Annotated in this window: 52 protein-coding genes, 2 rRNA genes, 2 pseudogenes and 1 other annotated feature (1 of these 57 only partly in view); of the genes and pseudogenes, 15 read left to right on the plus strand and 41 right to left on the minus strand. The window is 38.0% G+C overall.

The genetic code is table 11. The features are described from left to right. From CJZ72_RS03270 to CJZ72_RS03290, 5 genes are all read right to left on the minus strand, one after another. Positions 1 to 1,084 (minus strand): 23S ribosomal RNA (locus CJZ72_RS03270) (it extends 1,830 nt beyond the left edge of the window). 307 nt (positions 1,085 to 1,391) lie between these two features. Further along, positions 1,392 to 2,951 (minus strand): 16S ribosomal RNA (locus CJZ72_RS03275). The 16S and 23S rRNA genes sit together here, the layout of an rRNA operon. Before the next feature lie 573 nt (positions 2,952 to 3,524). Next, positions 3,525 to 3,881, minus strand: a complete 357-nt coding sequence (locus CJZ72_RS03280) for an ArsC/Spx/MgsR family protein (protein WP_095443615.1) — start codon at positions 3,879 to 3,881, stop codon at positions 3,525 to 3,527. A gap of 20 nt (positions 3,882 to 3,901) precedes the next feature. Further along, positions 3,902 to 4,249, minus strand: coding sequence for a Spx/MgsR family RNA polymerase-binding regulatory protein (locus CJZ72_RS03285; RefSeq protein ID WP_232509779.1), 348 nt, complete (start codon positions 4,247 to 4,249; stop codon positions 3,902 to 3,904). A gap of 277 nt (positions 4,250 to 4,526) precedes the next feature. Further along, a complete protein-coding gene (locus CJZ72_RS03290; protein WP_081134224.1) occupies positions 4,527 to 6,740 on the minus strand; it encodes an ATP-dependent helicase in 2,214 nt (737 codons plus the stop codon). Positions 6,741 to 6,918: 178 nt separating this feature from the next. Between CJZ72_RS03290 and CJZ72_RS03295 the strand changes: the two genes are divergently transcribed. Further along, the gene (locus CJZ72_RS03295; RefSeq protein ID WP_081134223.1) at positions 6,919 to 7,608 is read left to right on the plus strand and encodes a YoaK family protein; all 690 of its coding nucleotides are present in this window, start codon (positions 6,919 to 6,921) and stop codon (positions 7,606 to 7,608) included. Positions 7,609 to 7,674: 66 nt separating this feature from the next. Here the strand turns inward: CJZ72_RS03295 and CJZ72_RS03300 are convergent, their stop codons facing one another. Both CJZ72_RS03300 and CJZ72_RS03305 read right to left on the minus strand, forming a co-directional pair. Next, a complete protein-coding gene (locus CJZ72_RS03300) occupies positions 7,675 to 8,376 on the minus strand; it encodes a deoxynucleoside kinase (RefSeq protein WP_095443616.1) in 702 nt (233 codons plus the stop codon). A 235-nt stretch (positions 8,377 to 8,611) separates the two neighbouring features. After that, positions 8,612 to 8,818: a hypothetical protein gene (locus tag CJZ72_RS03305; protein ID WP_095443617.1), complete on the minus strand. Its 207-nt coding sequence runs from the start codon at positions 8,816 to 8,818 to the stop codon at positions 8,612 to 8,614. A 258-nt stretch (positions 8,819 to 9,076) separates the two neighbouring features. On the opposite strand from CJZ72_RS03305, the gene CJZ72_RS03310 reads away from it, so the two are divergent. The 8 genes from CJZ72_RS03310 to CJZ72_RS03345 all read left to right on the plus strand — a co-directional run bounded on the left by CJZ72_RS03310 (position 9,077) and on the right by CJZ72_RS03345 (position 14,009). Next, entirely contained in the window at positions 9,077 to 9,679 is a 603-nt protein-coding gene (locus CJZ72_RS03310; RefSeq protein ID WP_005877500.1) for an accessory gene regulator B family protein, read from the plus strand. Positions 9,680 to 9,819: 140 nt separating this feature from the next. Next, the gene (locus CJZ72_RS03315; protein ID WP_095443618.1) at positions 9,820 to 11,097 is read left to right on the plus strand and encodes a sensor histidine kinase; all 1,278 of its coding nucleotides are present in this window, start codon (positions 9,820 to 9,822) and stop codon (positions 11,095 to 11,097) included. 12 nt (positions 11,098 to 11,109) lie between these two features. Next, complete coding sequence (locus CJZ72_RS03320; protein ID WP_095443619.1) at positions 11,110 to 11,838, plus strand: LytR/AlgR family response regulator transcription factor; 729 nt, start codon at positions 11,110 to 11,112, stop codon at positions 11,836 to 11,838. Between the two features lie 151 nt (positions 11,839 to 11,989). Further along, positions 11,990 to 12,211 carry a hypothetical protein gene (locus CJZ72_RS03325; RefSeq protein ID WP_081134220.1) on the plus strand — a complete coding sequence of 74 codons (222 nt, stop codon included), beginning with the start codon at positions 11,990 to 11,992 and terminating at the stop codon, positions 12,209 to 12,211. A 71-nt stretch (positions 12,212 to 12,282) separates the two neighbouring features. Further along, on the plus strand, positions 12,283 to 12,561 hold the full coding sequence (locus CJZ72_RS03330; RefSeq protein WP_081134219.1) for a hypothetical protein: 279 nt from the start codon (positions 12,283 to 12,285) through the stop codon (positions 12,559 to 12,561). 9 nt (positions 12,562 to 12,570) lie between these two features. Beyond that, entirely contained in the window at positions 12,571 to 12,924 is a 354-nt protein-coding gene (locus CJZ72_RS03335; RefSeq protein ID WP_081134218.1) for a hypothetical protein, read from the plus strand. A gap of 475 nt (positions 12,925 to 13,399) precedes the next feature. Then, positions 13,400 to 13,729: an AbrB/MazE/SpoVT family DNA-binding domain-containing protein gene (locus tag CJZ72_RS03340; RefSeq protein ID WP_081134217.1), complete on the plus strand. Its 330-nt coding sequence runs from the start codon at positions 13,400 to 13,402 to the stop codon at positions 13,727 to 13,729. Beyond that, complete coding sequence (locus tag CJZ72_RS03345; protein ID WP_081134216.1) at positions 13,719 to 14,009, plus strand: type II toxin-antitoxin system RelE/ParE family toxin; 291 nt, start codon at positions 13,719 to 13,721, stop codon at positions 14,007 to 14,009. The genes CJZ72_RS03340 and CJZ72_RS03345 overlap by 11 nt, the downstream gene beginning before the upstream one ends. 367 nt (positions 14,010 to 14,376) lie before the next feature. Here the strand turns inward: CJZ72_RS03345 and CJZ72_RS03350 are convergent, their stop codons facing one another. Next, a complete protein-coding gene (locus CJZ72_RS03350; RefSeq protein WP_095443620.1) occupies positions 14,377 to 15,888 on the minus strand; it encodes a zinc ABC transporter substrate-binding protein AdcA in 1,512 nt (503 codons plus the stop codon). A gap of 283 nt (positions 15,889 to 16,171) precedes the next feature. Here CJZ72_RS03350 and CJZ72_RS03355 point away from each other — a divergent pair, with 283 nt between their 5' ends. Beyond that, positions 16,172 to 17,359: an AI-2E family transporter gene (locus CJZ72_RS03355; protein WP_005877479.1), complete on the plus strand. Its 1,188-nt coding sequence runs from the start codon at positions 16,172 to 16,174 to the stop codon at positions 17,357 to 17,359. A gap of 250 nt (positions 17,360 to 17,609) precedes the next feature. Here the strand turns inward: CJZ72_RS03355 and treC are convergent, their stop codons facing one another. From treC to CJZ72_RS03370, 3 genes are all read right to left on the minus strand, one after another. Beyond that, a complete protein-coding gene (gene treC / locus CJZ72_RS03360; RefSeq protein ID WP_081134214.1) occupies positions 17,610 to 19,238 on the minus strand; it encodes an alpha,alpha-phosphotrehalase in 1,629 nt (542 codons plus the stop codon). A 279-nt stretch (positions 19,239 to 19,517) separates the two neighbouring features. After that, a complete protein-coding gene (locus CJZ72_RS03365; protein ID WP_081134213.1) occupies positions 19,518 to 22,229 on the minus strand; it encodes an ABC transporter permease in 2,712 nt (903 codons plus the stop codon). A 10-nt stretch (positions 22,230 to 22,239) separates the two neighbouring features. Continuing rightward, positions 22,240 to 22,941, minus strand: coding sequence for an ABC transporter ATP-binding protein (locus CJZ72_RS03370; RefSeq protein WP_081134212.1), 702 nt, complete (start codon positions 22,939 to 22,941; stop codon positions 22,240 to 22,242). 166 nt (positions 22,942 to 23,107) lie between these two features. On the opposite strand from CJZ72_RS03370, the gene CJZ72_RS03375 reads away from it, so the two are divergent. The 3 genes from CJZ72_RS03375 to CJZ72_RS03385 all read left to right on the plus strand — a co-directional run bounded on the left by CJZ72_RS03375 (position 23,108) and on the right by CJZ72_RS03385 (position 27,295). After that, positions 23,108 to 23,713, plus strand: a complete 606-nt coding sequence (locus tag CJZ72_RS03375; protein ID WP_081134211.1) for an isochorismatase family protein — start codon at positions 23,108 to 23,110, stop codon at positions 23,711 to 23,713. Positions 23,714 to 23,796: 83 nt separating this feature from the next. Further along, positions 23,797 to 24,816, plus strand: a complete 1,020-nt coding sequence (rbsR, locus tag CJZ72_RS03380) for a ribose utilization transcriptional repressor RbsR (RefSeq protein ID WP_081134210.1) — start codon at positions 23,797 to 23,799, stop codon at positions 24,814 to 24,816. A gap of 325 nt (positions 24,817 to 25,141) precedes the next feature. After that, positions 25,142 to 27,295 carry a glucosaminidase domain-containing protein gene (locus CJZ72_RS03385; RefSeq protein WP_095443621.1) on the plus strand — a complete coding sequence of 718 codons (2,154 nt, stop codon included), beginning with the start codon at positions 25,142 to 25,144 and terminating at the stop codon, positions 27,293 to 27,295. A gap of 69 nt (positions 27,296 to 27,364) precedes the next feature. Here CJZ72_RS03385 and CJZ72_RS03390 read toward each other — a convergent pair whose 3' ends face one another. From CJZ72_RS03390 to CJZ72_RS03430, 9 genes and pseudogenes are all read right to left on the minus strand, one after another. After that, positions 27,365 to 29,173, minus strand: coding sequence for an ABC transporter permease (locus CJZ72_RS03390; protein ID WP_081134208.1), 1,809 nt, complete (start codon positions 29,171 to 29,173; stop codon positions 27,365 to 27,367). A gap of 13 nt (positions 29,174 to 29,186) precedes the next feature. Next, a complete protein-coding gene (locus CJZ72_RS03395; protein ID WP_081134207.1) occupies positions 29,187 to 29,939 on the minus strand; it encodes an ABC transporter ATP-binding protein in 753 nt (250 codons plus the stop codon). A gap of 7 nt (positions 29,940 to 29,946) precedes the next feature. After that, a complete protein-coding gene (locus tag CJZ72_RS03400) occupies positions 29,947 to 30,309 on the minus strand; it encodes a YxeA family protein (RefSeq protein WP_081134206.1) in 363 nt (120 codons plus the stop codon). Positions 30,310 to 30,525: 216 nt separating this feature from the next. Continuing rightward, positions 30,526 to 31,385, minus strand: a pseudogene (locus CJZ72_RS03405) (SPFH domain-containing protein). Positions 31,386 to 31,411: 26 nt separating this feature from the next. Continuing rightward, complete coding sequence (locus tag CJZ72_RS03410) at positions 31,412 to 31,906, minus strand: DUF5348 domain-containing protein (protein ID WP_081134204.1); 495 nt, start codon at positions 31,904 to 31,906, stop codon at positions 31,412 to 31,414. A 176-nt stretch (positions 31,907 to 32,082) separates the two neighbouring features. After that, complete coding sequence (locus CJZ72_RS03415) at positions 32,083 to 32,937, minus strand: DUF4097 family beta strand repeat-containing protein (protein ID WP_081134203.1); 855 nt, start codon at positions 32,935 to 32,937, stop codon at positions 32,083 to 32,085. A gap of 21 nt (positions 32,938 to 32,958) precedes the next feature. Then, positions 32,959 to 33,573: a DUF1700 domain-containing protein gene (locus tag CJZ72_RS03420; protein WP_081134202.1), complete on the minus strand. Its 615-nt coding sequence runs from the start codon at positions 33,571 to 33,573 to the stop codon at positions 32,959 to 32,961. Then, the gene (locus CJZ72_RS03425) at positions 33,566 to 33,883 is read right to left on the minus strand and encodes a PadR family transcriptional regulator (protein WP_005877447.1); all 318 of its coding nucleotides are present in this window, start codon (positions 33,881 to 33,883) and stop codon (positions 33,566 to 33,568) included. Before CJZ72_RS03425 ends, CJZ72_RS03420 begins: the two co-directional genes overlap by 8 nt. A 168-nt stretch (positions 33,884 to 34,051) precedes the next feature. After that, on the minus strand, positions 34,052 to 34,780 hold the full coding sequence (locus tag CJZ72_RS03430; RefSeq protein WP_005880457.1) for a DUF554 domain-containing protein: 729 nt from the start codon (positions 34,778 to 34,780) through the stop codon (positions 34,052 to 34,054). Between the two features lie 161 nt (positions 34,781 to 34,941). Between CJZ72_RS03430 and CJZ72_RS03435 the strand changes: the two genes are divergently transcribed. Next, complete coding sequence (locus CJZ72_RS03435) at positions 34,942 to 35,844, plus strand: LysR family transcriptional regulator (protein ID WP_095443623.1); 903 nt, start codon at positions 34,942 to 34,944, stop codon at positions 35,842 to 35,844. A 356-nt stretch (positions 35,845 to 36,200) separates the two neighbouring features. On the opposite strand, the gene CJZ72_RS03440 is transcribed toward CJZ72_RS03435, so the two are convergent. Then, positions 36,201 to 37,229, minus strand: a complete 1,029-nt coding sequence (locus CJZ72_RS03440) for a HAMP domain-containing sensor histidine kinase (RefSeq protein WP_081134200.1) — start codon at positions 37,227 to 37,229, stop codon at positions 36,201 to 36,203. Beyond that, positions 37,226 to 37,900 (minus strand): response regulator transcription factor, encoded by a 675-nt coding sequence (locus tag CJZ72_RS03445; RefSeq protein WP_081134199.1) that lies wholly within the window; start codon positions 37,898 to 37,900, stop codon positions 37,226 to 37,228. The genes CJZ72_RS03440 and CJZ72_RS03445 overlap by 4 nt, the downstream gene beginning before the upstream one ends. A gap of 139 nt (positions 37,901 to 38,039) precedes the next feature. Between CJZ72_RS03445 and CJZ72_RS03450 the strand changes: the two genes are divergently transcribed. Next, the gene (locus tag CJZ72_RS03450; RefSeq protein ID WP_095443624.1) at positions 38,040 to 40,376 is read left to right on the plus strand and encodes an ABC transporter ATP-binding protein/permease; all 2,337 of its coding nucleotides are present in this window, start codon (positions 38,040 to 38,042) and stop codon (positions 40,374 to 40,376) included. A 113-nt stretch (positions 40,377 to 40,489) separates the two neighbouring features. On the opposite strand, the gene CJZ72_RS03455 is transcribed toward CJZ72_RS03450, so the two are convergent. The 19 genes and pseudogenes from CJZ72_RS03455 to trpE all read right to left on the minus strand — a co-directional run bounded on the left by CJZ72_RS03455 (position 40,490) and on the right by trpE (position 57,349). Then, the gene (locus CJZ72_RS03455) at positions 40,490 to 41,344 is read right to left on the minus strand and encodes an aldo/keto reductase (protein WP_081134197.1); all 855 of its coding nucleotides are present in this window, start codon (positions 41,342 to 41,344) and stop codon (positions 40,490 to 40,492) included. A 12-nt stretch (positions 41,345 to 41,356) separates the two neighbouring features. Further along, positions 41,357 to 42,037: a type 1 glutamine amidotransferase domain-containing protein gene (locus CJZ72_RS03460; protein WP_081134196.1), complete on the minus strand. Its 681-nt coding sequence runs from the start codon at positions 42,035 to 42,037 to the stop codon at positions 41,357 to 41,359. A gap of 19 nt (positions 42,038 to 42,056) precedes the next feature. After that, positions 42,057 to 43,157, minus strand: coding sequence for an NADH-dependent flavin oxidoreductase (locus CJZ72_RS03465; RefSeq protein ID WP_095443625.1), 1,101 nt, complete (start codon positions 43,155 to 43,157; stop codon positions 42,057 to 42,059). An 81-nt stretch (positions 43,158 to 43,238) separates the two neighbouring features. After that, positions 43,239 to 43,673: a MarR family winged helix-turn-helix transcriptional regulator gene (locus CJZ72_RS03470; protein ID WP_005880476.1), complete on the minus strand. Its 435-nt coding sequence runs from the start codon at positions 43,671 to 43,673 to the stop codon at positions 43,239 to 43,241. An 841-nt stretch (positions 43,674 to 44,514) separates the two neighbouring features. Then, the gene (locus CJZ72_RS03475) at positions 44,515 to 46,143 is read right to left on the minus strand and encodes a glycoside hydrolase family 13 protein (RefSeq protein WP_081134194.1); all 1,629 of its coding nucleotides are present in this window, start codon (positions 46,141 to 46,143) and stop codon (positions 44,515 to 44,517) included. 465 nt (positions 46,144 to 46,608) lie between these two features. Continuing rightward, positions 46,609 to 47,919 (minus strand): NCS2 family permease, encoded by a 1,311-nt coding sequence (locus tag CJZ72_RS03480; protein WP_005880480.1) that lies wholly within the window; start codon positions 47,917 to 47,919, stop codon positions 46,609 to 46,611. Positions 47,920 to 48,139: 220 nt separating this feature from the next. Then, entirely contained in the window at positions 48,140 to 48,397 is a 258-nt protein-coding gene (locus CJZ72_RS03485; protein ID WP_005880482.1) for a hypothetical protein, read from the minus strand. Further along, positions 48,384 to 48,770 carry a VOC family protein gene (locus CJZ72_RS03490; RefSeq protein WP_095443626.1) on the minus strand — a complete coding sequence of 129 codons (387 nt, stop codon included), beginning with the start codon at positions 48,768 to 48,770 and terminating at the stop codon, positions 48,384 to 48,386. Before CJZ72_RS03490 ends, CJZ72_RS03485 begins: the two co-directional genes overlap by 14 nt. A gap of 148 nt (positions 48,771 to 48,918) precedes the next feature. Then, positions 48,919 to 49,632, minus strand: coding sequence for a B3/B4 domain-containing protein (locus CJZ72_RS03495; RefSeq protein ID WP_095443627.1), 714 nt, complete (start codon positions 49,630 to 49,632; stop codon positions 48,919 to 48,921). Next, positions 49,625 to 50,164 carry a GNAT family N-acetyltransferase gene (locus tag CJZ72_RS03500; protein WP_095443628.1) on the minus strand — a complete coding sequence of 180 codons (540 nt, stop codon included), beginning with the start codon at positions 50,162 to 50,164 and terminating at the stop codon, positions 49,625 to 49,627. The genes CJZ72_RS03495 and CJZ72_RS03500 overlap by 8 nt, the downstream gene beginning before the upstream one ends. Positions 50,165 to 50,177: 13 nt before the next feature. After that, on the minus strand, positions 50,178 to 50,630 hold the full coding sequence (locus CJZ72_RS03505; RefSeq protein WP_081134191.1) for a MarR family winged helix-turn-helix transcriptional regulator: 453 nt from the start codon (positions 50,628 to 50,630) through the stop codon (positions 50,178 to 50,180). A 146-nt stretch (positions 50,631 to 50,776) separates the two neighbouring features. Next, positions 50,777 to 50,896 (minus strand): annotated as a pseudogene (locus CJZ72_RS15030) (DUF3788 family protein); the annotation flags it as partial. Between the two features lie 186 nt (positions 50,897 to 51,082). Then, entirely contained in the window at positions 51,083 to 51,835 is a 753-nt protein-coding gene (gene trpA, locus CJZ72_RS03510) for a tryptophan synthase subunit alpha (RefSeq protein WP_081134190.1), read from the minus strand. Further along, positions 51,832 to 53,019 (minus strand): tryptophan synthase subunit beta, encoded by a 1,188-nt coding sequence (gene trpB, locus CJZ72_RS03515; protein ID WP_081134189.1) that lies wholly within the window; start codon positions 53,017 to 53,019, stop codon positions 51,832 to 51,834. Before trpB ends, trpA begins: the two co-directional genes overlap by 4 nt. A 75-nt stretch (positions 53,020 to 53,094) precedes the next feature. Then, a complete protein-coding gene (locus CJZ72_RS03520; protein ID WP_095443629.1) occupies positions 53,095 to 53,697 on the minus strand; it encodes a phosphoribosylanthranilate isomerase in 603 nt (200 codons plus the stop codon). Further along, positions 53,694 to 54,452 (minus strand): indole-3-glycerol phosphate synthase TrpC, encoded by a 759-nt coding sequence (trpC, locus tag CJZ72_RS03525; RefSeq protein WP_081134187.1) that lies wholly within the window; start codon positions 54,450 to 54,452, stop codon positions 53,694 to 53,696. The genes CJZ72_RS03520 and trpC overlap by 4 nt, the downstream gene beginning before the upstream one ends. An 8-nt stretch (positions 54,453 to 54,460) precedes the next feature. Further along, positions 54,461 to 55,462: an anthranilate phosphoribosyltransferase gene (trpD, locus tag CJZ72_RS03530; RefSeq protein ID WP_095443630.1), complete on the minus strand. Its 1,002-nt coding sequence runs from the start codon at positions 55,460 to 55,462 to the stop codon at positions 54,461 to 54,463. Continuing rightward, a complete protein-coding gene (locus CJZ72_RS03535) occupies positions 55,446 to 55,988 on the minus strand; it encodes an anthranilate synthase component II (protein ID WP_095443631.1) in 543 nt (180 codons plus the stop codon). Before CJZ72_RS03535 ends, trpD begins: the two co-directional genes overlap by 17 nt. Then, on the minus strand, positions 55,985 to 57,349 hold the full coding sequence (gene trpE / locus CJZ72_RS03540; RefSeq protein ID WP_081134184.1) for an anthranilate synthase component I: 1,365 nt from the start codon (positions 57,347 to 57,349) through the stop codon (positions 55,985 to 55,987). The genes CJZ72_RS03535 and trpE overlap by 4 nt, the downstream gene beginning before the upstream one ends. 59 nt (positions 57,350 to 57,408) lie before the next feature. Continuing rightward, positions 57,409 to 57,639, minus strand: a binding site (T-box leader). Positions 57,640 to 57,671 lie beyond the last annotated feature (32 nt).

Genomic DNA, 57,671 nt, shown 5'->3' on the forward strand with positions numbered 1-57,671 from the left:
GTGCAACCCCACATCCTTTTCCACTTAACATATATTTTGGGACCTTAGCTGGTGGTCTGGGCTGTTTCCCTTTCGACTATGGATCTTATCACTCACAGTCTGACTCCCGGATATGAATGAATGGCATTCGGAGTTTATCTGAATTCGGTAACCCGAGATGGGCCCCTAGTCCAAACAGTGCTCTACCTCCATCATTCTCAAATCCGAGGCTAGCCCTAAAGCTATTTCGGAGAGAACCAGCTATCTCCAAGTTCGTTTGGAATTTCTCCGCTACCCACACCTCATCCCCGCACTTTTCAACGTACGTGGGTTCGGTCCTCCAGTGCGTTTTACCGCACCTTCAACCTGGACATGGGTAGATCACATGGTTTCGGGTCTACGACTACATACTCAAACGCCCTATTCAGACTCGCTTTCGCTGCGGCTCCGTCTCTTCGACTTAACCTCGCATGCAATCGTAACTCGCCGGTTCATTCTACAAAAGGCACGCCATCACCCATTAACGGGCTTTGACTTGTTGTAGGCACACGGTTTCAGGTTCTATTTCACTCCCCTTCCGGGGTGCTTTTCACCTTTCCCTCACGGTACTGGTTCACTATCGGTCACTAGGGAGTATTTAGCCTTGGGAGATGGTCCTCCCGGATTCCGACGGAATTCCTCGTGTTCCGCCGTACTCAGGATCCTCCTAGGTGCCTTCCAAATTTCATCTACGGGGTTTTTACCCTCTTTGACTGACTTTTCCAAGTCATTCGATTATCTGAAAGAACTACCATATTGGAGTCCTACAACCCCAATGAGCAAGCTCATTGGTTTGGGCTTTTCCCGTTTCGCTCGCCGCTACTCAGGGAATCGAATTTTCTTTCTCTTCCTGCAGGTACTTAGATGTTTCAGTTCTCTGCGTCTACCTCGAATGCGCTATGTATTCACGCAAACGTAACATCCTATAAAAGATGTTGGGTTTCCCCATTCGGAAATCTCTGGATCATAGCTTACGTACAGCTCCCCAAAGCATATCGGTGTTAGTCCCGTCCTTCATCGGCTCCTAGTGCCAAGGCATCCACCGTGCGCCCTTATTCACTTAACCTTATCAACCTTGCGGTTGGGTTTTGATCTTTCTTCTAGCGATAGAAGTCCGATCAAGAAAATAAGCAATTGAACTTATTAAAAAACTCTATCCAGCTAAACAAGTGTTTAGCCTTCAAATTCAACGCGGTGTTCTCGGTTTGTATTACTTAATTTACTTCAAATATCCAGTTTTCAATGAACAAAGTATTCTCTTGAGAGTATCTTCTAATGTCAAAGTCATAAGCTGACTCTTCAATTATTGAGTAGACCTCTCAAAACTGAACAAAGTATAAAACAACCAGTGTAGTCTCCGTAATATTCCTTAGAAAGGAGGTGATCCAGCCGCACCTTCCGATACGGCTACCTTGTTACGACTTCACCCCAATCATCTATCCCACCTTAGGCGGCTGGCTCCAAAAGGTTACCTCACCGACTTCGGGTGTTACAAACTCTCGTGGTGTGACGGGCGGTGTGTACAAGGCCCGGGAACGTATTCACCGCGGCGTGCTGATCCGCGATTACTAGCGATTCCGGCTTCATGTAGGCGAGTTGCAGCCTACAATCCGAACTGAGAGAAGCTTTAAGAGATTAGCTTAGCCTCGCGACTTCGCGACTCGTTGTACTTCCCATTGTAGCACGTGTGTAGCCCAGGTCATAAGGGGCATGATGATTTGACGTCATCCCCACCTTCCTCCGGTTTGTCACCGGCAGTCTTGCTAGAGTGCCCAACTAAATGATGGCAACTAACAATAAGGGTTGCGCTCGTTGCGGGACTTAACCCAACATCTCACGACACGAGCTGACGACAACCATGCACCACCTGTCACTTTGCCCCCGAAGGGGAAGCTCTATCTCTAGAGTGGTCAAAGGATGTCAAGACCTGGTAAGGTTCTTCGCGTTGCTTCGAATTAAACCACATGCTCCACCGCTTGTGCGGGCCCCCGTCAATTCCTTTGAGTTTCAACCTTGCGGTCGTACTCCCCAGGCGGAGTGCTTAATGCGTTAGCTGCAGCACTGAAGGGCGGAAACCCTCCAACACTTAGCACTCATCGTTTACGGCGTGGACTACCAGGGTATCTAATCCTGTTTGCTCCCCACGCTTTCGAGCCTCAGCGTCAGTTACAGACCAGAGAGCCGCCTTCGCCACTGGTGTTCCTCCATATATCTACGCATTTCACCGCTACACATGGAATTCCACTCTCCTCTTCTGCACTCAAGTCTCCCAGTTTCCAATGACCCTCCCCGGTTGAGCCGGGGGCTTTCACATCAGACTTAAGAAACCGCCTGCGCTCGCTTTACGCCCAATAAATCCGGACAACGCTTGCCACCTACGTATTACCGCGGCTGCTGGCACGTAGTTAGCCGTGGCTTTCTGGTTAGATACCGTCAAGGGATGAACAGTTACTCTCATCCTTATTCTTCTCTAACAACAGAGTTTTACGATCCGAAAACCTTCTTCACTCACGCGGCGTTGCTCGGTCAGACTTTCGTCCATTGCCGAAGATTCCCTACTGCTGCCTCCCGTAGGAGTTTGGGCCGTGTCTCAGTCCCAATGTGGCCGATCACCCTCTCAGGTCGGCTATGCATCGTGGCCTTGGTGAGCCGTTACCTCACCAACTAGCTAATGCACCGCGGGTCCATCTATCAGCGACACCCGAAAGCGCCTTTCAAATCAAAACCATGCGGTTTCGATTGTTATACGGTATTAGCACCTGTTTCCAAGTGTTATCCCCTTCTGATGGGCAGGTTACCCACGTGTTACTCACCCGTTCGCCACTCTTCTTTTTCCGGTGGAGCAAGCTCCGGTGGAAAAAGAAGCGTACGACTTGCATGTATTAGGCACGCCGCCAGCGTTCGTCCTGAGCCAGGATCAAACTCTCATAATAAAAGTTAGAACAATCTTGCGATTGTTAAGCTCAATTTGTTTGCTAGCATATTGCTTGCTTGTTAAAAATGTTTGTTGTCTTGAATCAATCAAGACGCCCTACACATTTGGTTTGTCTTACTTTGTTCAGTTTTCAAAGGTCTACTTGAATTGCCGTAGCAACTTTTATATCATATCAGAGTGACAAGTGAATGTCAACTGTTTTTTAAAAGTTATTTTCGATTTCGCATTTAGAAATCTTTCAGCAACTCATATATCATAACTTATCTTTTGTTATTTGTCAAGAACTTTTTTTAAGTTTTTCTTGATTAGATCAAGCTTTTCAATAGGTTCTTTTTAAACGACTTAGTTATCTTATCATGTGGTCACCCACACGTCAAGAACTTTTTTCATTGTTTTTTTGAACGTTTCAAAAAAGAAAAAGTCTAATAAAAACAACAGAAATGAATATATCATGTAAATTTGCACATGTCAATACAAATTTATACTCAATTTAGGTACTCTCCTCCCAACAAAAAAAGGAAATGAGCAGTTGCCACTTCCTCTAAATAGTATCTATTCCTCTTCGTTTTTACTATTCACTTAAAATCAATTGTTCCATTAGTTGTTCGTTGTATCCAACAAATAGAACTTCATCAATAATAATCAAAGGTCGTCTCAACAGCTCCTTATATTGTTTACACAATAGAGCTAATTGTTTTTTGCTGATCGAAGTTAAATCCACTTGAATATCTTTAAAGGCTTCCGACCAAGTGACGAATAATTGTTCAGTGTGCATTTCATCAAAGTTACATAACTCTTCTGCTTCGGTCATGGTTAATTCCTGTTGTTCCAAATCAATGAACTGATACGTCAGTTGATTGGATTCTAACCAATTCTTGGCTTTTAGGCACGTCACACAATGCAGTGAACCGTAGATTTTCACTTTCATCCTCACAAGGTCCCTCCTTTTTAGCTGAAAATACTGTTCTGCATATAGATCAAATTACGCGCGACGGAGCGGATCTCTCTTGGAACAAATGAACGAATTTCATCTTCATTGAATCCAATCAATATTCTTTTTTCATCTATTAAGATCGGTCTTCTTAGCAATGATGGATATTCTTTGAAGAGAACGATCATTTGCTTCAAGGACAATTCATTAAAATCGATAGCCAACTTTTCATATATTTTTGAGCGAGTAGAAATAATATCTTCAACTCCTCCTTCAGTAGCTGCAAGAATTTCACGGATTTCACTCTCTGTTATCGGGTCGGCAAAAATATTTTTCTCTTCAAAATCTAATCGATTAGCTTGCAACTATGCGCGAGCCTTTCTGCAGGAAGTACAGCTAGGTGAAGTGTATACTTTTATCATTTTCTCACTTCTTTTTAATTATAATCCCATTCTAACCGAATCTCATAAAAAATACCAATTATTAGCTATAAAATTCATGATTTTTTTACCTTTAGTAATCTATATCTCTAGAAAGCTTGGCATATCAGCATTTTCTATTATTATTTAGTTATAATCTTTTTTTATAAAAATAAAGAAAAGAGCAAGAATATAAACAAAAAAATTTATATTCTTGCTCTTTTCAGTTATATATCGATTGTTTTTTAATTTTACAACCAGTTTCTCTAATAAATCTTGAGGGTTTTAATCGACGTGTTCCCTTCATCAAAGGAATACACAGATACAGTCGATTCCTTGCTCTTGTCATCGCCACATAAAAGAGGCGTCGTTCTTCTTCTATAGTAGTTAGATGCTCTGCCTTTATCTGTTTGTTGCTTAAAGCATTTTTTTCAGTTGCTCCATTATAAGGGATCAGTCCTTCATTGCAACCAATCAAAAAGACATTCCGATAGCTCAATCCTTTACTTCGATGAATGCTTTGGATGCACAATGCATCCAGTTTTCCTTGACGATAAGCAGTCAGGCGGATTTTTAATTGCTTTGCTAGTACTTGTATTTCTTTCTCTAAGCCCATTAGTTGAGTCAGTGTCGGATATTTTTTGATAGTCTCGGACAACCATTCTTTTTCCGTACCATCCATTTCTTTAGCAGGTTTCAGCAATTTTAGAAAACCTTTTATCAATGATTCAATCTTATAGTTCTCATTTTTTTCAAGAGCGTTGATTTCTCCAATAAAAGAGCGTAGTTCTTTTTCCTTTGATTTCATATTAGGTCTCACTGCCAAGAGATAGTTTATGATATCTTTTTTCTTATTCTCATTTGAAAAAAAGAAATCACATTCAGCTCTTTTCAGATAGCAGTTCATCATTAGCTGATGCAATAACTGCTTGTACGCATGATTTTTTTTCTGCTGCGTAGGCGCTTCGTGCCAAAGTACTAATTTCTGATAAAACTGTTGAAAAGTCCGTATACCAAATACTCCTTCATATTGCCCATCTGCTTCCAATACGAATGGAATTTCTGTTTGTAGGAGGTCTTGGACTAACTGTTGCGTTTGTGATAACGAACGATATAACACGATCGACTCTTTATACTTCCCATTGCTTTTTATAAAGGACTGGATCTGTTTGATGATCCATTTACTTTCAGTTTGTGTATTTTCAAAAGACAGAGCACTCATAATACCAGCTTCTTTTTGTGCTGGAACCATCGCTTTGGGAATGCGATCGTTCTTATTGAATGTGATCAATCGATTCGCACCTTGAACGATTGCAGCGCGGGAACGATAATTAGTCAGTAAAAACAGGGTCTTTGCGGGGTACTCTTGATCAAAATTTTTGATATAAGAAGGCTCTGACCCTCTAAATCCATAGATACTTTGATCATCATCCCCGACTACGATCAACTTGATATGGCTATCTTTCGTGATCAAACGTACGATTTCCCATTGCAATGGATTCGTGTCTTGAAATTCATCGATAAATAGGTAATCATATTTTTCACCGACATATCGTCTAACTGCTTCATCTTGTAGTGCAGATTTTAAATTTTGCAACACATCATTGAATTCAAATAGCTTTTGTTCTTTTTTTTGTTTTTGGAGTTCAGACATGAGATACTTCATTCGCTCAGAAATCGGTTTTGTTGCTTTTTGTTCAAGCGAGTCAAATTTGTCCTGGATCACTTCAACGATTTCCTCAATCGACAAATTCATATTCTGCCAATAATCCAATCTTGCCGAAATCGTTTTTTCTCCCGACTGATCAAATGCATATAGATTATACTTGCGGATCAGCTGTTGGAGTATACCATTGATTTTATAAGAAGTATCTTTAGAAAATTCCCCTTGTATCCCTGTTGCCGTTATTTCAGGAAAACGTCTTTGGATGTCATTGTACAAACGGAAAAAAATGCTGTGAAATGTACCAATATGCACATTAGTCTTACGTTGACTAAAATTATCTACGCGTTTTTTTAATTCATTTGCCGCATTCCTTGTAAAAGTAATCATCAATATCCGTTGTTCTTCTACTTGTTCTTGTGTCATCAAGTAAACGGCCTTTGCACAAATCGTCTGCGTCTTGCCGCTTCCGGCTCCAGCAATAATCCGCAAATTTTTCTCCATGTTGTAGGTGATTGCCGCTTTTTGTTCTTGATTAAATCGATTATACGAACGTTTTTCCATCATATCGAAAAATGAATGGCTTCCATTATCTTCTTTTTCTTCGTCGATCAGGCCTGGAGCTTCGCCATAAGCTGCCTCATAACTTGCAATGATTTCTTCTTGCATCCGGAAAATTTGTTGGAGCTTGCTGTACTTTTTTTCCCAATGTTTGAGTTCTCTTTGCAAACGAAGAATTTCTTTTTCGTTTCCTTGATTGATAGCTTTTCCCATCTTTCTGTTCATTTAAGTTCTGATTCGTTTCCTTTATACTAACAGACCTTACGCAAAAATAAAACGGCTTTAGCGAGTAGATTTTTTTCTGAAAATAATCTTTAATATTTCCGAAAAATAAAAGAATGATGTGGTAAGATAGTAAAGAAAATATATCTCAGTTGAAGGTGAAATAAAAATGAATACTTCATTCCACGAAGGACGTACGATTGGTCTTTTGCTAACCTTTATTGGCGGTGCTATGGATAGTTACACTTATATCCAATACAATGCTTTTGCTTCAGCTCAAACCGGCAATATCGTTTTAGCGATTATCCAAAGTTTCGATGGGGAATGGCTAAGTGTCGGCAAAAAGGTTCTTTCTACGCTGTTTTTCTTTTTGGGTATTTTACTTACTAAATTCCTGATCAACTATTTCCAGAAAAAAGAAAAGCACTTTTGGCGACTATTTGTTCTCTATTATGAAGCAGTGATCTTTTTCTTAGTCAGTCTGCCCTCGATCAATGCTCATCCTGCACTTGTAACAATCATGATTGCTTTCACCGCTGCAATCCAATGGCTTGCCTTTGACAAAATCGATGGACGTGCCTACACGAATCTATTCACAACAGGAAACTTAAAAGGGGTAGCAACGAATCTCTACGACTATTGGGTAACAAGAGAAAAAGCAGAATTTGATCGATTCATCCATTTTCTTACAGTGGTACTTGCATTTATCGCAGGCGCAATCGTTCAAGTCTTTTTTCATCATTTATTCAATACGTTCTCCATTTTATTAGTCTCTGTTTTATTTTTGATCATTGCAATTACCCAAAGCGTTCAACTTTGGCACTTTTATCGTCAAAATCCTTTCATAGTAAAAAAATAAAAATATGAGATGTGAGTGGGACAAAAGTAAGAAACACTTCTGTCCCAGCCTCACCTCATATTTTTCTTATGAAAAGATTCCTTTCACCTTTTCACGATCTGTTGTGTAACGAGCGGGCATTTCTAACGCTCTTTCTTCTATTTTTTTGGTGTGCGGATTAATCAAACGAACGATTTCTTCCCCTGCAGATGGGTCTTCGACAAAATCATATTTATCTCCATCGATCACCATTTTTGGACAGATATCAAAACTTTCATACCATTCTTCATAACGGCGATTCAACTCTTGATAATACGCATATAACTCAGGGTCTTGTTCTAGTTGTTCGTAGATTCGTCCTCTTTTTTTGATACGTGCTAACATCGTTTCAAAGGAAACACGGATATAGACTAACAGATCCGGCTTTTTTGGTGGGGCAACAGCTTCTAATTCTTTGAGCACTGTTTCGAGCAATCCTTGATATTGCGCGACTTCCTCTTGAGAGACTCTACCTAGATCTGCATTTAAATGGAACAGTAGGCTATCTTCGTAGATTGAACGATCTAACACATTATCATCATGGCTGAACGCATCTTTGATTGCCATGAATCGTTTATTTAGAAAGAAAATTTGCAATAGAAAAGCATACTTATCTGGATTTGAATAAAAAAGTGGCAGTACCTCATTATCCTCTACATTTTCATAGAATGGTTTCGTTTCTAAATTGCGCGCAAGCATTTCTGTGAGTGTACTCTTTCCTGCACCGATCGTACCAGCTACTATAATCATGTTTGTTTGCCACCTTTCTTTTTTTGAGTTATCGACCATGGCCGAAACGTATTCTTATTTTACATCTGTTTCACATGACACACACGTTATGTATGTTCGATACGTTTTTCATTCTACTACGCTGATCAGAGAAATAAAAGTATCATTGTTAAATCTTTAACATCAAAAATAGACTGATTGCTTCGTTTTATTTGCTCACGAATATCAGTCTATTCTTCCATTATTGATTTATTTTTCATTCTGTCACAGCACTTGATTTCCGAACTACCAGTTGCCATTGAAGGTTGTGCGCAGTATCGTTATCTTCCGTCGCACAATTGATTACACGAATCATCACACTATTTTCGTAAACCTTCTCAATTTCTCCTTTAACAGGCGCACCAAATAAATCGGATTTAAATGCATATGCCTCTCCAACTTCAAATAATTGTTCATTTTCCATAAAAAATCCCTCCCAAACCTTTTCTAAAGGCTATTAAATATTTACCACAAAATTGAAGAAATAACACAATAAACTCCTAAACGGTTCTTTTCATGTCAAAACTGTTCATTTTTTGGTCTCTCTGTGAAAAAGTGGACTGTCCATCCATTCAAAAAAGGGAGTATTATTTTTACGATTTTGACCCCAAAACAACCTTTTATGAATCAAAACTCTATTTTGACCCTTTTTGACATAGAATATTAGTCGGAGGTACGTTAGATGAAAAATAAAGTTGTGAACAAATTATTGGAGACATTATTCAGTGGTGAAAAAACAGAAGAAGATATGGTTTATATCCAAGTTAAGTTTGCTCTTGAGGTGCTGATGAACAACCTAGGAAAATTAGCAGTTGTGCTAGTCTTTGCTTTAGCGACTGGCTCATGGAGCGAAACAGGAATAACTTTTCTTTCCTATATCTGTATTCGTAGATATGCGTATGGACTTCACTCTGATTCTGAATTTGTCTGCCTACTTTGGACTTTGCTTTATTTGTGGGGCGTTCCACTTCTGATGAAACATTTTGAATTGACTGTCTCCTTCCCATGGATGGTCTTTTTATTAGTCAGCTGCTTTTTATTATTGCTTCGCTATGGATCAAGAGGTACAGCTATTAATCCCATTGAACCAGAAAAACGCCCACCTTTATTGAAAAAAGCAATTTTCATGTTTGTTGTATTCACACTTCTGATCTTATTTTTCGCTAATTCTTACTTTTCTACTTACTTGCTTCTCGGGATTGTTTTAGAAATAGCTACGTTGCTTCCAATTACAAACTACCTAATGAATCTTGGAGGAATTTTTTATGAAAAAAACAATCATTAAACAACTTACCAACTTATCTGACTTTTTTGTATCTGGCTGCTGCTTCGGTATGAGCTCAGAATTTAAAATCCCTGAAAAATTAAAAAAATAATTAACTAGTTATGCTATAATTTGGAAAAAATCAATGGGAGCGGTACTTTATGTTTTTATGGTCCATAGCGTTGCAATACTTGATTTATACGATTTGTATATTACTCATTGAACACCAAATTAAAAATAAAATCTTTTTTGCAGGAGTCATCCTGCTATCTTGTTTCTTACTAGGTTTTATTTATCCGATTTTAGGGATTTTTACTGCCTTATTTGCTATTGGAATGCTGATGCTTACATTTTTCTTCTTTACGTCTTCACCGCAACGGTTGATTTATGCGCTTCCTTGGGGACTGCTGACATCACTTTTAGGAGATCATTTGGCTAGCATCAGTGATTTTTTGGTTTTGGAATCAGCGGTGATTGAACCTGGAGATTCTTTACAATACTTTCATATTGTCGTATCTGCTGTTTTGGCAGCCTTACTAGCATTTGGCTTTAAGAAAGCTTTAGAGAGATTCTATGGATTAGATCGTCGAATGATTGGCATAATTGGTACATTGATATTATTTACATACTATATCATTATCTTTTACACCCGTTTTTCTGGCGAAACTCCTGAAGTCTTAGCTTTAAATACCAGTTTCTTTATATTTTATCTTTGTTTTGGTGTAATCATCCTTGTCTACTATTGGAAAATTTCGAATAAAAAAATGGCAGACCAACTATTAGAACAACGGATCCAACTTCAACAAGACTATATCAAAGATCTTGAAAAGAACTACCAAGATTTACGGGAATTTAAGCATGACTATCAGAACTTACTTTTTTCGATGAATAGCTATCTTGAGGAGGGGGATCTTGACGGATTACGAAAGTATTATGATCAAAATATCTTACCTACTCGGCAAATGATGCAACTTTTCCCAGCTAACCTCAGTCTTTTAGACAACATGAAGAATCGGGATATAAGAAGTTTGCTTTCTTTGAAGCTTATGATGGCGCAAGAAAAAGGCTTGTCTGTTCAACTTGTATTTCCTGATGAAATCAAGCTTGATAAAAAGCATACGGTCAACCTTGTTCGTATGTTAGGGATTATATTAGATAATGCTATTGAAGGTGCTTCGATTACTAAAAAGAAAAAAATAGAATTGATCGTACTTAAAAAGAATAACTCGGTGATTATCCGTGTAATAAATACTACTTTGAATACTCTTCCCCTGAACAAACTAAAACAACAAGGATTTTCAACTAAGAGCAATCCAAAAAATGAAGGGTTGGGATTATTCATCCTTGATGAATTGACCAAGCTAAATCCTTATATCTTTTTGGAAACTTCGATTGAAAACCAACGTTTTTCTCAAACGATTTATATACAAATGAAATAAAGGAGTAAATTTATGATTCCCATTTATATTTGCGAAGATGACATGAAGCAACTAGAAGTAATCTCTGCTGTAATCAAAAATCGAATCATGATTGAAAATTTGGATAGTTATGTCCATGTAGCTACTTCCGATCCAATGGAACTTCTTCAAGCTGCTAGAGTTCGCACCTCATCTTTTGGCATTTATTTTTTAGACATCGAATTAAAAGATAGTGAGCTAGACGGTATCATGATCGGCAAACATATACGGGATCTCGATCCATTAGGGAAAATCATCTATGTGACTTCCCACACGGATCTTTCGATGACTATCCTGAAAAGCAATATCGAACCAACTGATTATATTATCAAAGAAGATGTCTTTGACCTAAAAGAAAACGTCGAACGGATTTTGAGCAAGATTTTCGAGGATGTCCAAACTACACCTCTTCAAAAAGATATTTTTAAAATTGAATTCAACGATGAAATAAAGTTTTTACCAATCAAGGATATTCAATATTTTTCGACGTCACCCGGTACACCGCATAAATTAGAAGTCCATTTGACACATGCGCAAATGCAATTTTACGATAAAATCAAAGAAATCGAAAAAATGAATCAGCATTTCATTCGCTGTCATAAGTCTTATGTGATCAACACACAAAATGTTCGGACGATCAATAAGAAGACCCGTGAAATCACTTTAGCTAATGGTGAAATGATCCCCGCTTCTGTCCGTGGTCTAAAAAAACTGATTTCTTAACTTTATAATAACTCTCCTTTCTTTTTTAGGCTCTAGGTCAAATAGTGTTGCTTTGAATTAAATCATGAAAAGGAGACGTTCCGGCGTTTCCTTTTTTGTGTGATTAAATGATTTCGCAAAAATCTTGCTAGATCAGAATTCTCTTTCTAAGGTGACGAAAGGTTCTAAAACCAAATGCGATTCTTTTTATGATCTTGGTCAGTATGAGGGAAGTAACAAAATCAGCAAGGTAGTCGATAGTGATAACAAGTTTTTAGTTGCTGAATTTTCAAATTTTGCAGCTTCCGAAACGGTAGCCGTTACTAGAACAGATAAAGAGGTTATTGTAGAGAAAACTGCAAAAGGATATAATGGGAAAAACAAAGTTACATGAGAGAGTTATCCGTTAGCTACGAAGGATGAGAATTTTGAATATAGAATTCCACCACAATCGTCCTATAGATCTTGGAGACATCCAAATTTGCAATAGGAATTCATGTTTTTTCAACACTTACTAATTTTGGTGTTTCAGCTTTAGTAACTTTTATAGCTGGAATTTTTGGTATTGCGACGGCAGAAGCTAGGCTACTGCTTGATTATATGGATGCAAAAGGTTTGTTTACTGGTTCTGCGGTTGCTGCTGCATTAGATACAAGTGGAAATGGGTGGATTGGTTTGTATATTCGAGATGTATGGAATGTTTCCAAAGCAGTAGATATTGGAACACAATATAAGACGATGTAAGGGGGAAAAATGAAAAAAGCGGATGCTAAATCTATAATAAGTATATTTGTAGGTGTATTTCTTTTAATGGGTGTTATCGAATTTATTTTTAAAAGAAATCATTCATTTATTCTTTCTAATCATTATTTTGAGTTTCTGTTAGGTTTTATTGTTATGAATGCTTTTCCTATTGGTAGAGGATGGGCAAAAGTGAGATATTTTACTTTAGTTTTTCTAAGTTTTTATCTGCCAATAAAGATTGGGGACTTATTAAGTGTTGAGGGATTAAATATTACACTAGGAACATATCTTATTGTTTTAGGTATCTTTCTTTTGATTGTTGGTCCATTTTTTTATCGAAGAATTGCTCATAGAGTGAAATAATTATTTTCTCAAAAAGGAATAAAAAAAGAGTTCGGATGTGAATTGGCTCTCTTTTTATTCCTTTTTTTTGAGTGGAGTAAGTGATAAACTGTGATTATGTTATTCTATTAAGGATTAGAAAATGAGAGAGAGATTCTAAGGTCATTTCAGAATTTTGTGTGGGGAATTATCCGTTAAAACGCGCTGAAAAAACGTCAAAATATAACGAATAGGTTATTTTTAAATTGAGTAATTTCACAAACTTTTAAAAAGAGAAAATAAGTAAGGATCTATTATTTTTAACTAGACCAATTTCATTTCACAAAGTCGGATGTAAAAAGGCTTGGTAACACTGGTACTTGGTAGTATACACATTATGCAAACTAACTAAATAAATAACATTTTTAACCCTCTGGTAATTACTTGTAATTACTCTCTTTTTTTGTTACAATGTACTTACTAAGTAATTACTATTTATTGGAAATGAGGAGTATATATGATTACAAAAACAAGAAAACAAGGTAATTCTATTATGTTGACAGTTCCTAAAGACTTTAATGTTCCGAATGGAGTAGAAGTCGAGGCAAAACTTGTAGAAAATGGCATTCTTTATGAATTTGTTGAACCACAAAAGGAATTCTTTGATTTTAGTGAAGATATTTTGTCTGATATAATCGCAGAAGGCTACGATAAAGATAAAATCCTTGTAGAGTTTAAGAATAGAAAAAACAAAATGGTTTCTTCTTTTAGTAATATTGCTACAGATACACTTACTAATTCTAAGGCTATGACTAAAGAGGAGTTGGCAAAAGAAATTGGGTTATGAGATCGTTCCTTCAAAACATGTCATTAAGTATCTAAAAAAGATAAAAGAAAAGCCTTTAAAAGAGAAATTTTTAATTATTATTTATGACGAGATTGCAATTAATCCATATTCAGGAAGTCAAAAAACTAGGGATTTATCAGGTATTTGGTCTAGGGGATTTACGTATGCAGGAACTACTTATAGAATTGCTTATGAAATTGAAGAAAATATGGTTATTCCTGTATTGTTATGTGGAACCCATGAAAATTTCTATGAGCAGTTAAAGAATATAAAAGGATAATAAGTTTCTGTCTTTTTAGAAGGAATAGGCACGTGTTAGTTTTGTTGATTATTGACCATAAAAACCAAAAAAATAACCATCTAAACACTTTGACAGGAGTTAGATGGTTTGAAAAAAGTTAATAACTGTCATCGTCTTTTTAAGGCTCTAAGTCAAATAGTGTTGTTTTAAGCCAATCAAAAAAGCCCATAGGACACATCCAAGTGAGCCCCCAAAGTTAGAACAAAAATCTACCTTTGGGAGCTCACTTCACATATCAAACTTAGGCTTATTTTATTTTTAAGAAGGACTATTGTCCCACTTCGATTATAGAACTATTTTTTAATGTACTATCTCACAACTACTTTGTTTAAAGTGGAATTTTTGCTTAATGCAACATCATTTCTTGTGCAATTTCCTGGCCATTCATTTGTGCTGGATAAAAAGTCGGCCAATTCTCCATTTCTTCTAACAGCTTCTCTTGACTCTCATTCCCTAAATAGATATGGAAATGTTCTGAATCACTTGGTTCAATTGAATGATCACTGAATTGGACATAGCGATATGCACTATTTTGTGGTTCTTTCGCCTCAAATAGATAGCGTACACCTCGGTTACCTGCCTGATAATCCAACACTTTTTTGCCACTGTAACGGTATTCTGCTTTTTTCACTTCGCCATTTTTAAATGTAAATGTCAACTCGTTCCCCTTGATCGTTATCTTTGCGACATCTGTGTGATAGCCAACTTTATAATATTCTTTATACTCTTTCGCCGTCTTTTCTGGATTCACTTTTGCCTTGTATTCAAAAACTGGATCTAGTGTTCCATTTTCAAGATAAGAATCGACAGTCTGCCACGCACCGTTCCAATCCAATAACGTACGGTCTTTGACCGCTGAATCTTCAAAGTAGCCATTGTATACGGTCTTTTCTTCCTGTTCCCATCTATCTTCAAGGGGGTTCTCTATTTCAGTCGTTTTTTGTAACGCTCTCAGATTTTTCTCCATGATCGAAAGGTAGTTTTCTCCCTGTGCCATTTGTTCCTTCGTCAATCCTTCCAACGGATTAAGTACCTCTAAAGAAACTCCTGCTTCATTCGCTAGTGTTTTAGCAATACTACCTTTCGTATTTTCTTCGAAATAGATAGTGCTGATCCCATGTTCCGTTACGAATTCCTTTAATTCTGCTATTCGAGAAACAGAAGGTTCTTCGCTTGAAGATAAGCCCGTAACTGCCACTTGCTTTAGCCCATACTCCAATGCTAAATAGTTGAACGCTGCATGTTGTGTAACAAATGATTTTTGTTTTGCTTGCCCCAAGGTATCTTGATATTTTTGGTGTAGGTTTTGTAGTTTTGTTAGGTAGTTCTCCGCATTACTTGTAAAAACTTCCTCTTTTTCTGGGTATTGTTTTATCAATTGATTACGTATCGTCTGAACCTGTTTCACTGCTAAACTTGGCGCCAACCAAACATGAGGGTCTAATTCGTGGGTATGCCCCTCCCCTTCATGAGTATGATCATGTCCGTCTTCACTACCTGACAATAAAAGCATTCCTTCTGTTGCTTTGATCGACAATACCTTCCCTTCCCGCAAGGTTTCTTGAATTGCTGGAACCCATGTTTCCATATTTTCATCATTATAGACAAATATATCTGCATTTTGGATTTTAGTCATGTCCTTAGCGGATGGTTCATAATCATGTGAATCTGTTCCTGCGGGGATCAATAATTCCACATTTCCTTCTTCCCCAACGATTTCTTTAGTGAACTCATACATTGGGTAAAAGGTTGTCAACACTTGCAGCTCTTCATTTTTCCCAGCTTCTTGGTTACTTCCGCAACTAGCAAGGAGACCAACTAATAATACCCCACTTAACAAACCAATCAAACGTCTCATCTTTGTTACACTCCTTCTCATCTTCTTTCTTTGTTCTTTTACGATTAACTCCATTAAATCGTAATCGTTACGTTTTAATAGCAAGAATAAATTTAGCATATCTCTAAAACATAGGTCAAGTGTTTTTTGGTTATTTAATCGTTGATTTGAACATCCGAACCTTTATCATTTTCTTTTTGGCCCTATTTCCGACTATAATGAAATAAATCATCTCTCACTTTAGTAAAATTTTTATGTACTTACTTGTTCGAGATGTTCTGACTTATTAGAAAGGAGAAAAAAAGTGGAAAATAAATCCAAAGAAAATTCACGGTTCATACGGTTTTTAGGGGGAAAAACTTCTTACTATGTTTTAGGTTTATTGATCATGTTGGCTTTAGTCATTTACATTTTCCAAAAGGTTGGCTTTGTTTTTAAACCATTTATTGTGATTTTTGCTACTGCCTTACCACCCGTTTTATTTGCTTTAATTCTATATTATTTATTAGATCCTTTAATCAAACGTTTGAATAAAAAACTATCCAGAAATCTATCAGTGGTTATTGTTTATATCGTTATTTTGATGCTGATCGGACTAGGAAGCATCTGGCTGATCCCATTTCTGCAGCAGCAAGCTAAAACACTGATTGCGAGTTTCCCGGACTTATTCGCTGATTTTCAGCAGACACTAAAACAATTTTTGGCGCAAACACCATTTTCAGATGCGTTCAATCAATTTTTTTCATCTATTGATGATCTTACTTCAAATTTTACCTCCTTCATTGGAGATTATTGGGAAAGCGGGGCTAAGAGTTTAGGGAACATCTTTTCAGCAGTCACCACTACTTTTATTACATTATTTACTGGCCCGATCATTGCCTTTTTCCTATTGAAAGATCCTCATAAATTTTATCAATCAGTCTTAGGAATCGTTCCACCGAAATTCCGTACGGATTTTCAAACATTGACAAAAATCGCCAATCAGCAACTTGGTGCATTTTTGAAAGGACAAATCATTGCTTCCTTCATTTTAGGTGCTGTCTATTGGGTGACTTTTTTATTGATTGGTTTAGAATTCGCAAGCATATTAGCGATTGCTGCAGGTATCCTATGTATTATTCCTTATATCGGTCCTTTTATCGCCTTCTTCCCTGGTCTATTTATTGCCTTTCAGGATTCAACGTTTATGGCGATAAAATTTATCCTTGTCTGGTTTATCGTGCAACTACTCCATGGTGATCTAGTCGTTCCGCGAGTGATGGGCAATCGTTTACAGATCCATCCGATTACGATCCTGATCGTTCTACTAGTCATGGGTGATTTGTTAGGACTTATGGGTGTCATTTTTGGTATTCCGATCTACACGCTGATCAAATTGCTTGTCGTCTTTACTTTTAGGAAATTCAAGCAACGCTACAACAAGTTCTACGGTGATCAAGGTGTTTATCAAAAAGCAGATTTTTCAGAGAAAGATTACCTAGATAAAGAATAACTATAAGTTAGATACAAAAATGAGATAATCCTACTGAGTAAAGAGAACTAAAATTTTTTGTCTCTATCCTTTGAGGTCAAGACAAAAGTCGTTTAGGTTTGAAAAATTGGATAGAAAAGGGAGTGGGACAAAAATCAGTTTTTTTCTGATTTTTGTCCCACTCTCTTCATTTATACCTCTTACGCAATTCATCCGTCTTTCTTGATAAAGAACTACTTTTTGAAGTAACCTATTTCGAGTATTTTTCTAGTTATTCTTTCAATAATGCAATGGCTTGATATGGTTTCAATTTCAACTCACGTTCAACGATTGTTCCATCGTAATTATCGATCAATATCTTGGAGTCTAAAAATTCTTCTGGTAATGAAATAGTCGTTTCTTTACCGTAGAAATTAGTAAATACGATTACTTTCTTTTCTTCATATTGCCGTAAAAAACTATATACTTGTGGATGTTCCGGCTGGTATGCCTGATAACTTCCCAAGGCAATTACTGGGTACTGTTTTCTCAATCGGATCAATTTTTGATAATAATTGAAAATAGATTGCGGAGAAGCAAGTTCTTTTTCAACATTGATATCCCCATAGCTTTCTGCTACCTTTAACCATGGTTTTCCTAATGTAAACCCAGCATTTTCATCGGCTGTCCACTGCATCGGTGTACGTGAATTATCTCTTGATTTGGCTTTGATCCGGCGGAAAGCTTCTTTTTTTGATAAGCCTTTTTCCAGTAATAGATGATACGCATTTAAACATTCGATATCCACATAATCAGCAATCGAATCAAAGTCAGGATCGATCATGCCGATTTCTTCGCCCATATAGATATAAGGCGTTCCCCGATTTAAGTGGATCATGGTCGCTAGCATTTCTGCTCCTTGTTTTCGGTAGCTATCAACTGCTACAAAACGGTTCAGTGCACGCGGTTGGTCGTGATTATTCAAAAATAAAGCATTCCAGCCATTCCCAGCACTCATCTCTTCTCCCCAAGTATGGAACAATCGTTTTAATTCTTCAAAATCAAACGGCGGAGTGGTCCACTTGTCCCCATTTTCATAATCAACTTTCAGATGATGAAAATTGAAAACCATGGAAAGTTCATTCCGACTCGGTTCTGTATATAAAATGCAGTTCTCAACGGTTGTTGAACTCATTTCGCCTACAGTGATGATCTCTGCGTCTTGACCAAATGTTTCTTTGTTCAACCGTTGAAGATACGTATGGGTGATTGGTTTATCCGTGTATTCTGGTTTACCTTGGTTCTCTGAATTGTTTTTCAAGACTTCATCTTTTCCGATGACATTGATAACATCAAAACGGAAGCCTTTGACTCCTTTGCTCATCCAAAAACGAACGACCTTGAATAACTCTTCTTGGACCGCTTCATTTCGCCAATTTAAGTCTGCTTGTGTTTTGTCATATAAATGTAAGTAGTATTTGCCAGTGTCCCCAAAAGGCGCCCAAGCATTCCCACCAAATTTAGATATCCAATCAGTTGGTTCATCTCTTAGAATAAAAAAATCTTGATAGAATGGATCATCTGCTAAAGCTTTTTGAAACCATTCATGTTCAATCGACACATGATTCAATACCATATCCAACATGATTTCGATCTGATAACTTTTAGCTTCAGCTACTAATGATTCAAATTCCTCCATCGTTCCAAAAAGAGGATCGATCGCGATATAATTGGAAATATCATACCCATTATCTTTTTGCGGACTTGGGTAAATAGGGTTCAACCAGATCATATCAATTCCCAATTCATGTAGATAAGGAAGTTTTTCTTTGATGCCTGCTAGATCGCCAATCCCATCACCATTGCTATCGCGATAAGATTTAGGATAAATTTGATAAATGACTTTGTCTTTGAATGTCATATTGATTTGCCTCCAATCAACTGATCACAAACTTATATATACAAGTTGCTAAATTCATTATAACCAAAAAGGAAGCGTTTGTAAAACTTTTGCTCAATAGTTCTCCAAATCCTTTAGACAACGACTCACTCAAAAGAAAGAGCACCTCTTTTTTGAGACCGTTCACTATTCAAAGAGACAATGGTCCAAAAATAAGCCTGTACAACTCACAAATAAACGACGATTGCGAGTTGCACAGGCTTTTAGAACGAAACATTCTACAATTTCGTTTGTTTCCTTCTATTCATTTGATTTTAGTGCATCGATCATATTGATATGTTTTAACTTGAAGTGAGTCACGATCATTACGATCACGGTAAACAATATCGTTAAAATACTTGAAAGTGCATAAGCTTTCCAAGTAATCACTAATGGAAAGATGACATTTTCCATAGAGGCTTGTCGTAAAATGAAGTCCGTCAATACATACCCAATACCAAATCCACCAATAATACCAAGCAAGGTGAAAATAATGTTTTCTCTAACAATATACATCGTCACTTCTTTATCGAAGAATCCTAGTACTTTGATCGTAGACAATTCACGTACCCGCTCGGAGATGTTGATGTTCGTTAAATTGTACAATACAATAAACGCTAATAAACCAGATAAAACAACAAAGATCAAAACAACGGAATCTAAGTTTGCCATAGATTCTTTCTGTGTTTCTATTTGTTTTGAAACAAAGGATGTGTTCGTCACGCTACCCGTTTCTAATAATTTTTCTGATAAATGATCCTCTTGGTCTTTTGTCATAGCAGCTGTTTGAACTAAAAAGGCATTTGTTTCAGCAGATTTTCCCGATACTTTGTGGTAATAGTCCGCACTCATATAAACAAAATTCCCTAAATAATTCTGTAAAACTTCACGGATTTTTACTTTTAACTCTTTTTGATCATCTGTGTATAAAGAAACAGTATCGCCTTTAGCTAGACCAAACAACTCCGCCGCTTTTTGTGTGATCGCGATACCATCATTCGGTAATTCCCGAGATTGTCCATCTGTTCCTAGCAGATGGATAAAGTTTTCTAGCTGGTTCTTCTCTTTTGGTGCAATCATCGTCAAGCTTTGCGAGGCTTGCCCTTTTTTCCGCAACTCAAGTGTCTGCATGTCGACTGCGAGAAGCGCCTTGAACTTAGGATCGTCTTCTAATGTCTGTTTTGCTGTATCTGCACTTTTATCAGCGCTTTGGTCGATCGTGACAATTGCTTGGTAGTCTGTGATTGGTCCGAATTGTTTCTCGGAAACCGAACTTAATGAGTCTTTCAGCCCTACTCCGGCTACCATCAAACCTGCACAGCCAGCAATTCCGATGATCGCCATCAGCATTCTTGATTTATATCGAAAAAGATTGCGATAACTGATTTTTTGATTAAAGCTAAGTCGAGACCATAGTGGCTTGATATACTCTAACAAGATCCGCTTTCCTGGTTTTGGTGCTTTGGGTTGGAGAAGAGCAGCTGGCTTTTCTCGTAGATCTTTAAATAAAACAATCATCGCCGCGCCAAACGCTGCAATAAAGAAAGCAACCGCTGCTTGAATAATTGGCGCCCAATCATAAAAGATAACGGCTGAACCAATATCATATTGCTCATTTGACAGTTCAAAGATGATTCTTGGCAACAAATTGGTTCCCAGTACCGTTCCTAAAAGTATGCCAATTCCAGAAGCAAGTGTGGCATAAATCGCATATTTTTTGGCAATCTCCAATTTTGTATAGCCTAATGCTTTTAACGTACCAATTTCTCTGCGATTTTCTTCGACCATTCGTGTCATCGTCGTAAAAGTGATCAATGCCGCAATAAAGAAGAAAAATACTGGAAAGACATTTGCAATAGCAGCAATACGTTCAGCTAGATCTCCAAATTCCTGAAAGCCAACATTTTCAGATCGTTCCTGATAACGGTAGGTCGGCTTTTCTAACGTATTGATTTTCTCTTGGTTTTCTTTGATCGTCTCTTCTGATTCAGTGAGTTTTTGCTGTTGTTCTGCTAATGCTTGTTCTTGTTGCGCTAATTGTGCTTGCTGTTCAGAAAGCTGGTTCAAAGCTGTGTCACGCTGTGCTTCAGGCAGTTGCTCGATTGCAGCCATTTGTTGCGTCATTTGTGTTTTTGCAGACTCAAGTTGGCTAACTGCTGCATCCAATTGACTTTGGCTATCCTCGATTTTTTGTTTCGCAGGTTGTAAGTCTGCTGTTGCTTGTTTTTTGAGCTCATCCAGCCTTTGTGTTGGTCTGTCCTGAAAGATTGTTTCAACAGTTTCCTGATTCTTAGCCATTCGATTTTCATAGGCTTGGCTGTAAGTATCTAAATCTGTAACATCGGTGAACGTAAGATAGATAACGGAATCAATCGTTGTGTTGAATTCTGATTCCGGCAGATAAGCAAAGTAATCCACTCTTCCGTTACCAACATTTGCGTAACCACGTTCTAAATTATTGATAAATAAGGGAGAATGCACAAAACCCACGACTTTGTATTCTTTTTGAACTAGATCTTCGGAATCGATCGTATAAGAATCCCCTATTTTATAGCCTGAATTTTTGGCTTTTTCGTCTAAGACTATTTCCCCTTGTTTTTCAGGTAGATGCCCATCAACAACCTTCAATTTATTTTGTTTTGCTGTATCCGTATACGAGAAAATCTGTGCCACTTCGTTTTTTTGGGCATTTGCGTAATAAATCTGTTTGCCTGTCTCAACTTGCGCATGGGGGATTTTTTTGGCTTGCGTCAAGTCGTCTTCAGTCAATCCAGCTGTGGAAATCACTTGTAGATCCGACAAATTTTTCTGATCAACATAATGATCCATCGTTTTTTGCATGACTGGACCAGCTGTTTTAACTCCTACGAAAAGTAGCGTTCCTAGCATAATGATCAACACAATCGCAATAAATCGTCCTTTTGACTGCTTTATTTCTCTAAAGCTTGCTTTAAGATATGTTTTTGTTTTCATAGCTATCTCCTTACCATACAAGATCATCAATGGATGAAGGAGTATCATTGATTTCAACGGAGCGGACCTTTGCATCATTGATACGGATCACTCGGTCTGCGATTGGAGCTAAAGCAGAATTATGTGTGATGATCAACACTGTGTTTCCATGCTCTCTACTGGCATTTTGCAATAGTTTCAACACTTGTTTTCCTGTTTCGAAATCTAACGCTCCTGTTGGTTCATCACACAACAATAGTTTTGGATTTTTGGCTAGTGCCCGTGCAATCGAAACACGTTGCTGCTCACCCCCAGATAATTGTGAAGGGAAATTTTCCAAACGATGGGCTAACCCTACTTGCCCCAACACTTCTTCTGGATCTAGTGCATCCGGTGAAACTTCAGTAGCAAGTTCGACATTTTCTTTGGCAGTCAGATTAGGAACAAGATTATAAAATTGAAACACAAAACCAACATCTGTTCTTCGATAAGCTGTCAATTGTTTGTCATTGAACTGCGCAATATCTGTCCCATCAATAATGATTTGTCCTTCATCTGGTTGATCCATACCGCCTAATATATTTAAAACAGTTGATTTTCCCGCCCCACTTGGTCCAAGAATAATCACCAGTTCACCTTTTTTAATGGAGAAAGAAATATCTTCATTCGCTGTGATCGTTGTTTCTCCCATTTTATAGCGCTTAAACTCGTTTTTTACTTCTACATACTCCATTCGTATTCTCCTATCTTCACGATATTTCTTTTTCGTATACGTTTTCTTCTCTTTATTCTACCATTGAACGCTACTAGACTAAAGGCAGGAACAAGTATTCATTGACAAATAAACAAAATATGATTTACTTACAGGGAAACAATCTATTTTTGAAAGAAGGACAACCATGAATACAATAAAGTCACTTAACCTTGTACTTGATCATACCGCATTTGTCGCGATTGATCTTCAAAAAGGGATTCTCGGTTCAGGACAATTATTCCCTAATGATGCCGCTACTGTTTTAGCAAATAATGTAGAACTGGCACAACACTTAAAAAATACAGACGCGTTAAATGTCTTAGTCAATGTAGATATCACTGAATTCCGCTATTTGAGTACTAAAAACGAATTAGCTAAACAAGCAGCAGTCCCTGTTATCCCAAAGGAATTTACAGATTTGCTGTTAGCTCCCTATTTAGAGGATACAACAAATACATTGACCGTCACAAAATACAATCCCAGCGCTTTTTTTGGTACTTCTTTAGATCTCCAGCTTCGCCGCCGTCAAATCGACACGATTATTTTGTCTGGCGTTGCTACGTCTAATGGTGTATACGCAACTGCGTTAGACGCATTTCAACATGGTTATCATGTCATCGTGGTCGAAGATGCTTGTGCAGATAGAGATCTTGAGTTACATCACGTCTTTTTTGAAAAAATCTTCCCTAAAACGGCCCGAATCCGTTCTACGAAAGAAGTTATTTCAGCAATCGAAAAGGCGAAGGAATAATGATGCAACTACGCATTCTTTCCATTTACTTCTTTCATTTTTCATGGGAAAATAGCGTTAATAGCTAGATAGGAGTAGTAAGTATGGGGAAAAAAAAGATAACGATCAAAGACGTAGCGAAACACTCTGGTGTATCGATTGCTACTGTCTCATTGATTTTAAATGGTAATGAAGCAAAATTTAGTCCAAAAACGGTCGAAAAAGTCTTTGCTTCAAAAAAGGAATTAGGGTATCAGCCCGATTATCTTGCCCGCCAGATGATCACAAAAGAAACAAAAACTATCGGTGTCCTCGTTCCAGACATCACGAACCCTTTTTTCAATATATTGATGCGGGGAATCGAAGAGGTTTTGTATCAGCAACATTTCGTGACGATCCTATGCAATGCTGATTCTGATCATCAAAAAGAAATTGAGTATCTAGCTGAACTTACACGACGTGGAGTAGATGGATTCATCATCGCCACTTCTGCCATCTCGACATCAGCAATCAATGAAAATTTAAAAAAGCATGGACGTCCTTACATCGTGCTCGATCAAAAAAAATCACATGGATTCAGTGACTCTGTTCGAACAGATGATTTTCGTGGTGGATATCTTGCAGGTGTTCATTTATTATCGCTAGGCCATGAAAATATTGCGCTTGTTTACCCTGAGAATCCACCAGAAAATATCCAGCTACGAATTGAAGGATTCAAACACGCATTAGACTTCTACCAACATTCTCACGATCAGTTACTGCTATTGCCCACACTGTTCTCCAAGCAAGGTGGGTATCAAGCGGTACCAAGCATCATTGAATCTACGACAACTGCAATTTTCGCATTGAATGATGAATTAGCTTTTGGTCTTTATCGCGGACTGGAGGAGAAAGGTAAATCAATTCCTGATGATTACAGTATCATCGGCTATGATAACATCGACATGTGTGAATATGTTAAACCTAAGCTCACCACCATCGCACAACCAATAGTTGAGTTGGGCAAAGCTTCTGCTAAATTATTATTGTCACGGATCCAATCGCCCACTAAGGAATGGGAAGAAGAACTATTACCTGTAAAATTAGAAAAAAGAGCTTCGACTGCTCCATTAAAAAAAACATAACAAGAGGAACTTGCCAAAACATGTGCGACAAATTTCATGTTTTGACAAGTTTTTTACGTTTTACGCCCGTTATTTTTACAAATATTTTGTAGAATTGCTCCACCTTTGGTACAATTTAATTAGCATGACCATTTCCCCCCATTTGTTCCCCCAACAAATAAATGGTAGTGCCTTATACTGAATATCAAAGCATTGAGAGTAACGACTCAGTGCTTTTATCGAATGGCAAACGCAGAGTCAATTTACTGAAAGTACAAATTCATTGCTGTTATGAAAAATAAAAGACTACGCTACTAAACGTTTAAAAGAAAAGGAGTATCTGATTATGAACAAAAATAAAGCAATACGCCTACTCGCCACATCATGGCTGATTGCTCCAACTATTTTGTCGACACAGTCTGTGTTTGCAGATGAACAATCAACACAGACAACTGAAAGCTCAATCGTCGCTCAAAAAACGACAAACTCTTCCACTCTTACCAGTTCTGATCTAACTGATTCATCTTCTACTGGAACAGCCACAACAAGTTCTTCGATGACTGAATCGTCTACTAGTTCTTCTACAACTGAGTCATCTACAACCGAATCGTCTACTACTGATTCATCAGAATCACCAGATGGGTCAACAGAAGAAACAGCTACGCGTACAGTTACGATCGATCCGACACTATTAGGGAAAATCAAATTAAGTACCGTCGCTACAGACACTACAGAAGAAAAAGAATTGACGATCGATTCATCTGGAGTAGTTAGAGGATTGAAAGAGGGCACTAAGATTGCCTATGAAATCACCCCTTCAAAAGATGAAAAATTAGTCTCTTTTGAAGTGAACGGTGCGCAAGAAGTCGACTATCAGCAACACACCTTTACTATTGGCGTCATTGATATGACACTTTCTGCTAAATTCGAATCAACTACAGAAACATCGAATAGCGGATCAACAGGATCAAACGGAGGCTCAACTGGATCTTCTAATGGTTCGAATACTGGTGAATCAACAAACCAAAACAGTGGCAATAATGGAAATCCTGGTAATTCTAGCAAACCAAATGGAAACTCGAACAATCAGTCAAAACCTTCGACTGCTACAAACAATGACTCAGTTGTTTCCGCAAACAATGGCGGTGGCTCTAATAGTCAATCTAACAACCAACAGCCTTCTGGTTCAACAGGTCAAGCAGGCATCGAAAATCCGGGAACTAATTCTTCTGATTTTGTTGTCAAAACACCGATCGAATCTCTTTTACCAGCCAACACGACTGCTGTCCAACAGGCAATCGTCAGAGAAGCTTATAAGTATTTAGGTAGTCCCTATGTTTGGGGTGCAAAAGGTCCATCCACATTTGATTGTTCCGGTCTAGCTTATTATGTTTACATGCAAGCTACAGGTCACTATATTGGTGGCTGGACTGGTGAACAACAATATGCCGGTACGCAAATTCCTGTGGACCAAGCACAGCCTGGAGATTTAGTATTCTGGGGACCTTCTTCTGGTGTTACACATCACGTTGGTATCTATCTTGGAAACGGCTTATACATCCATGCACCTCAACCAGGTGATAAAGTACGGATCACTTCGATCGCCGATTATGCACCTGATTTCGCTGTCCGTGTGAATATTGCAGGTTTACCAATTGCAAATGGTTCTCTAGCAAATTCATCTATTTTAGATGGCCTTGGAGATTTCAACTTTTCAAAAAATCAAACGACTGATCAATTTTTGAAAAAAATTGCCGATAGTGCTCAAGAAATCGGACAAAAAGACGGCATCTACGCTTCCGTTATGATGGCTCAAGCAATTCTAGAAAGTGGCTCAGGCAACAGCTTATTATCCAGTGAACCAAACTTTAATCTGTTTGGTATCAAAGGGGATTATCAAGGAAAAAGTGTTTCATTCAATACACTAGAACAAGACGAATCGGGTTCAAACTACCAAATCCGAGCATCTTTCCGCCAATATCCTTCTTATAAAGAAAGTCTAGAAGATTATGCAAAATTAATCAAAAATGGATTGTCTCATAACAAAGATTTTTATAAACCCACATGGAAATCAGAAGCAAAAACCTATAAAGAAGCAACAAAATATCTAGAAGGCCGCTATGCGACAGATAAACAATACGCAAATAAATTAAATGCGATCATCAAGGCATATGATCTGACAAAATATGATGAGCCTAAGAAAGAAGAAAAATCAGTTGTTGAAACATCTACTAAAAAAGAGTCATTCGTTGTGCCAGTTTCATGGAATAAAAATGAAATGTCACTGACAAACTTAGATGTTTCAAACTTCAAACGAACAGCTAAAAAACCTGACTATTTTTCTACAACTAAAGTATTGACGATCTTTGAGGTACTCCAACGACTATCCGCTAGAGAAATCCCTCAAACTCCAGTGGTCCAGGTCAAAGCAGATACAGTTCCATTACTAAGCATCTTAACGATCGATAACTTACTATGGATCCAAAGCAAATTCAAATAAGCTAAAAAGAACCTACAATATGCGAACCGACTACAAAGTCGACCCGCATACTGTAGGTTCTTCTTTCATTTATTTTTCTCTTTTCAAAACGATACTTGTGTATAGCCATGTAGTCAAGACGTAATAAACAAAGTATAAAACAAAGAAAATCAAAAATGGAATCCAGATATCATGGTACGGATTACTCATCAATACTGTAAACATCTCTAAACCGAAAATAACGTGTATTGCACCTAAGATACCTGGTGCTAGGAAAAGCACGCCAATTTCTCGTCGGATGGACTGTTTCAATAGATTACGTTTAGCACCGATTTTTTCCAACATTTCATATCTGCTGATGTCACTTTTACTTCCTGAAAGGATCTTGAACATCAAGCAACTTGCCAACATCGTCAAGAAGGCGATACCTAGGAAGAAGCCCATAAATTCAAAACCAGAATACATACCGTTGAACAGTTGATACATGGTGAATTTTTGATTGAAGCTTCCATCATTAGTTTGCAACGTTGGATTGTTCTCGCTGTTTTCTTTTACCAATGTTTCAATTTGATCTAGATCAGCAACAAAATCTTTCACTTGAACCAGTTGCAGTGTCGTTTGAGGAAGATTCAATTGTTCAAATTCTGTTGACTGCACTACTTTGATTTCTTTACCTTGTTGTTCTGGTAATTCATACGAACGCAATTCATCTTGCATCGGCAACTGCTCCGCTAGATCTTTTGCACTTACTTCTGCGATTTTTGAGTCATTGATTGAATTCCCATTATTTGAAATATATTTCAAAGGTGTTTTTTCAAAGTCACTATAATTGTAATACACATATTGTGCATCTTCTTTTTGAGCATAAGTCGCATTGACCTTCAACTGTAAATCAGAAACTTTTTGTTGATCTACTTTTTGTGCATTGTTCAAAATGACATCATAAGCAGAAACCTTATTTGTGAATGTCATAATCTCATTCTTAAATCCTAATCCAACAGTCAACGCACCCAAAGCTAAAGCTAACAGCATCGCTACCATCGACAACATTTGAGTATACTCACGAATTCTAAAACTTAATTGTGACAACGTAAAATTATTCAATTTACGCATTGAAATACTTTCTGTTTTCTTCAATAACGACAAGAAGAAAATAATAACCGAATGGAAAATGAAATAAGTACCTAGAACAATTGTTACTAAAGCTACGACAATAGCCATTAACTGGTATTCTAGTACATGTGCCATCATATAATAACCAATACCTAAGAAAACAATTCCTAGAATAACTTCTAGTAAAAATAAAAACTTATGTTGTTTCATTCTAGTTGGTGTTTGATCTGCACGTATCAGTGTCAAGATCGGTTTTTTTACAATTGAGAATGCATTGACAAATGCTGCAAGTAAAAACAAGATTGCAAAAAAGATGAATGTGATAATCAATCCTTTTAGATTCAAAGGTGAAAAATGGGTGATCGTAACATTTAATTGATCGACTAGTAATTTTTGAACGATACTAGTAAGCCCTACGCCCAAGACAGAACCAACTACTGTAGCCACTATCCCAACGATAAATGTTTCCGAAAAGATCATTTGTGCAATTTTTCTTCCTTTTGCACCCAACATCATGAACATCGCATAATCTTTTTGCCGCATCGTCATCAAAAATGAATTTGCGTAAAGAATGTAGACAAATGTGATGATCCCCAATAAAACAGAGCCTATCTGAAAGATGATCACTGTCATCGACAAGGATGAATTATGTGTTAAAAAATCTTTATTACTTGCCATCGATTCAAACATATAAAAGATGGCAGATGCCATAACTAAACCTGAAAACAAGACAATGTAATCCCTTAATCGACTTTTGATTCCAGTAAGTGATAGTTTCCAAAGCATTTTCTTTTCCCCCTTACTGTTCCAAATTTCCTAAAATGGATAAGATTTGTCGATAAAAAGAATCTCGACTTTGGTCTCCGCGCTTCACTTCTTGGTGAATGCCCCCATCTTTGATAAATAAAATACGTTGACAATAACTTGCTGAAAAAGGATCATGGGTAACCAAAAGAATCGACACTTCGTCTTTGGTATTTAGTTCTTCCATCGTATCCAACAAATCACGAGCGCTTTTTGAATCCAAAGCACCTGTTGGTTCATCACCTAATAAGATCGTAGGTTGGGTAATCAAGGCCCGAGCTGCAGCAACCCGTTGTTTTTGACCACCTGATATTTCAGACGGATAACTTTCTAAAATATGAGAAATCGATAAACGTTCAGCGATTTTTTTCACTCGCTGTTTGATCTCTTTTGCCCGAACACCTTGTAAAGAAAGTGGAACTGCAATATTTTCTTGAGCAGTTAAATTTTCTAATAAGTTGAAATCTTGAAAAATAAATCCGATTTCTTTTGATCGAAAATCAGCTAATTGATTTCCCTTTAATTTTGTCACATCTTTTTGATTGATTCGAATCGATCCTTCAGTAGGTTTATCTAATGTAGATAAAATGTTCAATAGTGTGGATTTACCAGAACCAGAAGCACCCATTATACCAATGAATTCGCCTTTTTCTACTGCAAAGCTGATTCCATTCAGTGCTTGAGTCTTTTTCTCATTGTTTTTACCGTATACTTTTGTTACATTTTGAACCTCAACGATTTTTTCCATTTATCCTCTATCCTTTACTTAATTTTTCTTGGGCTGTCTTTGGAATATCTTCCTTTTGAACTTCTTCATACGAAGTTACCCCTTTATTTTTATTCCAGGTGATCTTTAGATAGGCCCCTTTTCTCAATGGACGTGGTTGTTGCCCTCTAAATTCTAATGTTTTTTTTCTTCCATCTGCATCATAACCTGGCAGACTATATTTATAGCCAACATATTGTTGGTCATTATCGGATTTGCTGACTTCTTTTTCGCCATTCGTCGTTATTTGTACATAGTAGCTATCGCCACCCATAACAACGTAGTCTGCCACCTTCATACCTGCAAAAGCAATGATAACAAAAGCGGCCAGACCAATTAGAAGTTTTTTCATTTCTTCTCCTTCTTTCAAATTTGATAAGTTCATTATAGTAAAAAAAATTGGTCTTTACCTTCGATTCAACTGTCGAGTTTCTTTCAAATTTGTCATTTCTACTACAATAACACGAAAAAAGGTTGAAACAGAAGTGATTGCTTCTGCTTCAACCTTTTATTCGGATCTTAAGCGTGAAACAAACGAACTTATTCGTTCCACGCTCAAAATTATTTTCTATTTTTCTTGCAGACTTCCAGTATTGATCACTGGCTGCGTACCTTTATCCGTAATGATGGAAACAAGTAAATTATTGATGAGTTGCACTTTCCGATCATCCGTAAAATTGATTTCTTGTCCTTCTTCGATTTGCTCTAATGCCATTTGAGTCATTGTTACAGCGCCTTCGACAATCGTCTGTCTAGCAGATAAAATAGCTTTTGCTTGTTGTCGCTGCAACATTGCGCCAGCAATTTCTGTTGCGTAGGCCAAGTGATTCAGTCTAGTTTCTATTACTTCTACTCCTGCAACGGATAAACGTTCTTGCAGTTCCTGTGCTAATTCATCTGAAACTGCTGTCGTATTTCCCCGCAAGGTTAGATCGTCATCATTGAATGTATCGTAGGGATACTGACTAGCAATGTGTCGGATCGCTGTTTCACTTTGGATCTCCACGAAATCATGATAATAAGCGACATCAAAAAGCGCTTTCGCCGTATCCACGACTTTGAAAACAACGACTGCAGATATTTCGATCGGGTTACCATCTAAATCATTGACTTTCAAAACTGAACTGTTGAAATTGCGTACTTTCAACGAAATACTTATTTTTTGTGCGAAAGGAACAGTCAAGAAAAAGCCGCTTTCTCTAATCGTTCCGATATATTGTCCAAAGAACAAGATGACTTTTGCTTGATTAGGACTGACCACTGTTGCCGAGCTAATGCTATAAAGAAAAAAATAAAGCCAATAACCGTTGCAAAAGTACTGGAATTCGTCATGCCCAAATAGAACAAGACCGCCCCAGCTCCAACCAGTATGATCAAACCTACTAACCCGAGATATCCATTAACATAAACTGCTTTTCTCTCTTTCATTCTTTTTCCTTCTTTCAACCAATATTTTATGTGAACTGTTTCTTTCTGATTCGCGCCATTGCACCTTCAAGCTCTAACTCTTTGTCTTCAGTGATATACCACCCCTGTGTCTGTGGACCTCCAGCAGCTTGTGGAAGATACTCTAAACTTGTTCGCACCCAATGTTTTTCTTCCGTAAAATAATCCTCTACTAAGATTTCTAGATCCATTCCTGCAGATAGAACTAAATTCTCTCGAACAGATTTAAAAATGAATCGCTCTTTTTCTTGGTCATACTTCAAGATTCCCGTATCTAAAATCGGCAAAGAATAATAATCCAGTTCTTTTTTCACTTTCAATAGATTTTTGAATACCTCATTGTACACCTGTTCCATCTGACGACCTTCTGAATTTTTAGGATAATCGATCCTGACACGCTCGTTTGATACGTCATAATAATTTTCACTAAGACTCGTTATTTCGTTATGTAATTTTGTTAATTCTATCTCTAGTTTCTGACGTTTTGATTCATCTATTTTCATTGGACTCGTCCACCTTATTTTATCTATGTATTTGTATGTTTCTCTCGCATCCCCTATTTTACTATAGTTTTGACAGTTAAGCGATGGAAAAACAGCGAAGAATCCAGTAATTCGTTCTTCGCTGTCTACTAAATACTATTCAGTTTATTATAAGAACAGAATGACCTACTCACTTTTTAGTCATAGTCATTATAATCGTCATAATCTGATTCCGTATCGTCTAATATCTGTACGACACTATTTTGACCAGTTATCGTTAACGTTTTATCCTTTTGACCAAATGATTCTGTAGTTATCTCCTCACCATTTTTTTCAAGATGAGAGTCACCAGAAAGTTGGATATCCAGATTATTTTCTTCCATTTCATAAAGATCTAGATGGCTATTTTGTAAGTCGATCTTGCCCTTGGTACTTGCTGCTAAGCCTTCCAAAGAAAGTTGACTGTCACTGGTTGATACAGCCATTTGTTGAATCGTTGCGTCATTGATATAGATCGATCCTAATTTATCATCTGCTGTAAGCTTGTCTGCGTCAATATTCGTAAGTGTAAGTGCCCCACCATACGTATTCGTGCTGATAGCTTTACTCTTTACTTCATCTAATTCGATTGGACTGTTGTTTCCTTCAATCTTTATTTCTGAAAGAACGATGTTTTTAGGAATCGTGATGATGATTTTTGCTGTGTCATCTTCCACACTGATCAATGTATTTCGCTCTTTTTCATTACCAGCAATAGCTAAAGTATTATCCTTTACTGAAATAATCGGTTTAGATTTCTTTTCGTGAACAGTTGTTACCTCGAAATCTAGTCCACGCTTGATTATAACCGCTTGATTTTCTACGGAGACCTCCAATCGATCAATTTTTTTATCTGCGCTGATCTTTTGTGTCTCTTGCGCCATTTCAATCAATTTTGGTCCATTTTCCCATGTTAAATTTTTTTGGGCACCATACGCATAAGTGACTCCGGCAAGCAATCCACCAGTAACCATCAATCCAATTCCCGCTAGTAAAAAATGCTTCAATTTCATTTTTTTCACCTCTACTTTCTACTATATTTTTGAAGGATGGATCGTTCTGTTTGTGACAAATCGTCTTCCTACCCATTTCACAAAATTCATCATCATCTGGAACAATAGTTTTGTTAATTTTAATAGTATTGGAACAAAGAATACTACACTTCCCGTTGCAAACAAGCCCATTCCAACATAGAATAGTCCGCTAGTCACAGATTGTCCCAAAACACCAATCCCCGAAATGATCGCAAACAATCCTACACCTAGAATAGAGATACACCCAACATAGATTGCTACGATGAGCATTAGCAAAGCCAGCATCAATCCGAAAATAACTGCAATAAAACCAATTGCTAGAGGAATCAATAACGGTGAAGCACATAACCCGATGATGACCATCCAAATCAAACGTACTTGTCGTTTTGAGCTTTTCGTATTGACTTTTCCTCCATTAGAATCATCCAATTCAGAGAAATAATTGATTTTTAATTTCAGTGCAAACTGTTTAGGGGTGCCATATTCTTCAAGGATCTTCTCCATCGTTTTACCAGAATCTAAAAAATATTCTTCATAATATTGAATTAGATCGAAACGGTCATCCTCAGGGAGTTCTTGAAGTTCATTAAATACTTCATCTAAATATTCATTCATGCTTATTATCCTCCAATAGTCGATTTAGAGAGTCTCGAAACACGATCCATTCATCAATTATATCCTCTAATTGATTATGCCCTAATGAAGTCAATCGATAATAACGGCGATTTCTTCCTTCAAACGGTTCATCATATGTTTCTAAAAAACCTTCTTTTTTCAATCTGCGTAATACTGGATACATAGTAGATTCACTTACAGATAAACTTTCTTGTACGATTTTGGTCAATGCATAACCATACATGTCTTCTTTGCTTAAAGCAGCTAATACTGTCCCATCAAGCAATATCGTCGGAACTTGGATGTGCATTCCTTCACCTTCTTCTATAGATTACAATAATATCTTCTCTCCAATACTATACCATATATAATATTAGTTGCAACAAAAAAAGCATAAAATATGTAAGCGTACTTACATATTTTATACTTTTTTAACTCAATCGTTCGTTCCATTAACCAAACATTCAAATGTACCTTCTTATAGCATTGGCATAATCAGGTTTGTCCAGAGCCAACTCAACGGCATGATCACGATCATCGCCGGTATCATATCTGCAACTGGGAACATCTTGACATTGATCATTCGGAAACCTGTTGCTACCATCAAGAATCCTCCACATGCTTTAAAATCTAAAATCATATCAGGTGTTGTCAACGGATAAATGAATTTAGCCAATAAGAATAAAATATAGAAAATAATAAATTGCGGAATCGCCACTACCGAAACAACATAACCGAGATTACATGCAAAAATAGCTGCTGTAAAAAAATCCAACACAGATTTTGAGATCAAAATCGTGCTATCCCCAGTCATCCCAGAATCTAAACTACCGTAAATACCTGTTCCACTAGCACAGAACAAAACAATAACAGTTACTAATGTAGTAATAAATTCTTCGTGGGACATCCCTAATCTTTCGCTAGGGAAAATCTTAGAAATTGGTTTTTGCATTAGGGCTGCCCCTTTATTGATTCCGTGTCCTAAATGGATGATCAGCCCAATCGCTGTACCGATAACCAAGGCGAAAATAACTGCGGGCATATTTTTCATCGGTGCAATCGAATAGATCCCCATTCCCATTGAACAGACACCGAAAACCATCGTCAACTGTGCTTTGAAATTTTCACTTAACTTATTACCCGCCAGACCTCCGATCAATCCGCCAAATAATACAGAACCTGCATTAATCAACACTCCTGTTGGCATGCTAAAAAACTCCTCTCATCTTCTTGTATGAAATATTTTTTGAAAATTTTTAGTAAAGTATATTTCCCTTTGCAAAAAAGATTTTAACAGAGAGTCGTACTTACACCAATTCAAATTTCATGTTAAAGTATTCTCAATTGGAATAGATAGGGGACATAGTTATGGATATCCGCAAATTTGAAATTTTTCTCGATTTAGTAGAAACAATGAATTTCACTAAAACCGCTGAACGACAATTTGCCACTCAAGGAAACATCTCAAAACAAATCCTTTCACTTGAAAAAGAATTAAACGTCAAATTATTTGAGCGTGTCCACCGAAAAATCGAATTAACAGAAGCGGGAAACTTACTGATTCCTTATGTAAAAAATGTAGTGGAACAATACCACACAATGCAAGAAGTATTGGTAACGTATACGCAAGAAAAAAATCTCGCCCTCCATATCCTGACGATCCCTACAATGATCAACTATGAAGGTTTCACTGAAATCACTGAATTTCTGAAGCAGTATCCAGAATTTACGATCCAGTTGAAAGAAGTAGAAAGTATTGAAATGACCGATGCAGAGTTGAACGAACATAGTGATACCATCCATTTTGTGCGGATTTTTGATGAACCCTCAAAAAATATTGAATGGCTCCCTACTGAAAAAGATTCCTTTGTTGCTGTGTTACCAAAAAGTCATCCATTCGCCAACAGAGAAAAACTTGATTTAAAAGAATTGAAAGATGAAGATTTTCTCGTTCTTGGCCCAAGCACAAATCTTTATCAACCCGTTTTAGATCTTTGTGAAGAAGCAGGATTTGAACCTAAGATCTCCTACAAAGGTTCCCGAATCGATTTGATCATCAATATGGTTGCCAACGATATGGGTATCTCAATCGTCATGGGAAAAACCGTTCAAAACCTCCTGAAAGAAAATACAGTGATCGTCCCCATCACGCCAACTAAAGAAAGTCATCTAGCCTTCACCCGTAAAACCGGCGAGCACACATTAGCTTCAGATAAATTCTGGGAATATGTAAAAGAGGTTGTGAAAAGAGGTTGTGAAAGAAGCGTCTAGCTCCGAGCAAATAAGAACTAGATTTCTAAAATAGCTTTTCATATTTTGGAAATCTAGAACTTATTGCTGAGGAGTTGCTTCTTGAACACCGTGAATAAGGTTGTAAAAAGGCTGGTCTGCATCAAGCAATAAGAACAAACAGAGAAAAACAGCTTCTCATGTTTTTCATCTGGTTGAGCTTATTGTTGAAGATGTAAGCCTTTGAACACCGTGAATAAGGTTGTGAAAAGCCCACTTTGACCTGAGCAATAAGGAGAAAAAAAGCGCTACTCCAAACAAAAAAAACAGCCTCAAACAAAAAACACCACTTTGTGTTCCTTGTTTGAAGGCTTATTCTTTGAGATCGATAAATAGCCCTATTTTTTTTTCAACTGGATCACTACCGTTGTGCCAACTTCTGGAATACTACTGTAGCGAATCGTTCCATGATGCAATTCCAAGATTTTCTTCACTAGAGATAATCCTAACCCATTACCAGCCATTTGCCGGCTTGTATCTCCTTGATAAAATTTTTCAAACATCCGCTTTTGTGTTTCTTCGGTCATTCCAATTCCAGAGTCCGTCACTTCAAAATACACATCTGTCGCATTTTGAGTCAGTTTGATATCGATTTGACCATTGGCTTGATTATATTTGATTGCGTTGTCCATAATATTCAACCAAACTTGATATAAAAACTCTTCATTTCCAAAATAGTGAATGGAATCAAGTTCGATATTCAATCTTAAATTTTCCCATTTTGGCTGTAAGAATACAATGACTTCTCGTATTTGTTCATCTAGTCGAAATGTTTTTTTCTCTAATTGTATCCGCTGATTTTCTAATTTATTCAACTTCAACACATTTTCAGTAAGCTGCGAGAGCTGATTGATGCTTTCGATGATCCGCTGTAAAAAAACTTGTTTATCTTCTTCTGAAATATTCGTTGCCTGTAACAATTGGACATAGCCTTGGATCGTTGCCAGTGGTGTCTTGAACTCATGGGAAACACTAGAAACAAAATCATTTCTCAAAGTCTCGATACTACTTAATTCTTGAACCATCACATTGAAATCTTTATACAGTTGTTGCACTTCTTCCACTTTCGGCTGTTCGTTCATCTGGATCGAAAAATCGCCAGTAGCGACTTTGCTCATGTTTGTTCGCAGTTCACTGATTGGCATCAAGATCCTTCGTCCCACAAAAATCGAGATCCCTGTACCCACGATCATACTGAATCCAGCAAAAACAACTAACGGATATAACGTCGGGCGTTCAGATGGAGAAATCGATTGATGGGATAACAGAAAAATAAAGCCGAGGAAACAGAGCAAGGTCACCAATATCGACACAAAGACGATACTAGCAAAATAGATCCATAACTGCGAATAAAGTTTCTTTTTCACCTTCCGATCACCGCCTTATATCCTAGACCACGAACAGTTAGGATCCGAAAATCGTCTACATGATAAAATCGCGATCGTAGACGCTTGATATGTACATCGATCGTCCGTTCTTCTGTGTTTGTATCTAGCCCCCAAATATCATCCATCAATTGTTGGCGGGTAAAAATTTTATTAGGATAAGCCAATAATTTATAAAGAAGCAGAAATTCTTTTTGCGGTAATACTGTTGCTTGTTCTGCTATCCTCACTTCATAGGTCTCTTGATCTAGTGTTGTTTTTCCAATAACTAGTTGACTACTGTGATTGATTTTTGCTCTTCTCAACAGTGCTTCTACGCGTAGGACCATCTCATTGACATCTACAGGTTTCGTCATATAATCATCAGTGCCCAAATGAAAGCCGCGTTTTTTATCTTCAAAGTCAGCTTTCGCAGTAATCATCAAGACTGGCACTTCGATCCTGCTTTCTCTTAGATGTTCTAGTAATTCATACCCATCCATTCCAGGCATCATGATGTCGGTGATGATCAACTCGATCTGGTAATTTTCCAATCGTTGAAGCGCTTCTTCTCCATTTGCTGCCGTAATCACTGAAAATCCAGCTCGTTCTAACACTGAGCGGTAAAGCAATTGCAAATTTCCATCATCTTCTACTACTAGTATTCGGTTCATATTTTTCCCTCTATTTTGAAAAATTTCTTGTTTTTTTCTGATTGTTCACATTCAGTTAATATTCATTGAGTATACTACGTTCGTTATTCTGATATACTTGTTAGTATACCGAATATTTCAAAAGGAAAGAAGGGCGAATATGCTACAACTGAAAGATATAAAAAAATATTATAAAGTCGGCGAAACAACTACTAAAGCATTAGATGGCGTATCTGTTGCCTTTAGAAAAAAAGAATTCGTTGCTATCCTGGGACCAAGTGGCTCAGGTAAAACGACGATGCTGAATGTCATTGGTGGACTAGATAATTACGATTCAGGTGATATGGTCATCAATGGAAAATCAACAAAAGACTTCAAAGATAGTGACTGGGATGCTTACCGCAATAATTCGATCGGTTTCGTGTTCCAAAGCTATAATTTGATCGGTCACTTAGGGATCATCGAAAATGTCGAACTTGGTATGACCCTTAGTGGTGTATCAAAAGAAGAAAAACGAAAGAAAGCAGAAAATGCATTGCAACGGGTTGGTTTGAGTGCCCACATGCATAAAAAACCAAACCAACTATCTGGTGGTCAAATGCAACGGGTCGCTATCGCACGCGCACTTGCCAATGATCCAGATATCTTGCTCTGTGATGAACCAACTGGAGCTTTAGATACTGAAACAAGTATCCAGATCATGGAATTGATCGAAGAACTATCGAATGAAAAATTAGTTATCATGGTTACCCATAACCCTGAATTAGCCCATCAATATGCTGACCGTATCATCGAATTTTCTGACGGGAAGATCTTATCCGATTCAAACCCACATATTGAACGACCAAAAGATGATCAATTCAATCTACGTCGCACAAAAATGAGCTTTTGGACAGCGTTGAAACTTTCTTTCAACAATATTCGGACAAAAAAAGGACGGACATTTTTAACTTCATTTGCATCAAGTATCGGGATCATCGGCATTGCTATCGTTCTTGCTTTATCCTCAGGTTTCCAAAAACAAATCGATAAAACACAATCTGAGACAATGGCTAAATTCCCGATCACGATCTCTAAAGTGACAACTAGCCAGACAAATGATGCTACTGGTTTAGGCGCAAGCAAAGCAAGTTATCCAAAAACAGACACGATCACTGCTAAAATCAGTGATGAAGACAAAGCACAACATACGAATAAAATCGATCAAACTTACGTGGACTATGTAACAAATATCGATTCTGATCTAAGTAACAATATTGGTTTCACACGAGCGACTGGCATCAACATGCTTCGCCAAGTGGATGGTAAAGTCCAACCAGTCAGCTTCTCAAACCAAAATCCTGATTCTGAATCATTATCACTGACAAGCACGATGTCTGCAATGACAGGTGTCGGTGTTTCGACCTTTCCTACACAACTGGATAATCAAAAAGAAAACTTTTTACAAGCAAACTATTCTCTACTAGATGGAAGCTATCCTTCTTCTGCCACAGATGTTGTTTTGATCGTTGATGGGAACAACAATACGAATATCAATGCCTTGAAAAATCTTGGGTTTGATGTCAAGGATGGTCAAAAATTAGATTTTGATAAAATCGTTGGTACGACATTTAAAATTGTAAATAACAACAATTACTATACAAAACTACCAACTGGTAATTTCATTCCAAATACTGACTATGATGCGATGTATACTAATTCAACCGATGAAGTAAAAATTTCTGGTATTTTACGTGTCAAATCTTCTTCTACAATGAATTTGCTTTCTCCAGGGATTGCTTATAGTGATCAATTAACGACACAAATCGTAAATGAAAACAAAGATTCTGATATCGTCAAAGCGCAAAAAGAAAGTGACACCAATGTATTGACTACTGAAAAAGTAGACGAAACAACGAAACAATCATTGATTAGCTATTTAGGTGGCGACAGTATTCCATCAAGTATCATGATCTATCCAAATAATTTTGGTGACAAAGAACAGATCCTTGATTATTTAGATGATTACAACAAAGGAAAATCAGAAGAAGATAAAATCATTTATTCTGATCTAGCTGGTACAATGACTGAATTGACTGGTGGCCTAATGGATGCGATCACTTATGTATTAGTTGCCTTTGCTGGTATTTCCTTAGTCACAAGTATGATCATGATCAGTATCATTACTTACACTTCTGTTATTGAACGTACAAAAGAAATCGGTGTGCTAAAAGCATTAGGTGCTCGCAAAAAAGATATCACACGTGTCTTCGACGCCGAGACATGTATCTTGGGTATCTCATCAGGAATATTAGGTGTTTTGATTGCTTGGTTGGCTACATTCCCAATCAACAGCATCCTATACAACATGACTGACTTAAAAAATGTTGCACAACTTAACCCTGTTCACGCAATCATCTTAATCGTAGTTTCGACTATCTTGACGATGTTAGGTGGACATGTTCCAGCACGAATGGCTGCTAAGAAAGATGCTGCAATTGCTTTACGAGCAGAATAAGAAGCTAGCTTATCAAGAATAATTTAAAAAAAACAAATGAAATAAAGCGAGTGTATGGCAAAATTTTTGCCATACACTCGCTTTAATTTCGTTTGTTTTTATTGGTGGATATTTTACTGCTTGTTTGGATCGATTTGATGCAGATTTTCAACTAATTCACGATGTTCTCGTGGTCCAGTTGACTGTGGTGCCTTATCTAGCCGAGTAATCGCTGCAATTTCCTCTTCCGTCAATCGAAAATCAAAAATCGTAAAATTCTCTTCCATCCGTTCTGGATGAACTGATTTTGGAATCGTGATCACACCAATTTGTGTTTGCCATCTCAAAATGATTTGAGGCACACTTTTTTGATATTTGTGTGCGAATTGCAGCAACAATTCGTCTTCAAAGATTCCTTCTTTTCCTTGATTGAACGGACTCCAAGCTTCCACTGCAACATCAAAATGCTGTGCTGTTTCTCTTTGCAACTGTCTCTGTTTATACGGGTGCTGTTCGATTTGATTGATGACTGGTTTCACCTGATTGTTTAAAATCAAGTCAGTCAATCGTCCTGTAGAAAAATTGGAGACTCCGATTGCTTTGACTTTCTTCGCTTCATACAGTTCTTCCATCGCACGCCAAGCACTATAATAATCGTTATACGGTTGATGGATCAAAAAAATGTCTAGATAGTCGACATCTAATTTTTCCAAGGAACGCTCATATGCTTTGTATGCTCCCTCATAAGTTGCATCCGTCACCCACAACTTAGAAGTCAAGATGATTTCTTCTCGAGGAATCCCACTTTTCTTGATTGCCCGACCAACTGCTTCTTCATTATAGTAAACAGCAGCTGTATCAATTAACCGATAGCCTATTTTCAGTGCTTCAAGAACTGCTTTTTCACATTCCTCTTGATCCCAGATTTGATAGACACCAAATCCTAAGATTGGAATGATTAAGCCATTGTTTAATGTTTTATATTCCATCAATAAACCTCTCTATCTACTTGTCAGTGCTTCAACGACTTTAATACCTAAACTATGAGCAGATTGCGGATTTTGCCCTGTCAATAAGCGACCATCCACATGAACAACATCTGTAAAAGCTGCTCCAGCTTGGTAGTTTGCACCTTTTTCTTTTAAGGCATCTTCAGTTAAAAATGGAACTTCCGTTGTTGTACCATTTGCCGCTTCTTCTTCATTACTAAACCCTGTCACAGTCCGTCCTGCTAAGATAGTTTGACCTTCAGCATCTGTGATCGGTAATAAGCCAACTACACCATGGCAAACTGCAGAAACGATCCCGTTATTTTGATAAATAGCCGAACCAATCTTCCCTAAATCAACTGAACCTGGGAAATCCCACATTGTACCGTGTCCACCTGCATAATAAATTGCAGAATAATCATCCACATTTATTTCAGTTGGACGAAGTGTTTTTCCCAAAGCACGATTACGAAAATCTTCATCTTGATAATAGGTCCAATCGATTGCATCCATATTTGAGATACTTTGTGGTTCAACGGGGACATAGCCACCATTAGGACTAACAAAATCAGCTGAGATATTATTTTTGACTAACACATCATAGAAATGAGTCAATTCGCTTAACCACAAACCAGTTGGACGATCGATTCCTGAATATTTTTCAGTATTCGTTAAAACAATCAGTACTTTCATTGTTATTCCTTCTTCCTATCTATTTAGATGGTTGATAACGCATATTCAAGAAATTATACAATGGACTGGGTAGATAAAGCTCTTGATATGCTTCTTCAAACGGCTTCGTCACAAACTCAGCATCACGTTCTTCCACCATTTTTACTGCCCGATCTGGATCAACGATCATTTGTTGGCCAATTGCGACCAATTCAGCGTTTTCTAGAACCGTTTCCACATCTTGACGATTACGAACACTACCCACTCCAACTAAAGGAATTTTTCCTTGTAATGTTTCATGGACGTATTCAAGAATCGTTTTATCTGCATATTTTTCAGAATGAGCGACTCGATCATAGGTATTTAATGAAACATGGAGATAATCTAGTTTTGTTTCACGTAAACGTTCCAACAACCAGATCGTATCTTCCAAACGGATACCAGGTGTTTCAAATTCTTCCGGTGAAAAACGGTAACCCACGATGAATGGTTTCTTCGCATATTTTTCGACTGCTTGGAATACACTTTTAAGTAATTCATCAATAAAATGATAGCGATTCTCTAAACTTCCGCCCCATTGATCTTCACGACGGTTAGAATGTGGAGAAAAAAATTGTTGGATCAAATAAGTATTCGCTCCGTGCAATTCAACTCCATCAAATCCTGCTTCAATCGCTCTTCTAGTTGCTTCACCGAAAGCGATGATGGTTTCCTTGATTTCATCTTCACTCAAAGCACGTGGTGTTTCCGCATCAGGTCTTTCTGCAGGAATCGCACTTGCTGAAACGATTTGTTCACCAGACAAAGTCGCACGCTTCGTCATCCGACCGCCATGGAAAATTTGGATGATTGCTTTAGCACCCTTTGCTTGGATTGCTTGCGCTAACTCACTCAAACGAGGAATCATTTCATCATGGGCAATACTTAATTCTCCAGGCCAGCCTTTTCCTAGATCTTGGACATTCGCTGCACCAGTGATCACTGCTCCTAATCCATTTGAACGTTCAGCATAATACTTGATTTCATCTTCTGTGATCACACCATTGTAAAAGCTTAGTTGTGTAGTCATTGGTGCCAACATCAAACGATTTTTAAGTGTCGCACCAGAAGGGAATGTCATTGTTTCATTAAAATTTGTCATATTGATTCCTCCATTACAATGTCTCTATTTATTAAAGCACATAATTAGTTGTGCATACAATTATTATGCGTAAAAAATTTTTTATTTTTTTTGTAGTTTATCTGTAGCAGCATTTAAATCTTGTGATAACTGACCACTTACTTCTGTACCTAACACAGCATTGTATGCCTGATGTAGTTCTTCCCAGCTACTGTCGATTTCTTTGATGAATTCCCGACCTTCATCCGTCAAATAAACAAGAGACAAGCGTCCGTCGCTCACTGTTTTGATATACCCTTTATATTCTAATTTTTCAACAAAGCGAGCAATCGTAGACGGCGCAGAATAGAGCATTTGTGCAATATCCTTTTGTGGCAGTCCATCTTTTTCTTTCAAAATCAACAAGATGAATCCATATGTCGGTGCTAGACCAGTCTTTTTGAACGCCTCATCCGCCATTTTGTTCAACATACGATCTAATTTTTTCACACTAAAAAACAGACATTCATTTAATGCTTGTTCGATTGGTTTTCCCATTCTTTCTCCCCCTAATATCAGCGTACATATCATAGTATGATTTAAGTTATTTGTCAAAAGGTTGTGAAAAGACCGTTCAGCTCCGCTGGCAATAAGAATGAACAGAGAAAAACAGCTTCTCATGTTTTTCATCTGTTTAGGCTTATTGTTGAAGATGCAAGCCTTTGAACACCGTGGATAAAGGTTGTGAAAAGACCGTTCAGCTCCACTGACAATAAGAATGGATTTTTCGAAACAGCTCTCCATGTTTTGAAAAATTCAGGCTTATTTCAAGGAGTTGGTCTTTGAACACCGTAGATAAGGTTGTGAAAGAAGCGTCTAGCTCCGAGCAAATAAGAACTAGATTTCTAAAATAGCTTCTCATATTTTGGAAATCTAGAACTTATTGCTGAGGAGTTGCTTCTTGAACACCGTGAATAAGGTTGTAAAAAGGCTGGTCTGCATCAAGCAATAAGAATGAACAGAGAAAAACAGCTTCTCATGTTTTTCATCTGTTTAGGCTTATTGTTGAAGATGCAAGCCTTTGAACACCGTGAATAAAGGTTGTGAAAAGACCGTTCAGCTCCACTGACAATAAGAATGGATTTTTCGAAACAGCTTCTCATGTTTTGAAAAATCCAGACTTATTTCAAGGAGTTGGTCTTTGAACACCGTGGATAAAGTTGTGTAAGCTTCATTTTGCTCTAAGCATTAGACCAAAAAAGCTGGAACACACCTAATACATAGGTAAATCCCAGCTATTTATTGATTTTCAGTTAGCTAGTTATCATTAGAAATACAAGTAAACAGATGCAAAATACCCAGCTACTACTTGTTCTCTCAAAAAGTTGAACGGGTAAGCTTATTTATTATCCGCATGTAAGACAAAAGCTTCATAGGGACGTAATACTATTTCGCCTTTAGGAACAGTTTCTTGTGGGTAATTTGTGACTACTAACGAGAAATCACCGTTAGGCACTGTAAATTTTTGTGTTTTGTCTGATATATTGCCTACGACTAGCCACTTCTCGTTAGCAGCCAAACGAAGATAGGCAAATACTTCTTCTGTCGTATCGTGTACTAATTGGTACTCACCCCAGACGATACTGTCATTCTTCTTGCGTAAATCAATCAATTTTTTATACGTATAGAAAATAGACTCTTTATTTTTCAACGCATTTTCTACATTGATTTCTTGATGATTCGGGTTGACGTGCAACCAAGGTGTCCCAGTTGTAAAACCAGCATTTTCGCTATTGTCCCACTGCATCGGTGTACGTGCATTATCGCGTCCTTTCGCATTGACAGAACGTAGGATCTCTTCTTTTGAATAACCTGCTGCTAGGCGTTCATGATACATATTGATACTTTCGATATCTTCTACTTCACTGATGTCACTGATGGGATAATTCGTCATCCCGATTTCTTCCCCCTGATAAATATACGGGGTCCCCTTCATCATATGCAGTAGAATGGCAAACATTTTTCCGCTTTCTTCACGGTATTCTTGATCATTCCCCCACCGAGAAATGATTCGCGGCAGATCGTGGTTGTTCCAAAACAGACTATTCCAACCTTCTTCTCCTAAAGAGGTTTGCCATTTAGAGAGTACGTTTTTTAATTCAGAGATACTTAACGGTTGAAGATCCCATTTATCTTTTCCTTTTTGCTGGTCCAACCCGACATGTTCAAATTGGAAGATCATCGACAGTTCATTGCGTTTAGGATCAGAGTATAACTTGGCAATCTCCGTTGTTGCTCCCCATGTTTCGCCTACTGTCATCAAATCTTTATCGCCAAACGTTGCCTGATTCATTTCTTGCAGATACTCATGTAGCTTAGGCCCATTATTGGTTATCCCCTGATCAGGTAGTTTACCGATCGTATCGATTACGTCCATGCGAAAACCACCAATGCCTTTGCCGATCCAAAAATTCATCATTTGATGGATCTCTTGCCGTACTTTTTCATTCTCCCAATTTAGATCAGGTTGTTTTTTACTATAAAGGTGTAAATAATACTGACCAGTTGCTTCATCCAACTGCCAAGCAGACCCACTGAATATCGAACGCAATTGGTTAGGAACATCACCGTTTAATGGATCTCTCCAAATGTAATAGTCTCTATAAGGATTGTCTTTATTTTTCCGTGCTTCGACAAACCAGATATGCTCATCTGAAGTATGGTTAACAACTAGATCCATAATGATCTTGATTCCCCGTTTTTTTGCCTCACTGATTAATTGTTCCATATCAGCCATTGTTCCGAACTCTGCCATGATTGCTTGGTAATCACTAATATCATATCCGTTATCATCATTAGGTGATTCGTAAACCGGGGAGAGCCAGATCGTATCGATGCCCAAATAACTCAAATAATCTAATCTTGAAATCACGCCTTGTAAATCACCGATCCCATCACCATTCGTATCTTGGAAACTACGCGGATAGACCTGATAAACAACTGATTGATGCCACCATTTTTTCTCCATATTTTCCTCCACTATCAAAAAAATGTCCTTCTCCCAAGAATTGTAACGCTTTCATAAAAGGGAGTAAATACCGATTTTCTTCGCTTTTTTGCTAAACTCAATTAAATGTTGCTGGTACGCGATTTCTTTTTGAACGGTCATTGCTTGTTACCGATAACAAGTTTTTTTTGATCAACCTCTCTTATAGAAAAAGACAAGAAGTTTTTTACTGATCCATAGTTTCCGTGAAAGAATAGCTATCGATTAGTTGACGGACTGTAAAAAAAGCGTGGGGCAAATCTAAAAATCAGGCTTGCTACAGACTCGCGAATAAACGGCGTACAAAAGTCAGTTTTTTCGGAAATTTCAAAAAAAAGCGTGAGACAAAAGTAAGAAACACTTTTATCTCAGCCTTTTCAAACATGAATGGTTCAGAAAGCAACATCGTCGTAATACCTCTGTTCCAATTTTTTTCTATACTCTTTATTACACGTTCAATATCCACATAAAACCGATGAAGACGAAGAATAATAGGTACATGATTGGTGAAACTTCTTTTCCGCGTTTTGCAGCAAGCATTGTGATTGGATAGAAAATGAATCCTAATGCGATCCCGTCTGAGATACTATAAGTCAACGGCATACCAATCAAAATCAAGAATGAAGGAATAGCGATCTCTAATTTGCCCCATTCGATTTGTCGTAATGATTGTGCCATTAAGACACCAACCATGATCAACGCTGGTGCTGTCACTTGAGAAGTAACGACAGATAATAGTGGTGAGAAGAACAATCCTAACAAGAAGAAGATCCCTGTTGTCACAGCTGTGATCCCTGAGCGACCACCGACTGCGATTCCTGCTGATGATTCAACAAATGCCCCAACTGGTGATGTTCCTAATAAAGAACCAGCAAGCATTGCTGTTGAGTCAGAAGCTAATGCTTTTCCAACACGTGGCATTTTATTGTCTTTCATGAAACCAGCTTGATTGGCGAGGCCAACTAATGTACCTGCCGTATCAAAGAAAGTGACCAATAAGAAAGTTAACACAACCACCCACATTTGTAGAGAATTGATATCCCCTACATGTTTTAGGGCAACCAAGAATGTTGGTTTCAAACTTGGTGCAGCTGAAACAATTTGAGACGGCATTGGAATCAATCCAGTGATCAAGCCTAAAATTGTCGTTGCTGCCATCCCAATAAAAATACCTCCAGGAACACGACGAACAAGTAAAATCGCTGTGATCGCTAGTCCAAAGATAGTAAGCCATGTCGTTCCTACACTTAAGGAACCTAATCCAACTAAAGTCGATTTATTCGAAACGATGATGCCACCTTCACTTAAACCAAGAAAAGCAATAAACAAACCAATCCCACCTGAAATAGCATATTTCAAGTCTGCAGGTATTGCATCGATGATCATTTCACGCAATTTAAAGATCGTGATCAAAATAAAGATCAATGAAGCAACGAAAACTCCTGCTAACGCTGTTTCCCAAGGAATACCCATTCCTAAACAAACAGAATAAGCAAAAAAGGCATTGATACCTAAAGCTGGCGCCGTTCCAATTGGGTAACGTGCTAAAACACCCATCAAAATACAGCCGATTGCACTTGCCAAAGCAGTAGCAGTAAATACTGCTCCCTCATCCATACCAGAGGCACCTAAAACAGTTGGATTCACAAACAAAATATACGCCATTGAAATAAACGTCGTGAAACCAGCAAGTACCTCTCTTTTAACTGTTGTACCTAGTTTTTCAATCTCGAAGTAGGAAAGTATTTTTTCCTTCATCTTCCATCCCCCTAAAAGCCGAACATTTATAAAAAAGTCCTTTAAAAATTAGTTTTATTAATAAAACAACGAGGTTAATCATATACTAAATAATAACATAAGTAAATAAAAAATTCGGATTTTAAGCAAAATCCGAACATTAATTCTTTATTTTTACCATTAAGACTTTTAGCGTGAACATTAGCTTTTTATTCAAAACTTAAATTCTTGTCGTATGCTCTTATTTTTTCGTGTTTTCGCGAGCTATTCGTCGCTGTTCTTCTGCAATAAACGCCTTATTGTCAATTTCATGTTGCCAACTTGTTACCGTATCATGCGCATGGTTCATTGAATTCAATCCACCAAAGCCAGTATCGACCATCTTGCCCCAGCCTTTTGTATGATCTTTGCCAGATTCGCTGTTTTTCTTCCTTAACTTTTCACTTTTTTCTCCCCGTCGCTCTTTTAAGTACACTTCCATTTTTTCAGTTAGACTCATTTTCTTCTTCCTTTCTTTCCATCTGGCCAATCACAAAATAGTTTCCTTCCGGATCAGAAAAATTAAATGTCAAAACGCCGTTATTATCCGTGATTTCACCAGGATTTTCCATTTGTTCATAGATTTCCTCAAATCGATCGGTAAAAAATAGTATTGATGGAGGCGTACCTAATACTTCTGGTGAAAAGCGTTGCACAAAAACTTTAGGGAAAATACCTAGTTCAAATTCAGAAGAGATGGCTACTATCACACTGTGGAACTCTTCTGGTAATTCAACTGTTTCGCTGACTGTCGCTCCTAGTTTTTCGACAAAAAACTGACTGATTTTTTCAACATCTTCTGCATAGAGCATCACACGAGTTTTACCGATCATTTTATATCCTCCTTTTATTTCCTTTTGCATAGGGAAACTAATTACTTCTATTATATCACGAAAGCGGATTCTACTAAAAAAAACTCTACCAATGCGAGAACACTTTCCAGCACATGGTAGAGAGTTCTTATCGGTGAGGCTTATTTTTTTAATTTATTGTTACTTCTGTTTGATTTTTTGTTAAAGTGTAATGATTGCTTGTCACATGGAATGTTTGATCGATCATTTTCTTTAATTCAAGGATTGCTTCATTCCCTCGTTTTGCTTGTTCTGGATTGATTGATTCGATGACCAAAACAGCATGCGCAGTTTCTTCGGTAAGCATTGTCCGCTGTGCTTCTCGCCAATTGAAACAACGGCAGATAGCACCTTCTTCATCATAGTAGATGATTTCTTCTGGCAACGCTGGCGCATCTTTGTCTGCTCCTAGAGGTAAGAAGTTTTCTCCACCTTTTGCCTTTCCTAAATGCAGATCTCCTTGGATTTTCGCAATATCTTCCCCACCACATGGCACACCATATTTTAATGAGATGCTATTGTAAATATCTACCAAAGGATTGATTGGGTAAAATTCACGTTCTTGATTGGCCCTTTTCAATAACGCTTCAATAGAAGAGCGTGCCCCTTTTTTCGTTTTGAATTGCGCAAAAGCTTGGCGCCATTGTGCAATCACTTCATTTTGACTAAAGGGTTCTTCTGTTAGATACGCTCTTGCTTTTTTCGCTGCCTGATTCAATAAATGATGATAGGTTTCTTCTTGGTCTTCTTGGACATGATTATCGATACCTTCAACAGTTAAGACTTCGATCGTTGCTTCCGGGAAAACTTCCCAAAAAGTTGAGTCTACAATTACTTTATTCATTCATTTCTCCTCCATTGATTTTTTTGACAAAAATATAATCTGTTTGAGCGTCATCACCCATATAAAAAATATGTTCGCTATGATGCGAAAAACCATGTTTCTTGTAAAAGCGCAGTGCTGGTTGATTGTGTTCCCATACGCCTAACCAAATTGCTTCTTTTTGTTGTTCTTGCGCTCGTTGGATAGCAAATGCCATAAGTGTTGAGCCGATTCCATTTGCTTTAAATGCACTGCGTACATAGATCCGCTCAATTTCTAAAAAATGATCCCCCATTTTTTCTGATTGTGCTTGGTCAACATTCAGTTTCAAATAACCTGCGATCTCGCCATCGACCATTGCCCAGTAAAATTCTGATTGTTCATTTTGCAGTTCTTTCATCAATTTATTGATCTCATATGCTTCATCTAAATAAATCCGCATCAGTTCCTCACTGTTATATGCGCCAAACGTATCTCGATAGGTTTCAATACTGATTGTTTGAAGAAGTTCCGCATCTGAAACGGTCATTTTCTTGATTTCGATTTTTTCCACTTGCCTGTTCCTTTCAATAAATTCTTTTGTTGCCCTTTTTTACAAAATTCCAATCCTCACTCACATTTTGTCGAACTTTTTTTAACATCCTTTGCAATTGTTCAACTTCTTCTGATGTCAATCCTTTGAGTGCTACCTGATTGGAATAATGGTGTTCCCGGATGATAAATGGATAGATTTTTTTACCTTTGTCTGTCGGATAGAGTTTCTTGATTTTTTTATTTGTCTGATCCGCCGCACTTTGGACCATCCCTTTTTCTTCTAACCGTTTGATTGCTCGTGCCGTCGTCGTGCGATCGACTTTGATCATTTCTGCTAGTTTTTCTTGGATGATTCCAGGATGTTCACAAATACGTACCAAATAAAGGTATTGACCTCTTGTTAATTCGATTTCTTTGAATTCAATATTGCTGATCGAATCTAAGGCTCGAGAAATCATCCCGATTTCTCTAATGATGTCGTCCATCTTGTCCTCCTTTGGTTAAATGTTAGTCTTATTTTACACTATTTAGTTGCAAATGCAACAATTTTTAACCAAAAAAGACCGTTCAGTCCTGATTATGTGGAAAGAGCATGTGGAACAAATCTAAAAATCAGGTTTGCTAGAGACTCTCGAGTAAACGGCGGGAGCAGAAGCAACTCCTTCGGAAATAAGCCGAAATTCACAAAAATTTGAAAAGCAATTTTCGTTCATTTTTTCTTATTTCTCGGAGTTAAACACTTCTGTCCCAGCCTCTCTCAAATAAACGGCATCCAAAAGTCAGGTCTTTCGGAAATTTCAAAAAAAGAGGCGGGGACAAAAGTAAGAAACACTTTTGTCTCGACCTCTTTCCTTCACTTTCATTATATCTGCACGTCTTTTTGATTATTTACCGAGTTGCTTCCTCAATAGCCCCAACTATTGTGAATATTACTTTTTTAACGCAAGAGTTCCCCAATCAATTCTTGTGTTTTGGTCAATCCATCTACTTGTAAGGAATGGACAATCTTAGATCCTACTACTACTCCATCGCAACACTGCGCAAATCGCCGGACATGTTCTGCTTTTGAAATGCCAAAACCTGCTAAAACAGGAATCGCACTTTTTTCTTTGATTTCTTTTAGATGCTCTGTCAGATTTTGCTGATAGGTTTTATTGACTCCAGTTGTTCCGTTGATCGTTACCGCATAGATAAAGCCTTCTGCTTCTTTTACTAAGGTGTCGATTCGTTCACTCGGACTAGTCAAAGAAACCAATTGGATCAGTGCAATGTCGCCTAGATCAGGCAAAACCAAGTCACGGTGCTCATAAGGGAGATCCGGGATAATGACCCCTTGGACATGACAATCTTTTAAATCATCTACAAGTTGCTTCACACCGTAATGAAAGAATGAATTACTATATCCCATTAAAATCAATGGGACTGGTGAGTGATAATCTTGTAATACTGCAATGATTTTCTTTAGTGTCACCTGATGTTTGAAGGCATTCAAACCAGCTTCTTGAATAATGGGACCATCTGCTACTGGATCGGAAAAAGGAATCCCTAACTCAATTGCAGTTGCTCCGCTTTTTGCTAACATCTCGATTTCTTCTGGTAGATGTTCTAGGCCCTGTGCACCAGCCATGATATAAGGAATGAATAAAGGTTTTGTTGTTTGATTTTCCAAATAAAGGGTTAAAGGTTTCATGCTTGTTCCTCCATTTCTTTGATTTGTTGCACATCTTTGTCCCCACGACCCGATAAGCAAACGACGATCAATTCATCTTTAGCCATAGTTGGTGCTAATTTCATGACATGAGCTAACGCATGGGAACTTTCTAATGCTGGAATGATCCCCTCTTTTTCAGATAAAAGATGGAACGCTTCGACAGCTTCACGATCGGTGATCGCTGCATATTCTGCACGGCCACTAGTATATAAATAGGAATGTTCTGGTCCGATCCCCGGGTAATCCAGGCCTGCCGAAATAGAAAATGCTTCAATAACTTGTCCATCATCATCTTGAAGCAAGTGCATCTTCGCTCCATGCAGCACGCCAACACTTCCTTTATTGATCGATGCAGCATGTTCATTGGTATCCAAGCCATGCCCTGAAGCTTCAACACCAATCAATCGAACTGGATCATTGAGGAAAGGATAAAACAATCCCATTGAATTGCTTCCCCCACCAACACATGCGATCGCCACATCTGGTAACCGGCCTTCTGCTTCTAGAATCTGGCGGCGTGCTTCAGTTCCAATCACGCTTTGGTAATCCCGCACAATTTCAGGGAACGGGTGCGGGCCTAAGACTGATCCCATGACGTAATGTGTATCTTCTACATGTTCGACCCAATAGCGTAATGCCTCGTTGACTGCATCTTTGAGTGTCTTGCTGCCAGAAGTCACACTGACTACCTTCGCACCTAATAACTCCATCCGAAAGACATTCAGTTCTTGGCGTTTGACATCTATTTCTCCCATAAAGATCGTACATTCCATCCCGAACAAAGCAGCCGCAGTAGCCGTAGCGACTCCATGTTGCCCTGCTCCTGTTTCTGCTACAACTTTCTTTTTACCCATTCGTTTGGCTAACAGTACTTGTCCTAATGCATTGTTGATTTTATGGGCTCCTGTATGATTCAAGTCTTCCCGTTTTAAATAGATCTTCGCACCACCAAGATGTTCTGTTAATCGTTGTGCAAAATAAAGTGGATTCTCACGTCCTACATATTGCTTTAAATAGTAGGCAAATTCTTTCTGGAATTCCTCATCTGTTTTTGTTTCTTCATAAGTTTCTGTCAATTCTTTGACTGCGTACATCAAGGTTTCTGGGACGAATTGTCCACCAAATTCCCCATAAAATCCTTGTTCATTCGGTTGTTGGTACATGTTGTTTCCTCCTTTTTTACTGATAGACTGTGTCATGCCTTTTTATCGCGTTGCTTTCAACGGATCCTTTACGTTTCAGCTGTTATCAGCAATTCTCACCGCTTCACAAAATGCGCTGATTTTTGCTAGATCCTTTTTCCCATCTGTCTCGACACCACTTGATACATCCACTACTTTCGGATGGAAATAAGCAATGGCTTCTCCCACATTTTCAGCTGTCAAACCGCCAGCAAACCACAACTTTTCTTTTTCTAACTGCTGTACTGCGACAGCTGACCAATCAAAACGCTGACCATTCCCGCCCATATATTTAGTAGGTGGGGCATCCAATAAAAGAAAATCTTCACCAGTCGTTACTGTCAATGACACGTTTTTAGTCACACTTTTGGCTCGAATAATTGGAACATCCAACTGCTGAAACTTTTTTTCTCCATGGATCTGGACGAAATCAAGTTGCGCGATCTTAACAATCTCTTCGACGAATTCTTTTGTAGGTGAAACAAACACTCCGACTTTTTTTACTTTTTCAGGAAGATCTTGTGTAAGTGTACGAACGTTTTCGGGGGTGATTTTTCTTGGACTCTCTGCGAAAACAAATCCGAGATAAGAAGCACCAGATTGAATTGCTGTATCGATCGCTGTTTTTGTCGTCAATCCACAAATCTTGGTTTCAGTCATCTTCTCGACACCTGCAATTCCTTTACTTTTTCTTCCACGTTTCCTGCTCTCATCAGCGTTTCACCCACCAAGATCCCTTGATAATTTTGACTGATTTTCTCAACATCTTGTGCTGTTTTAAAGCCAGACTCACTGATATAAATACATCGACCTTCTGGCTGACTCAAATCAATACTGGTCTGTAAGCTGACTTGGAAGGTCTTTAAGTTGCGATTATTGACCCCAATGATCGTAGCGCCGATTTCTTTCACAGTTGCTAATTCTTGGGCGTCGTGGGTTTCCACTAAGACTTCTAAGCCTAACTCAGTCGCATACTCATGCAATTCCTTCAATCTTACCTTTGGCAAAGCTGCAACAATCAGTAAAATCAGACTTGCACCTGCTTGTTTTGCTCGTACGATCTGCTGTTCATCAATAATGAAATCCTTACATAACACCGGTACATCGACTACTTGAGCAACTGCCGTCAAATCATGGATCGTTCCATTGAAAAAGACAGGATCGGTCAATACAGAGATGGCACTGACACCAGCTTTTTCATATGTTTTCGCCTGCTGCAAAATATCAACCGTTCCATTGATCAGGCCTTTAGAAGGAGAAGCTCTTTTGATTTCTCCAATGATATGGACTTTTTTAGGATTTCCTTTTACCGTTTGATAAAAGGAAGGCCGCTGCTTCTCTACTCGTTTTTCGACCGGCGTTAAGTTGTTCACTTCATTTGCTTTTTCTTTTAAGATTTTCTCTAAAAAATCCATCCGCTCACCTACTGTTCTTTTAATAAATTTTGTAATGTATCAAATGCTGCACCTGATTGAATCACTTGTTCTGCTTCCTTGATGCCTTTTCTAATTGACTGAACTTTAGCACCTGCTAGAAAACCTAATCCCGCATTTAGGAGAACCGTTTCGTAATACGGTGTTCTCTCACCTTTTAATACCGATAATAGAATCTCTTTATTTTTTTGAACATCTCCTCCGGTAATGGCAGTCAATGGCAGTGACTTCAAGCCCACTTCTTCTGGTGAAAATGAAAACTCGCTGACTTTTCCTGACTGATAAAAAGCACAATGGGTCTTGCCACCCAAATTGGCTTCGTCCATCCCCTGATAGCCATGAAGAACTAGTGCTTGTTTTCTCCCTAACTTTCCTAATGTTTCAGCAGTTGATGCTAGTGAATCTCCTGCATAGGTCCCCATCAGTTGATACTCTAATGGATAAGGATTGATCAATGGACCAATCAAGTTAAAGATCGTGGGTGTAGCTAATTCTTTACGCACACTCATGACTGCTCTCATTGCAGGATGCATTGCAGGGGCAAAGAGAAAAGCAATCCCAACGTTTTTTAAAAGATGATCGATTTGTTCTTTGCTGTTGGTGATGGTAACGCCTAATGCTTCCAACACATCTGCACTTCCAGAGCGGCTCGAGATACTGCGATTGCCATGTTTTGCCATAGGGATTCCCCCACCTGCAAGAACAAATGCCGCTGTCGTACTGATATTGAAACTTTGTGAATGGTCGCCACCAGTACCACAATTATCCATTACCCCAGTTGGTGCTTTTTCCATTGGAATCGCCCGCTTTTGCATCACATGAGCCAAGCCTGTCAATTCTTCTGTACTTGCCCCTTTTACCTTCAATCCGATCAACACACCGCTGATCTGGTTTGCGGTCACTTCTTGATCAAACATCGCAGTCGCTAATTGTTCCATTTCTGCTTGTGATAAATCTTTTTGCTGATAGATACGTTCAAATAGTTGTTGCATCAGTAATCCCTGCTTTCTGTAAAAATTCCGTTAAATAGTCTTCCCCATTTTCAGTACCGATAGATTCTGGATGAAATTGCAGTCCATATATCGGGTATTCCCGATGTTTCATTGCCATGATGTAGCCATCCACTTCTGCGGTGATACACAGTACTTCCGGGAAATGTTCTTTTGACACAATCAATGAATGATAACGCATGATTTTCTTGTGGTTGATCACCGATTGCTTCCCATGCATGATTGTGGGTGCAGATACGATCTTTGCACCAAATACTTCACCAATAGCTTGATGCCCCAGACATATCCCTAAAATTGGTTTCGTTTGATAAAACAATCGGATCAATTTTTCTAGATCACCTGCTTCTGCTGGTTTCCCAGGTCCCGGTGAAAGAATGATGCCATCTGCTTTGCGAGCGACTTCCAACAGTCGTTGGTCGTCATTTCGTAAGACGATGATCTCTGTATCTGGAAGTAAATGAACCAAGTTATACGTAAAAGAATCATAATTATCGACTAATAAAATCATTTTCTTACCTCCAATAGCCCTTTCGCTTTTTGTAATGTTTCAAAATACTCGCTTGTCGGATCAGAATCATAAACAATCCCCGCACCTGCTTGCACGTACGCTTTTTTGCCTTTCACTACCATCGTGCGAATAGCAATGGCAAAATCCGCTTGGTTGTCTTGCGAAAAGTAGCCAACTGCGCCTGCATAAATCGAGCGTTTCACTGGCTCCCACTCGTAAATGCGAGTCATTGCGCGAATCTTAGGTGCCCCGCTGACCGTTCCTGCCGGTAAAGTTGCTTTCAACGCATCCATCGCAGAAAATCCAGTTTTCAATCGGGCTTGCACAAGTGAAACGATATGCATGACAAAGCGGTAACGTTCAACTGTCATGAAAAGAGGAACAGTTACAGAACCATGTTGTGCGACTTTCCCAAGATCATTGCGTCCTAGATCGACTAACATCTGGTGTTCTGCGATTTCTTTCGGATCGCTTATCAGTTCTTTTGCTAACTGATCATCCAACTCTTTACTTGCTCCACGTTTTCGAGTCCCAGCAATCGGGTTCGTTGTCACGATCTCCCCTTTGACTCGAACTAAACTTTCAGGGGAACTTCCGATAATCGTTGCTTGAGGGAATGGTAAAAAATAAAGGTAAGAAGAAGGGCTGGTCACTCGTAATTGACGATAGTAATCAAAAGGATCAATCGTAAAATCTACGCTTAATCGTTGTGAAGGAACCACTTGGAATAAATCACCCTCTCTGATTCTTTGTTTTGCTTCTGTAACGATCTGTTCAAATTTTTCTTGTGAAAAATTACTCTTGAATTGTAAGGACAACGAAGGTAGTTCACTTCCTTCTGCTTCATTCATTGTTCTGATTTTTTGCTCGATAGTTTCTAATCGTTGTGCTAACACTTCTTCCGTTTCATGGCTGTAGCTATTGCTCGCAACGATAGTTATTTCTTGCTGTTGATGATCATAGATCACGAATGATTCGTAGAGATAAAATTGCAGGTCTGGTAAGCCCAGTTCATCTTCTGGAATCGTTCCTATCTCCTCGTAACACGCCGCAATGTCATAGCCTACATAGCCAATTGCCCCACCTTGAAATGGGAGCTCTTCATGTAGTTCTTCTTCAACCAACACGTATTTTTCAAGTTCTTTCAGCGGGTCCTTACAGCGGTATGTTGTTTCATCAAACGAAAACTCTCCTTCTGCATATTTGACGTGATGCGCTGGATCAAATGCAATGACTGAATATCTGCCATTTTCTTTTTCTCTGGGGATGCTTTCCAATAAACAACTTTTTTCATCTCGCAGGCGATAATACAAATTGATTGGCGTTAAACAATCGCCATTGATTTTCTTCGTTTTTCTCATTTTTTTCTCTTCCTTCCTTTTATGTAAACAAAAAAGCCCCCAAGTCAGACGAAGTCCAACTTGAGGGCGGATGTACCACGGTGCCACCTCAATCATATGCTAAAAAAGCATATCTCTATTGACCATCTAACAATGGTCTTTCTCTGTAACGGGAGTTCCCGTCATCCCCTACTTTGGTTCAAGGATGCTCGGACAAGTCCATTCACTAAGCAAAAAATACTTCCTTCTCATCATCGGAAATTTTCTGTGATTTTTCTTTTCTCAGCTACTTCTCTTGTCATTGATTTTTTTATCTAAAATACAAAAAAGCCCTCAAGTCAGA

The organism is Enterococcus durans (genome assembly GCF_002277935.1).
GTDB classification, from domain to species: domain Bacteria; phylum Bacillota; class Bacilli; order Lactobacillales; family Enterococcaceae; genus Enterococcus_B; species Enterococcus_B durans.

What these genes read in the sequence shown, in the direction of transcription:
- CJZ72_RS03280 (WP_095443615.1), bottom strand. Translation starts at nt 3,881, where the DNA reads ATGAAAGTGAAAATCTACGGTTCACTGCATTGTGTGACGTGCCTAAAA.
- CJZ72_RS03290 (WP_081134224.1), bottom strand. Translation starts at nt 6,740, where the DNA reads ATGGGAAAAGCTATCAATCAAGGAAACGAAAAAGAAATTCTTCGTTTG.
- CJZ72_RS03295 (WP_081134223.1), top strand. Translation starts at nt 6,919, where the DNA reads ATGAATACTTCATTCCACGAAGGACGTACGATTGGTCTTTTGCTAACC.
- CJZ72_RS03300 (WP_095443616.1), bottom strand. Translation starts at nt 8,376, where the DNA reads ATGATTATAGTAGCTGGTACGATCGGTGCAGGAAAGAGTACACTCACA.
- CJZ72_RS03305 (WP_095443617.1), bottom strand. Translation starts at nt 8,818, where the DNA reads ATGGAAAATGAACAATTATTTGAAGTTGGAGAGGCATATGCATTTAAA.
- CJZ72_RS03310 (WP_005877500.1), top strand. Translation starts at nt 9,077, where the DNA reads ATGAAAAATAAAGTTGTGAACAAATTATTGGAGACATTATTCAGTGGT.
- CJZ72_RS03315 (WP_095443618.1), top strand. Translation starts at nt 9,820, where the DNA reads ATGTTTTTATGGTCCATAGCGTTGCAATACTTGATTTATACGATTTGT.
- CJZ72_RS03320 (WP_095443619.1), top strand. Translation starts at nt 11,110, where the DNA reads ATGATTCCCATTTATATTTGCGAAGATGACATGAAGCAACTAGAAGTA.
- CJZ72_RS03335 (WP_081134218.1), top strand. Translation starts at nt 12,571, where the DNA reads ATGAAAAAAGCGGATGCTAAATCTATAATAAGTATATTTGTAGGTGTA.
- CJZ72_RS03340 (WP_081134217.1), top strand. Translation starts at nt 13,400, where the DNA reads ATGATTACAAAAACAAGAAAACAAGGTAATTCTATTATGTTGACAGTT.
- CJZ72_RS03350 (WP_095443620.1), bottom strand. Translation starts at nt 15,888, where the DNA reads ATGAGACGTTTGATTGGTTTGTTAAGTGGGGTATTATTAGTTGGTCTC.
- treC (WP_081134214.1), bottom strand. Translation starts at nt 19,238, where the DNA reads ATGACATTCAAAGACAAAGTCATTTATCAAATTTATCCTAAATCTTAT.
- CJZ72_RS03365 (WP_081134213.1), bottom strand. Translation starts at nt 22,229, where the DNA reads ATGAAAACAAAAACATATCTTAAAGCAAGCTTTAGAGAAATAAAGCAG.
- CJZ72_RS03370 (WP_081134212.1), bottom strand. Translation starts at nt 22,941, where the DNA reads ATGGAGTATGTAGAAGTAAAAAACGAGTTTAAGCGCTATAAAATGGGA.
- CJZ72_RS03375 (WP_081134211.1), top strand. Translation starts at nt 23,108, where the DNA reads ATGAATACAATAAAGTCACTTAACCTTGTACTTGATCATACCGCATTT.
- rbsR (WP_081134210.1), top strand. Translation starts at nt 23,797, where the DNA reads ATGGGGAAAAAAAAGATAACGATCAAAGACGTAGCGAAACACTCTGGT.
- CJZ72_RS03385 (WP_095443621.1), top strand. Translation starts at nt 25,142, where the DNA reads ATGAACAAAAATAAAGCAATACGCCTACTCGCCACATCATGGCTGATT.
- CJZ72_RS03390 (WP_081134208.1), bottom strand. Translation starts at nt 29,173, where the DNA reads ATGCTTTGGAAACTATCACTTACTGGAATCAAAAGTCGATTAAGGGAT.
- CJZ72_RS03395 (WP_081134207.1), bottom strand. Translation starts at nt 29,939, where the DNA reads ATGGAAAAAATCGTTGAGGTTCAAAATGTAACAAAAGTATACGGTAAA.
- CJZ72_RS03400 (WP_081134206.1), bottom strand. Translation starts at nt 30,309, where the DNA reads ATGAAAAAACTTCTAATTGGTCTGGCCGCTTTTGTTATCATTGCTTTT.
- CJZ72_RS03410 (WP_081134204.1), bottom strand. Translation starts at nt 31,906, where the DNA reads ATGAAAATAGATGAATCAAAACGTCAGAAACTAGAGATAGAATTAACA.
- CJZ72_RS03415 (WP_081134203.1), bottom strand. Translation starts at nt 32,937, where the DNA reads ATGAAATTGAAGCATTTTTTACTAGCGGGAATTGGATTGATGGTTACT.
- CJZ72_RS03420 (WP_081134202.1), bottom strand. Translation starts at nt 33,573, where the DNA reads ATGAATGAATATTTAGATGAAGTATTTAATGAACTTCAAGAACTCCCT.
- CJZ72_RS03425 (WP_005877447.1), bottom strand. Translation starts at nt 33,883, where the DNA reads ATGCACATCCAAGTTCCGACGATATTGCTTGATGGGACAGTATTAGCT.
- CJZ72_RS03430 (WP_005880457.1), bottom strand. Translation starts at nt 34,780, where the DNA reads ATGCCAACAGGAGTGTTGATTAATGCAGGTTCTGTATTATTTGGCGGA.
- CJZ72_RS03435 (WP_095443623.1), top strand. Translation starts at nt 34,942, where the DNA reads ATGGATATCCGCAAATTTGAAATTTTTCTCGATTTAGTAGAAACAATG.
- CJZ72_RS03445 (WP_081134199.1), bottom strand. Translation starts at nt 37,900, where the DNA reads ATGAACCGAATACTAGTAGTAGAAGATGATGGAAATTTGCAATTGCTT.
- CJZ72_RS03450 (WP_095443624.1), top strand. Translation starts at nt 38,040, where the DNA reads ATGCTACAACTGAAAGATATAAAAAAATATTATAAAGTCGGCGAAACA.
- CJZ72_RS03455 (WP_081134197.1), bottom strand. Translation starts at nt 41,344, where the DNA reads ATGGAATATAAAACATTAAACAATGGCTTAATCATTCCAATCTTAGGA.
- CJZ72_RS03460 (WP_081134196.1), bottom strand. Translation starts at nt 42,037, where the DNA reads ATGAAAGTACTGATTGTTTTAACGAATACTGAAAAATATTCAGGAATC.
- CJZ72_RS03465 (WP_095443625.1), bottom strand. Translation starts at nt 43,157, where the DNA reads ATGACAAATTTTAATGAAACAATGACATTCCCTTCTGGTGCGACACTT.
- CJZ72_RS03470 (WP_005880476.1), bottom strand. Translation starts at nt 43,673, where the DNA reads ATGGGAAAACCAATCGAACAAGCATTAAATGAATGTCTGTTTTTTAGT.
- CJZ72_RS03475 (WP_081134194.1), bottom strand. Translation starts at nt 46,143, where the DNA reads ATGGAGAAAAAATGGTGGCATCAATCAGTTGTTTATCAGGTCTATCCG.
- CJZ72_RS03480 (WP_005880480.1), bottom strand. Translation starts at nt 47,919, where the DNA reads ATGAAGGAAAAAATACTTTCCTACTTCGAGATTGAAAAACTAGGTACA.
- CJZ72_RS03485 (WP_005880482.1), bottom strand. Translation starts at nt 48,397, where the DNA reads ATGAGTCTAACTGAAAAAATGGAAGTGTACTTAAAAGAGCGACGGGGA.
- CJZ72_RS03490 (WP_095443626.1), bottom strand. Translation starts at nt 48,770, where the DNA reads ATGATCGGTAAAACTCGTGTGATGCTCTATGCAGAAGATGTTGAAAAA.
- CJZ72_RS03495 (WP_095443627.1), bottom strand. Translation starts at nt 49,632, where the DNA reads ATGAATAAAGTAATTGTAGACTCAACTTTTTGGGAAGTTTTCCCGGAA.
- CJZ72_RS03505 (WP_081134191.1), bottom strand. Translation starts at nt 50,630, where the DNA reads ATGGACGACATCATTAGAGAAATCGGGATGATTTCTCGAGCCTTAGAT.
- trpA (WP_081134190.1), bottom strand. Translation starts at nt 51,835, where the DNA reads ATGAAACCTTTAACCCTTTATTTGGAAAATCAAACAACAAAACCTTTA.
- trpB (WP_081134189.1), bottom strand. Translation starts at nt 53,019, where the DNA reads ATGTACCAACAACCGAATGAACAAGGATTTTATGGGGAATTTGGTGGA.
- CJZ72_RS03520 (WP_095443629.1), bottom strand. Translation starts at nt 53,697, where the DNA reads ATGACTGAAACCAAGATTTGTGGATTGACGACAAAAACAGCGATCGAT.
- trpC (WP_081134187.1), bottom strand. Translation starts at nt 54,452, where the DNA reads ATGGATTTTTTAGAGAAAATCTTAAAAGAAAAAGCAAATGAAGTGAAC.
- trpD (WP_095443630.1), bottom strand. Translation starts at nt 55,462, where the DNA reads ATGCAACAACTATTTGAACGTATCTATCAGCAAAAAGATTTATCACAA.
- CJZ72_RS03535 (WP_095443631.1), bottom strand. Translation starts at nt 55,988, where the DNA reads ATGATTTTATTAGTCGATAATTATGATTCTTTTACGTATAACTTGGTT.
- trpE (WP_081134184.1), bottom strand. Translation starts at nt 57,349, where the DNA reads ATGAGAAAAACGAAGAAAATCAATGGCGATTGTTTAACGCCAATCAAT.